The sequence below is a fragment of the Aeromonas sp. 2MA4 genome (assembly GCF_029237305.1).
Taxonomy (GTDB): domain Bacteria; phylum Pseudomonadota; class Gammaproteobacteria; order Enterobacterales; family Aeromonadaceae; genus Aeromonas; species Aeromonas salmonicida.
In genome coordinates this window covers 1-55,587 of sequence record NZ_JAACFY010000025.1, presented here as the reverse complement: position 1 = coordinate 55,587, position 55,587 = coordinate 1, and the positions used below count along the sequence as shown (strand labels likewise).

Here is a 55,587-nt window from a genome sequence, read left to right as displayed (position 1 = left end):
AGTTTGGCTACCTGTTATTGAGCCTATGTATGGGCGTACATTCAGATAGCCAAGTTGGGTGGGCTGACTATGGCTAGCCAGAGACACAACGCCCTTGGCCCAACCTTGTTCGGCCCTCATTTTGGCATAGGCACAAGCATCCAGGTACGCTTTAGACTTGGCTGCATTGATGTGAGGCAACTCAACGGAATTGAAGCTAGCGATCACGCAATTTTCAGTTATTAACGGGGAGACTGCGTTCGGATCACGCAGGCTCCAGCGGCTGTAATAGCCCCCACCGATATCGGAGTGAGCGCCGGGAATAATGACTTCAGTAAAATTATCAGCAATCGCGGTACCTGCGGCATCGTCGGTAATACGGGTCAAGTCAAAGTGATAGCGCCACTCGTCAGCCGCCACGATATGCACCACCCGCTCGGCGCAGTCAGGTGCCAGCGTCACATTACGTTTACCCCACAGATAGGAGCTGACCACGGTATCAAACAGCCCGACAAACTGAATACGCACATCACTGCGGTTCACCCAGTCAAAGCCCGCTTTCAAGGGAATATCGGGGTCAGCGGCCATGGCCTCCACCAGGGGGTGATCGCCCTTCTGATCGATACGGTTTACAAACTGGCGGGCGGCAGATGCGCCCCGGCTAAAGCCAAAGACATCGAACTCGACCTTATGAATACACTCGATAGTGGGCAGTATACGCTCAAGTTGTTTTTTGACCTCTGCCACAATTTGGGTTTGACAGGTCTGCTCAACCCGAACAGCACTGGAGGTGTCGCCCTTGTCTGCGGCAAGACCCGCTGTTGCATCGTCCTGCCCTTCGGTGGTGCCAATACCTTCAACATAAACTGCTACATTCAATTCTGATTTTGTCGGCAGCTTATATAGCTCCCTAGCCTTGCCAATATTGGTGATGTCGTTCTTCTCACTGTTGTTCAGACCATCAGGCAGCGCCCCTTCAAAACACTGCTCCAGCAATACCTGCTGCTCTTCCGGGCTGCATTGCGCCAAGGCCTCCTCCAGCGCGCTTTTCCCCCCTTTGTGCTTGAAGGTGTTATTAGCTGTGCCGTCAAAGAACACCCCGATACGCAGTATCGTGAGCTGATAGCCCTTCACCTCAATCACGTAGGAGTGCTTGGTGATAAACCGTGGCGGCTGGGCCTGCCCGGCTTTGTGCCCTTTCGGTAGCGGCTGTTCGGGGTCGGTGAGGCAAAGGTCGCCGGTGGTCACTTTGACGTGCTCGCGTTTCACATCGCAGTGCCCAAAGAGCTTGTCGGTATAGGCGGGGACCTGGCTGGTCTCACCCTTCTTGAGGGCTTCACGGGACTGGGCTGCTTTGAGCCAAGGCTGGGTTTCCAGCTTGACCGTCACCGGACCGACCGCAAAGCCTTGCACCAGGGTTGGGCCGTCTTTCAGGGTCACGGTTTGGGTTTTGCCAGCAGCGTCGGTCAGGGTGGCTTTTTGCCCTTTGAACGAGCGGTTCTGTTCATCCCGAACGTCTATCTCAATCCAGCAGTTACTTTGCTCACAGGGGATGCAGTGGGCACTGATAGCCATTACACGGCTCCTATCAATTCATGGTGTTTGTTCAGCCAGTTCTTCACCTGAGCCAGTTCGTCGTTAGTCAGCATCAATGGCGCTCTGATGACATCCAGCGCCATATCAGCCTGCAAAGTAAGGGCTCCTGCCACCACACCATCGAGCACGTCACCCTCTAAACCGGACTGGTTGGCGTGATGCAAGACAGTGGCAATCACTGCCTCTGGATTGGGATGACGTGCCATCATCTCTTCCATGCGCTGCCAGAAGTGGCGCGAGAGGATGTAGGCGTGACGGCTTTCGTCATACAGCGGCGCTAGGTGGTGAGGCTGAATGCGAAACCAAGGGGCTTGGCGAGGAGTGAATTCGGTATCAGGCGTGCGTTGCCAGGCACTGTCGTTGGCCCACAGGCTGGTGCAGGGGCCGAGTACATCATCGAGTTCCGGCTGGCTCATGGTGCCGAGCATCTTGGGGAAAACCCGGTTATCGGCGTAGCGCAGCCACATAACTTCCCCTTCAAACGCCACCTCTATCAGGCTTTGCCAATGCTGCTGTACCACATCCATGGGGGCGCTGCTGACGACATAAATGCCGCCAAGTTGCGGGTGAGCGGCAATAAACTCAGGAGTGGGAGACAGTAATAGCCAGGGGCCTTGCTCGGCTTGGTCTGCAAAGGCAGTACCGGCAAACAGGGGGGAGGCATGCTCGCCCCCCAAGGCACAGAAACTCGCAACGGCAGTGGTATCCAATGCCGCATCGACGATGGCAAAAAGCTGGCCCGGTTGTTGGTTACGCCATTCTTGAAAGGTCATGCTTTACCTCCCTTGGCGAAGGGACAAGGCTTCACTAGTGCTGCCATGGACTCCATGCTCTTTTGAATCGAGAACGCCGGGATGGTAGCTGGGGGAGCGGGGGGTACTTCCACCGCACCTGGCAAGCCGGGCATTTGCCCCGCCCAACCGGAGCCTGAGCCGGGACTCCCCCCTGAGTTCATCTTGATGGTGGGACCGACCAGGGTGACGCCACTGGGGTCAACTTTCAAAAAGCTGCCGCCGACCTTGAGGGTCAGCTCGGAACCTGCTTCCAGCACAATCTTGTTACCGGCCTTGATGTGAACCTCTTGGCCGGCCTCAACCAGCAGCGACTGGGCCAGCTTCTGGTGCAGGGAGGCATCGACCGTAAGGGAGTAGTCCGCCTTGATGTGGTCGCGCTTCTCGCCCTCGACTGTCAGGTGGTCGTTGGCCTTGATACGGGTGACGCGCTCGTTGTCGATGTCGCTGTGCTGGTCATGCTTGATGTGCCAGGCGGCATCGTTCTGGATGACTACGTTCAGGTCTTTCTGACCATGGATGTAAATCTCTTCCTGACCAGCCTGGTCTTCAAAACGCAGTTCGTTGAAACCCTCGCCCTGATGGGTCTCGGTGCGCAGCACGGTGCGGGTTTTGTTGGCTGGCAAGTCATAGGGGGGCCGGTTGGTGGCATGGAAGGTGCGCCCGGTGACGATGGGCTGGTCGGGGTCCCCTTCCAAAAAGCTCACGATGACTTCATGGCCGATACGGGGGATGGCCATCATGCCGTATTGACCGCCCGCCCAGCCCTGGGATGCGCGTACCCAGCAGGAGCTCTGGTCGTTGGAGCTGCCGTAACGGTCCCACGGGAATTGCAGTTTGACCCGGCCATGCTCGTCGCAGTAAATCTCCTCCCCCTCCGGCCCCACCACAATGGCGATTTGCGGGCCATCCACCATCGGCTTATGGGGGGCTTCGGGACTACCGATTCGCGCCCGCCAGGTGGTGCTCGCTTTCACTACGCCAAATTCGTTGTGGTAGACGGTCGGGCCGCTGCCGCCCTCTTCCTCCAGCGCCTGGGGCTGTTCGCCGGTGTGGCGGATATGAACGATTTGCCAGTCGGTGTTGAGGCTGCCGTTCGGATGCTCGGTCAGGGAGAAGCTTTGTCCCGGCAGCAGGGCTGCGCTGTTGGACTTGCCACTGCCCGCCACCGCGTCATTGCGCAGCGCATCGAGCCGGTGCTGGGTGAATGCCTTGCCGCTCGGGTCCTGCTTGTAGCGGCCTGGATAGTCAAAATGCTGATAGGTGTCGCGTTGATGCGAAAGCTCAGCCCCCATCTTCTTCTGGGATAGGCCGTAAGCCGGGGTCTTGAAGCTGTAGTCCTTGAGCTCTACCTCTGCGGGGCGCACTGATTCGCGGTAGTGGAACTGGCGCACGTAGGAGCCTTGTTCCAGCGAGCGGTTGCCGAGGTTGAAGAAGAGCTCGGGGCCTGCAGTCAGCGCCGCTGCATCGTCGGCAAAGACAATGCGATGCTTGCCTTGCTCGAATTCGTGGAAGTAGAACAGCCCCTCTTCGGCAGCGAGCCGGTTGACGAACTCGAGGTCAGTCTCCCGGTATTGGACGCAATACTCTCGCTGGGCGTGCTCGTTTTTCAGGGCAAAGGCGTAGTCGGTGATGCCGTGCTCTTGCAGCAGGATGGAGAGGATTTCGTCTGGTTTCTGTGCTTGGAAGATGCGGGAGTTTTGGCGCAATCCCAATCGCCACAAGGCCGGTTTCACCTCCAGGCTGTAACGGGTACGACGAAAGCCGCTGTCCCCTTGCGCAAACTCGCTCACTACTCCGCACACCCGCCGCTGCAACTCGCCGTTGTACCACACCAGCAGCTCGCAGGGCTGGTCCAGCACAGCACCAAAGTCGATGTCCGGTTGATGGCTGGCCACCTCCAGCTTGAGGCTAAACGGGCTGTTTAAGCCCTCATCGAGCTTGAAGCTCGCTACCGCAAAGGTGCTGTCAGCCAGTGCGCCAACCTTGACGGTGAATTGTAATCCTGTGCTCTGTGCCATGACTCTGTTCCTTATCCTGCCTGCCCACTGCCCGAACCAATCACCACACCACCACAATCCACTGCGGTGCCTGTGACGGCGATGGGCTTGCCGTTCACCAATACCGACCCTACACCACCGGCAATACAGCGCGGATGGGGAGGATTGTTGGGCTTGTCGTGCGGCGCGAGCGGGTCACCTTGACGGGCCACTGGCTTGCCATCAAGGAACACATCGGGACTGGCGGCTATCACCGGGGTCGGTGGAAAGCCGTCGTGGTCGGTGCCAATATCACCGAGCAATGCAATGGAGGGACACATAACGTAAAACCTCTTGTGTGCTTTGCCATCCCCCCGCACTCGCTACCACGGTAATCCCCATTACATCAGCAACCAGACAGGGGGATGGCAAAACATAAAAGCTCCGGCAGCCAAAGACCGACCGGAGAAAACACGGGATAAAGGCCGGTGCACACCGGCCACAAGATACAAAACGTAATACAAGGAATAGCGAAATCAGAAAGTGAGGCTTACGCCTCGCTAGGGGCACGCCAGTCGTCAGAACCAGAGGTACCTGCAACAGTGTGCTCCCAGTCAATCTTGCGGTACGCAAGAGAGACTTGGATAAGCTGGGTGAAGTCAGACTTAGCAGGGTCTTGGCAATGCGGCATCTGGCAGTCGATATCGACGATGGTGGCGTCGGTCAACACGGTAGAGAAGAAGTGCTCCTGTTTGCCTTCCACGGAAGTGCGATACCACTTCAGGGTCACTTTCGGCAGCATCTCGCCGGAGGCCAGGGCGTTGTACATCAGGGGTACGGCTTTGTTCAGCGCAACGGTGAACTTGAAAGGCTTGTGGACACGCTGACCTGCAGGCTGGCCGGATTGCGGGTCAGTCGGCACGGTCACGACGTGTTGGAACTCTTGTACCAGCATCTCGTCTTCGTGGCCCTGCACGAAGATGTTGCCGACGGAATCGGAGGTGAAGGCACTCGCGGTAATATTGCCCTGAAGTTTACCTTCGATGCTGATATAACATGGAGTTGGCATGTGTATGCTCCTAAATGGATGGGTGAAATGAGCTAGCACTCGACCAACCTATAGCAGCGACCATGCCACTTTACTGAGTCGTTATTTATCAATTGCTTACCTCCACCAAAGCCTACACCTCATAGGTGATGCGCGACATGCTGCGCATAATACGCACATCAACTGGCAAGTGTTGCGCATGCAGTTATTTCAACTGCATAACGAGCGATATTTTGCGCAAGACAGCATCATTCATCTCCCTCGCCAACATTCCCCACTATCGCCGCATCGATGTTGAGCCGCACCAGTCCCTGCTTGAGCGCCCAGGATATCGCCTGGTTTTCACCACCCCCACCCAGCTTCTCTATACTAAAAATGGTCGGGCAGACGTAGACAATAACATCAAGAAGAATGCACTGTGTTTGATGAGCTTGGGACAAGGTCAAAAAGCTCGTCGCTATGTACATATCTATATATCCTGCTAAGAATTGACAGGACTGATGGTTAATCAGAACACGGATTAATAATACTTATCAACTCGATACAGCCAGTTAATAGCTTGAATATCACCTCATCGAGAAAAAGACAGTTCATGATGATGAGGTCATCTTGTGAACGGAGAAGGGCAAAGCATTCAACATTCCACTAGATGATTTAATCTAATTGAAATATCGAAATTTGAACCCCCTCTCCCGACACTCATTATAAATCAGATCCTCTATTACTCTGTATTGCTCTTTATTGTCAACTTTAGCTAAAATTTCTAACATCTCCTCTGCCTGGCGACACAATGGATAATGCAATAGCGTTGTTTTTTTGTTCTTTTCCCTATGTCGCTTTTTGGCACACACATTAGAGATGGCCTTCATTAAAGCATCTTTTGTTATTTTGTTTGCCAGTAAATCGTAGAAGACCACCAATGCATCAGTATACTGTTCTTTAATTTTTTTCGCAGACTTACCATCATAGATGACCCAACCAGGATCAATCCCCCCAAGATATGCTCTAATTAAATAACCCCACGCCAATTCAATTTGATCTTCGTTGCGAATGACCCACCTTACCATTCTAAAGTCCCGCCGGATCTCTTCCCAATTTTCCAGGTGAGATAGAAAAGTATTTTTGTTGCACACCCCCATGTCAGCACAGCGTTCAATGTATTTTGCGTAGTCTGCTTTGGACAGGCGACTTTCCACTTCATAATTAAATGAACCATGCTGTGCATCCTTGAAAAATGCACCACCAAATAAGCCTAAACGCTGCAATCCATCATCACGAGCGAGAGTCAAAGAAGCAAATGTATAGAGTCTTGCTCTTTTTTCTTGGTGGAGTAAGTCCATCACCTTACCATCGATCGTAGCCCTGCTGTATATCGTTAACATGTACCTCACAACACCATTCGGTGCATCCAGTGAACCATCACTGCAATCAATTAGTAGAGAATCGAGTAGATTTTTAAATGCGGCCTTTAGTCCGCCTTGGTTTTCAACAATGCCAGAAATAGTGTTATCTAACTCTATACTCATGCACATTAGTGTTTTTCTAGTGGTATCAATACACCGAAAAAACTCTAAATTAAATTCATTAACAACACAGAGGTTATAAAGAAAAAACACTTCTCTGCCATCCCATTTATAATTATTCATACTTTCCTCTGATTGTAGAAATATGGGGTTCACTACACGATAGGCGACCAGAAGTCAACAAAATAGTTTAATGTAAATGACTCTTATTTATATATAAATTCCATAATTGAGGGAATTCTAGGGGTATGTATTGGTGTGATTGCTGCGCTATGTGCACAACTCTAGCTGGGTTGGATGTAGCACATATGTCAGTCGCTTAAAGCCTCTCCCCCCCAATACCCCTCTTCCGAATCCACAGCCCTTACGATGCCAACCCCCCCTTTACTTGCAATGGCTCCACATACCCCATACGGGCTCACATAGCTAAAAAATTACTACGCTGTCCTTCTGATGAAGAACACCCACATCATCAGGAGTACACACCATGAGTAACCCCATCAAAGTCCTGCGCATTAAAGACCTCATCAGCAAAGTCGGTATGGCGCGTTCTACCATATACGACCGCTTCAACCCAAAGTCGCCACGCTATGACAGTGGCTTCCCCAAACCCATCAAGCTGGGTTTATCCGCTGTCGGTTGGTTAGAGCATGAGGTTGACGCGTGGTTGGCCAACATAGCAACTCGGCGCCCCATCTAATTTATTTCCCTCTAATCCGCTCCATAAGTAGACATCAATTCTTACTGGCAATAAATGGCCGCGACCTCTCTTTTGTTGCCATGCCCTCTATATATAGCGAATGACAAAAACACCCCGTAAATGCCTGGTCATCCAGACATTCCGTTTGGGTATTAATGTTATTTAATTTGCACTGCTCATTATCCATTTAAAACACACCCCAATATTACCATCACCCTACATAGCCAGGTCTCCCAATAGACCTGGATACTGACTATAGAGAAACACATATGCTTATCGATATACTACCCTTCATCGACACCCTGAATAAGTCCACTCCGCCATACATTCTCATTAAGCAAGATGGCACCTACAATAAATTAGCTAGAAAGTTTCAGCGCATCATGGATACCGTGACTGAACACTATCGCGAGCATAGAGCACCTATTTCTGCACACCCCTCAGTTGAGTTGCTCTTGGAGCATCTCTACCCTTTTCGTGATTTAGATATATTTGACCACGACTTGTGTCTATCGGAGAGAGAGGAATTGGCTAATGAGCTAGATGGCGTTCTACGTGAGTTTATGGACAAGCTGCACTCACCCCAGCACAATAAGCGCCTGTGTAATCTCAGGCGCGATGAGGCGCGTAATACGCAGACATATCGTCACTACATGAACGACTTATTTGACATGCATGCCAAGTTGCTCTTTGTCAGAGTAGATATTCACTACGCTCAATCTATCAGTGCAGAGAAATCATTAGAGGAGGCCATCTCTGATAGAGAGACTTACTTGCGCCACGTAAAGCGAGAGTTTCCGCATCTGATTGGATTCATCTGGCGGATGGAGTACGGCAAAGGCCGAGGCTATCACCATCATCTGATGTTTATCTTCAATGGCGCCAAGCTTCGCAATGATATTCGTCTTGGAAAGCAGCTCGGTGAGCTGTGGAAATCGCTCAGCCGTGAGCCCCGAACCTATTTCAACTGTAATGCTCGCAGAAATGAATACCAGCAATGGAAGACTGATGGGATAGGGATGGTGACCTATGACGATGCACGCAAGCGGCAGTGCCTGCAGGACTATGCGCTGAGTTACTTGCTTGAGCATGATCCGCTGCTACTGGCGATGATGCAGGAGCGCCGTAATAGCATCGGCAGGATGCAGCTACCGACACAGCGTGGGCGCGGTGGCAGGCCAAGGATCCACCGTACCGAGTAATCGTCGGGGTAGCTCACGCATTCGCCATTCAGGGTTGCCGGTGCTGATCTAGTTCGATTAAAAAAGATCTCAGATAGATATTATCAGGGGAGAGTAAACAGACATCGCTGTGAACCTGCTTGGGAGCGCCATTGCGGCCTCCCAAGTCATCGGCCTTGGCATCGGGTGTCAGTAAGTCACTGATGCCCACGACAAGGGATTAAGGCGCCAGTCGCGCCACCAGCTTATCAACCACCTCCAGCACCAGTTCTCTGTCGGCAGCCTTGAGTTTGGCTAACTGCTGGCTGAGCACAATGCCTTGTTCGGTAGGGCGGTTGCTGGTTTCACGCAGGAAGTCTGCCAGCTCACACTCAAACAGCTGGGCGAGCTCTGCCAACCGCACCACGGTTGGCACCACTTTTCCCCGCTCCATTCGGGAGACAGCTTCCATCCCGATATCCAGGTGCTCTGCGACTTGATCCTGGGTCAGCCCCGCTTGTTGGCGTTGGCGTCCAATCGCTTTACCGACGCTCTTGGCCAGTTCTTCAAAGTTGACGTCTGTCATAAGTCCTCCAGTCAGCACGTATGCTTGACCATGGACTCGTTGACATTAAGGGCAATTTGAGTTGAGACTGGGCGCCAGAGGTTGAGTTTGTTTGAATATATAGATTGATATTGGAAAGGAGAGTCTTCTACACGACATAAATCCCAGCCCACTTTCTTCAGTGGCGCTTGGCTAACTGCCAGCGCGCTCGCTGACATTACCTGTATGACCCCGCTTATCCGAGAGGCCTGCCTCATCGGTCAGGCACCCTTTTGTCCTTTTCATGTTACAGGAGATCACGCATGAAACGCTACCTTATCGCTGCCGCAGTCCTTGCTGCCTCAGCGGTTATCTATACCAGTGCCTCTGACGGCACCAAGGCGTCACCGCCAGAATTCAAACTCGACCTGTTCTACAACTCACTGGGCCGCCCCCAGTTACAGGTCACGTCCCTCAATGATGCGGTCACCATCAAGAAAATCCTCATCAACCGAGGAAAGTGTGTGGCGGTAGGACCCTACGGGGTACACCGCACGTTCCCGGTATCACTCAAATACAGCCAGCGTACCCAGTTCTCCCTTATTCCGGGCACCTGCAACTTGCTCGAAGCTACCGTGTTCACCGACCAGGGTGAAGCGGCTTACACATTCCAATAGGAGCAGTCCCATGCCATTAATTCTGCTGTGGGTAGGGCTGGCGTTACTGCTGGGCTTTGTTGCCGCCGGTAACGGTCGCTCTTTTTGGGGCTGGTTCATTCTCGGGTTAATTATCGACCCCATACTGGCCGGACTGCTGTACTGGCTTATTAGTAAAGACTGATGGAGAGGCACATGACGACACTGTTCACCCGGACACTACGAGCAGCCACGCTGGGGCTGCTGCTCAGTTGTTCGATGGCAACCTTCGCTGCTGATGGTGCCCTGGAGATTGAGACAAAGGTGCCTGCCACCCTGAGCGGAAAGCTCGGCTACGCCAGCATGAAGTACTGGGTCGAGGTGCCTGGACAAGGGGATGTTGAAATATGGACCGATGATGAGGCTTACGCCGCCTTGCTTGACCTGGTGGGGACACAGGTGTCGCTTGAAGGGGCCATGGTGACCTTCACCGATGGCAGCGTCTATTTTCAGCCCAAGCTGGCGAAAGCATCAGCTGGATTTACGGTGCGCAAAAATGATGAGGTGAACTTCGATGTGCTGCTCAATGGTGAGCTACTGACTCATCACGACAGTTATGCCGGTGTTGATGTGGCCCACCAGTTTGCGATACAGGGTGGTCAGGTCGGGCTGATTGAGCTGTTCAGTGGGGGAGTGGGCTGCCCGGTGCTCTACCAGTTGGTTGTGGCCAGACAAGATTCACCCACCATGATATCAACCGAGTTTGGGACGTGCAGCGACCAGGGCAAGCTGAGCCCCGACACCAACGGCTTTACCCTCAATCTACCCGGCAATCCCAGCGCACGCTGGGTATGGGATGCCAGCAGCCTGACGCTGCGCAAACAATCCTGACCACCAGCCACCACATACTCACCACCATCAGGGCACCTTCGGGTGCCCTGTGTGTTTATGCCGCATCTCGTTTAAGGAACTGTCCATGCCATTACCACAACCTGGGGACCACCTCGTGTCCCCCCGTACCGGCTACCAGCACCACGGTCTCTATTTGGGAGACCATCAGGTCATCCATTACCTGGGCTTCAGTGCCGGTGAACTGTCCGGCCAGATAACCATCACCTCCCTGGCTGAGTTTTGCCAAGCGCACGATTACTTCATCCAACACCATGAGGCTCGTGCCTACAACCGGGAGGAGAGTATCGACCGTGCCTATTCTCGCCTCGGGGAGACGCACTACAGCACGCTCTTTAACAACTGCGAACACTTCGTGCTCTGGTGTATCGAGGGCTTTCACTACAGCAGGCAGATTAACCAGCTCATCGCCACTGGCTATGTCGCACATCAGGCTCTGCGCACCGTGGCGAGTCAGTCCACCACCTCAGCACTCGCAGGGCTGGCCACCAGCACCATGCTAAGTACGTCAACGCGCACAGTGCTCACAGCAACAGCGGGTTCGCTGCTGAGCACCACTGCTGTTCCCATCACACTTTCCCTCGCCGCCACTTATGGCCTCTACCGCGCCTGGCGTTGGCTCAGGGATTAACGGTTCTCACATTCGATACAAAAAGGACACACCATGATGACCATGCCATTTCACCTGGCAGGGATGGCCCTGTCGATTTCACCTGAACTACCTGACTTGCTGCGCAACGTCGTGCGGGAACAACGGCTCGACCTTACCCACCTCTCGACCCTGACCTTCAACTTTCGCAGCCCCGGCTACAGTGCCGAAACAGGTGGCGTCCATCCGGTAGAGCTGCGGCTTATTCGGGGATTACACGGCTGGGTCTTCGATTACATCACCGATTTCAGCTACCAGGGGCTCGGCCAAGATGCTGAGCTCTGCAAGGAGCTCGACTTCAACCTCTCCAGCGACGAGCACTATCTGCAGGGCTGGGGACCACTGCCCAGCATAGAAGCACGGGAACTGTTCGCCCTGTGGCAGAGCAATTTCATGAGCTACGCCCGGTTGGGGTATTTCACCGTCACGGTCAGCGGGGAGTAGGAGGTGTGTGATGACTAACGAACTGCCGCTCTCCCACACCTCACGCCAGTGGCTGGGGCTGGTCGCGGCCAAAGCCAAGCTGCAGCCAACTCGCCAAGGCGAGCGCTGGTTGCTGCACCTGACCCCCGATAGCCCACATGCCCGCACCGTTACCCTGCAAGTGCGTTGGTCTGGCGTGCAGTGGCAACTGCTCTCCATTACTAATGCCGAGGACTGGCACACCATGAGCCAGCTGGTGGATGAGCTTTGCGTTGACCCCAAGCGTCGGTGTTTCTGGCGCTGCCAGGCAGGGCCTGTCCCGCTCACCGAACAGCCCCGTGTACTGGGGAGCTTTCTGAGTGACCTGCAGCGTACCTGCATCCATCACCGCTATCACGTGGAGAGTGACCCTTTACCCCAAGAGGAGGCGCCAGATGCCCAAACAGCCGATAACCGTTGAACTTGAAGCCATCAATCGGGAGGGTGAGACGCAGGTGGTGCGTGACAGCGGCCTGACCGTACAAGGCTACAGCGTCTATCTGCGAGCAGTAGATGCCTGCGGACTGGCACTGGCCACCTGGGTGGCAGACTACGGCACCATAGGGCCAAACGGCTAAGCATTGCGCTGGCTATCCAGCTCACCGTGCTGGTCCCCGGATCGCTGATGCCGGTGAAGCGGGAACCCACAGCTACAGCAGGCCCCACCACCACGGTCAACTGAACTACCCTCAAATTGAACCTACAACACCTCTGCATCTGACCCCTGCATGCCTCGCGCTGCCGGGGTCTTTCTTTTTCTGGAGACCACTATGCGTTACCACAAACTCAAGGCTGGGGAATGCCCCGGCACCTATGTCGTCACGGAGCCTGTGACCGAGCAAGACCTGCTGCGCATCGCTAACCAAATCGCTCGCAAACGCCTAGCAAAAGGCACTGCCATCACCAGTACCACAGAGGCCGCCGAGCGACTGCAAACCTTGCTACAGGACCGGGAGCACGAAGTGTTTGGGGCACTGTTCCTCGACTCCCAACATCGTGTACTGGCCTTTGAGGAGCTGTTTCGCGGCACTCTCGATAGCGCCAGCATCTACCCACGGGAAGTGGTCAAGCGGGCCTTGTTACTCAACTGTGGGGCCATCATCGCAGTGCACAATCACCCCAGCGGCGACCCCGAACCTAGCCACTCAGACCGGGTCTTTACCCAGGCCCTCAAGGAGGCCTTGGCGCTGGTCGATGTGCGATTGCTTGACCATCTGGTAGTTGGCGCCGAGGGCGTAGTCTCGCTGGCTGAGCGAGGTCTGCTATGAACCTTCCCCTAGGCAAATCACACCTCACCGCCCTCGATATCCTCATCGAGTTGCGCTGTTGGGTGGCAGACAACGTCGAGATGCAGGCAGAGCCCACCATCGTGGCTCACCTGCCTAACGGCTACCTGCTCACCCAGGCTGACTGCATCGACGCTATCGATGCGCTGCTCCATCAGTTGCGCCATTAACACATCCAAGAAGGGACAAGCGCGATGCGATTACCTAACCCCTATTCCCTTGAAGAAACCCTCGGGAAGCTACGCCATGGCCTGACAACCGCCTGCAACGAGGATGCGCTGACGTTGCTGGAAAAGGCCGTCACCAAGGCCCGTGACGACGAGGGTTATGCCAAGCAGTTTGAAGAGACCTTGCTGCGGGGATCCACCATCGAGATCCGCGAGTGCCTCAGTTGCTTTGGCGACTACTTCGAGCGCTCCCGAGACGCACCGCCCTATTACCCGCACCACGACGCCGTCAACGGCATTGATTGTGCGCTCTACGCCATCTTGTTCGATGCTGCTCACCCAGACGCAGAGCAGGCGTATGAATAACGCCAACATCCCCAAACCCGGATCATCTGGCTCAACACCGAGATCCGGATATCCCGACATCACCCACAGGGCCACCTCACTGCAGGTGGCCTTTTGCATTTCAAGGAACCATCACCATGTCAGCCTTCATGATCGATCGCCAGGACTACCTGGCCTTTGCCGTACAGTTGCACCGTTTTTGCAATGCCTCAACGCCACCTCATTACACCCTTGAGTTGCTGCGCACCCTCTGGTGGTTCCCGCCAGCAGATACGACCAGTACCTGGACGTGGCGGGTTGACCGGCTGGTTAGGCTGATGATGCTCGCCAATCGGCGGGCGGTCTGGCATCGCTATCAGCTGGGGCGTCAGCAAGAGCACAAGGGACCACACCAGCACCGCTCTACCAAGATGAGCCCACTTAAACCAGCCCACCATTACCACCAGGCGCTACCACCCGATAGCGAGCTGGTGGCTCTGTACAAATTCACCTGCTGCGCCCTGTACCAGTCGAGCGAGTGGAGCGGGAGCCCTGAGCAGGCCCCTCGGTTGGTCAAGGTAATGCAGCAGTTACAGCAAGCGCTGGCGCAAGACGTGCTGACCCGGCTGTCACTGTGGGAGCAAGCCCCCTGGGGAGAGATGTGATGGATCTCGCCATCACCCTGACCATAACGAGTTCAGCACCGAGCTCAACGGCCCACCTGGCCCAACGCATCTCTGATGACATGGCACACCTGCATCACCGTCTAGGGGATGGGGTCAGCGATGAGCTTGGCATCAGCATCAGTTACCTGGTCGAGCAGTTTGCGCTGTTGGCAGCGGCTTACCGTGCACCTGCAGAAAGGGAGAAACACCAATGATTGAGTTCAACGACAGCTTTAGCCAGGCCGCCGTGGCGGAGGCAATGTGTGCCTATCCAACACTCACCAAGCTCATCAGTCAGCAGTTAATGCTACCGGGCTTTGCCTATGCCCACGATGTGGAAGGAAGGCGTATTGGCGGTCCACTGGTCGCGCCCAACCCAGTGCTGCACAAGACCACGCTTTTTGTCAGTCCACGAGATATGCGTGAGCACCTGCCGCGTGAGATTAACTTCGCCCGCTTTCGCTGTGCCTGTAATGCAGCGGGTCAGCCGGTCGGCGAGTGGCAACGGGTAATTGTCGGGGCCTACGTCAACCACGGTAGTAATGACGAGCCGGATTGGAGTAGTCACACCTGAGCCACGGCCACCAGCACACACAAGACCCCATACAGCCCCTCACACCGAGGGGCTTTTTGCATTTTAAGGAACCCACCCATGCACGACCTGCGTGATTACAAAACCCTGACCGCTCGGCAGATAACCACAGCCATCGGTCAGCTCAACCACAACACCGCGCCGAAGATAATGACCCACTTCGCATTGCGGGCCACACAACCACACCCGCTCGGCAATAGTCGCAGCCGAGCCAAGGCGCTCAAGCTGCTGCGTCGGGTCAAGAGAGCCCACAAGGCGGGGCGTATCCAACTCGATCTCACAGTGACAGGTTGCCGCATCGACCGGGGTAGCCATCAGGCAGACCGCTACTACTACGACCGAACACTGCTGGCCCAGGGCTGGCAGCAGTACGACACCGAGGAAGATGCATGGTATTTCGGCATCTGGATTCACACAGAGAAGTTGGAGACCTTTACCTACGCCGAGGGGGACACCAGCCATGTGATTGCGCCGAACGTCGAGACTTTTCGTGCCGAGCTGACGCGGCTCTATCAGTACCACCCGCAAGCCCCGGCGTTTATCAGCATCGACCCGGAAGCAGGCGTTGTGACCCACCACTTTGAAGCCAAACCGGAGGTGTGAAATGGCTAAGAACATCACCATCAAGGTGCCTGGCAAACATCCACAAACTGGCGAGCTCACCACCTTTGAGATCAAGGGTCAGCGGATGGATATCAACATCGGTGGGCAGACCGTGCCGTTCCTCATTCATGGGAGGGGTATAGGAACGTCACTCACCCATATCCCGAGTGGCTACCGAACTGCACTGCTCGGTGGCTGGCTCACAGCTCGTTACGCAATCCCCGAGAATAAGCCCAGCAGAACGGCCTGCGCCCAGATGGCCATAGACCGACTGGTAGCCCAGTACGGCTCGCTGCATCTGCTGGACCGTCTCAATTGCAAGCCGGTTATCAATCAGATGTAACGCACAGCCCAGACAACAAGGAACGATGCAATGACCAACACCCTACCTACAGGCTGGCCATTCGGTGATGCAGATGCTGGATGTCGCCATGAGTTCCATCATCGGCGATTACGATGACACAGACCAGGTGCCTGAATGGCAATGGGTCAAGCGTATGGCCTCCCATGAACATGTCGGTGTGAAGGATGACTCCGCCTATGAGTACACTCTGAACCTGGCCATGGAACTCGATACCATCCCGCCAACACTGCAACCCTTGCTCACTGCCGCTGAACTGGCCGGAGTGAACTACATCCTGTTTTACAACGGCTAGCCACCGCGACCATCCCATCGCTCATCAACAAACAACATAAAGGGCCAGCCCTCTCAGGCTGGCCCTTTGCATCATTGGAATCACCGAACATGACCCGTCTTATCGCCGGACTCGAAGTGCATCGCTATGCTCCCGAGCTCAACAAACTACATCTGCGCAACCGCCAGACACTACCCGCTCCCGGCATCACAACCATAAAAGAGGCCAAAGCCCTCCTGTTTGGCCGCTGGCAGCCAGGGCATCAGGTAACCATCACCGTGAGCCATCCCGATTACGTCAATCTCTCCCGGCTCTACCGGGGGCGACTGGCCAGTCTGACAGAACTCCCGGAGCATCTGAACAGACTGCGCCAGCGCCACAATGTGCCCGGCACAATCATCCACACCCAATTGAGGTATCGCTAATCATGACCACGACAACCATCCACACCCAGGACCAACAACCCGCAGCGCCAGACCACCCCACCCGGATTTTTGCGCAGTGGGGTTTGCCCCATAACTTGACGCCGCGCTTTGGGGCTCGTCTCATTCAAGAGCATCATCGCCTGCACTTTCTGTCAGATCGGGCCTCACTGGTAGGCGAATGGCAGGAGGAGGCTATAGACCGGCTGGAGGCTGCCTTACCTACCATCATCAAGGAACTGGAAGCCAAGCTGCTGGCCGGTGTGCTGGACGCCCAACATCAGCACTGCATCACTATCCAGCACGGCGGCTTTACTTGCGAAGCCGATACCCTTGGCAGCCACGGCTATGTCTACTTAGCCATTTACCCAGCGACCAGCATGGACGCCAATCATGAGCGCGAGGCGTGACCACCAATCCGCTTGTGGTAACAATTTGGCACCTACTCATCCGTGATTAATGGGATTGGTCGTGGGGAAGGCCAATTAGTGGCCTTCCCTTTGTTTTTTCGCCTTTCAACCTGAGGCGTTGATCATCTCATCTCTGCAATAACAACGATGCTTCGTGATCGCCATTACGCGTGACATTACGCATAGTGCTGCGGGGTTCATTTGTATAAACTGCCCGCCAGATAATGGATAGACGACTGACGGGCCGGACTTTTTCTCGCCGATGCATCACCTTGGCTGCATCGCCTTCTGTTGACCCACCACCCTGGATAGGTCCCTGCTGCGCCCGCAAGGCGCGGCATGTGCCGCACCGTCAGTCTGACAACTTGGCCCGCATCCTCACCTTGGCTTTCGCGCAGGTGGGTTGTGATGGCAACACGCATAACCGGAGAACCCCATGACCGACCCCAACGAGCTCAGCCAGGCGCTGCTGGCCGCCGTTCCTGAAGATGGCAGCAGTATCGGTAACCAAGCCTTGATGGAAACCTTGAAAGCCCAATTCAGCGACCTGACCGATGAGGTATTTACCGCCGCACGCGAGACCCTGCTGGAACAGGGCGTACTGCGCAAGGGGCGCGGGCGGGGCGGTGCTGTGCTCCGGGTGTTGGAAGGTGAAGCCGCCGTGGCTGCACCACGCAAAGCGAAGGCCAGTGGCAAGGGCAAGCAGGCCAAGGATGAGCCGCAAGTTACCGGTATCGAGGGGCTGAAGAAGACCCTGTGGGCTGCCGCAGACAAGCTGCGTGCCGACATGGACGCCGCCGAGTACAAGCACATCGTGCTGGGCCTTATCTTCCTCAAGTACATCTCAGACTCCTTCGCCGCCCGTCGCGCCGAGCTGACCCGCCGCTTTGCCGATGAGAGCGACGAGTACTTCCTCTACGACTGTGACGATGAGCTGCTGGCCGAGGAGCTAGAAGACCGTGATTACTACCGTGAGGTGAACGCCTTCTGGGTACCGGAAGGCGCGCGTTGGGAGGGGCTGCGGGCCCATGCCAAGCAGGCCGATATCGGCAAGCGCATTGACGATGCGCTGACCCTGATCGAGCAGGAGAACCCGCGCCTCAAGGGTATCCTCGACAAGCGCTACGCCCGAGCCCAGTTGCCCGATGGCAAGCTCGGCGAGCTGGTGGATCTGGTTTCCAAGATTGGCTTTGGCAGTGATGTCGGTGAAGCACGCGACATCCTGGGGCAGGTCTACGAGTACTTCCTTGGCGAGTTTGCCAGTGCCGAGGGCAAGAAGGGGGGCCAGTTCTACACGCCAGCCAGCATCGTCAAGACACTGGTGGCAGTACTTGCTCCCCATCATGGTCAGGTCTACGACCCCTGCTGCGGTTCAGGTGGCATGTTCGTGCAGTCGGAGAGGTTTATCGAAGCCCATGGCGGCAAGCTGGGTGATGTCTCCATCTACGGTCAGGAGTCGAACCCGACCACTTGGCGGCTGGCGGCCATGAACCTCGCCATCCAGGGGATGGACTACAATCTCGGGCGCGAAAACGGTGACACCTTCACCCGCAACCAGCACCCCGACTTGCGTGCAGACTTCGTGCTGGCCAACCCGCCGTTCAATATCAGCGACTGGTGGCATGGCAGCCTCGAGGGGGATCCGCGCTGGGTCTACGGTACGCCGCCTGCGGGCAACGCCAACTATGCGTGGCTGCAGCACATGCTCTACCACCTCAAGCCCAATGGTCGTGCCGGTATCGTGCTGGCCAATGGCTCCATGAGCTCGAGCCAAAACAGCGAGGGCGACATTCGCCGTGCGATGGTGGAGGCTGACGTGGTTGAGTGCATGGTGGCCTTGCCGGGTCAGCTCTTCATCAACACCCAGATCCCTGCCTGCCTTTGGTTCCTCGCCAAGAACAAGACCCACCGCCAAGGTGAGGTGTTGTTTATCGATGCCCGCAAGCTGGGCACCATGATCAGCCGGGTGCAGTGCGAACTCGATGAGCGCGCGATTGCCCGTATCGCCGATACCTTCCACGCGTGGAAAGGGGACGGGGAGTGCAAGCAGCCTTACGAGGATGTAGCGGGATTCTGCCGCAGCGTAACCCTGGCGGAGATCGCCGAACACGGCCATGTGTTGACCCCTGGCCGCTATGTAGGGGCCGAAGAGGTGGAGGAGGACGATGAGGCCTTTGCCGACAAGATGGCTCGCTTGACCAAGCAACTAGGTGGCCAGATGAGCAAGGGAGCCGAGTTGGACCAGTTGATCAAACAGAAGCTGGGGGGGCTGGGATATGTGTTCTGAATGGCCGCTGATACCACTACGTGACTTTGTTGACTTGCTCGCAGGTTTTGCATTCAAGAGTACTGGTTATTCTGATGGCCAAGACGATGTTCGTTTGCTTCGTGGAGATAACATTGCGCCAGGTAGAGTTCGGTGGGATGGGGTAAAGCGATGGTCTCGTGAAAATGCTGTTGGCCTTGAACGGTATGCGCTTGAGCCTGGAGATGTTGTTCTGGCGATGGATCGCCCGTGGATTCCGGCTGGCCTGAAAGTTGCTCAAGTGCAAGCTGCAGATACGCCCAGTTACCTAGTACAACGGGTTGCTCGGATCCGGCCTGCCTCAAGAGAAGATTGCAGCTTCTTGTTCGCATTATTGTCGACTCCTGAATTTGAATCGTACATTCAGAATGTGACGACCGGAACTGCAGTTCCGCATATCAGCGCAAAGCAAATACTCGATTTCGAGTTCAGGCTCCCCCCTGCGTACGTGAGAGCCAAAGTTGGGGAAATCGTTGCTGCGCTTAACGAACGTATCACTTTGCTGCGAGAGACCAACACCACGTTGGAAGCCATCGCGCAGGCGCTGTTCAAGTCGTGGTTTGTCGACTTCGACCCGGTCCATGCCCGTGCTCGTGGCAAACAACCGGCAGGTCTGACCCCCGAGGTCGCGGCCCTGTTCCCCGACAGCTTCGAAGAGTCCGCTCTCGGCTTGGTGCCGAAGGGGTGGGCTATTGGCGAGTTGCAGGACTTGTTGGTACTTCAGCGTGGATTTGATTTACCCGCGTCAGCAAGAACGCCGGGAGCATATCCCTTGATTGCTGCAAGTGGCCCTAATGGCACACACAATGTGGCCATGGCGAAGGGGCCGGGTGTAATAACCGGTCGCTCCGGTGTCCTTGGCAAAGTCTTTTTGACACTTGAGGATTACTGGCCACTCAATACCACGCTTTGGGTCAAAGAGTTCAAACATGCCACACCTTGCTATGCATACGAGTTGTTGAGAATGTTGGATTTTTCCTCTTTCAATGCAGGGTCCGCAGTTCCGACGCTCAATCGGAACCACATTCATTCTTTGAAGTACTTACTGCCGTCTAAAGCGCTAGTACGTGAGTTTGAGAGCAAGGCGATGGTGTTGCATCAACGAGCGCTTGCTAATGCCAAACAAGCAGAGACCCTGACAACCTTGCGCGATACCCTGCTACCCCGTCTGATCTCTGGCCAACTGCGCTTGCCGGATGCCGAACAACAACTCAAGGACCTCGCTGTATGACGGCCGCTGTTGTAAACGCCACTGCCTTTACCAATGAACACTTCCCGCGCCTGTTGGCATTGCTCAAGACGATGGGCGACAGAGCCCGTTTCGATAGTGAACAGAGCGATCTCTATTGCAAGTTTATCGAGCAGTTCCCGCTCGACTCGTTGCCTAACTTGACCCTTGAGGAGTACTGCGTAGGCAAGGGGGATGGCAACTCGTTCTGTTGGTGGATTGAGCGTGGTCTGCAACCCGTGCTGGCCCGCTATATGCCCGGTACTTCCCGTGGTCACCTGCTCTACTTCCAGAAAGATGGCGCCGTCTACAAACACCAGCGCTTGGCCGAGTTGGGTGATGAAGGGGCGCTGCGTTACACCCTCAAGGTGCAGCACTGCGTAGCCGCCGCCGACCCTGATGGTGACCTGAGCTGGATTGATAATGACGAGGCACTTTACAAGCAGGCCGGGGTCGAGCCGCGTGTCACCATGGGGCACGGCCGCAAGCTGCGGCTGGTTACCTGCTATCACCCCAAGCGGATGCTGCCCATCTCGTCGTGTGAGCACCTTGGGCACTTTCTGACGGTGTTGGGGTGGCCGAAGGAGGATATCCCCGCCAAGCACCAGCCGATGGCGCGTATGCAGCGCCTGATGCGTTATTACGACTTGGCCCGCGAGTCGTTACCTGAATTGACCCCATATGGCTTTATGTTGGGCCTGTATGACGAGTCGTTGGGACTGGCACCACCAAAGGCAGACAAGGACGATAGCGGGAGTGATGATGAGGATGACACCATGAGCGAAGCAAACGACAACCCGGTGATGCCCAAGACCAACGCGCCGTTGAACCAGATTTTCTTCGGCCCGCCCGGCACCGGCAAGACCTATCACACCATCAACAAGGCGCTGGCCATTCTCGACCCCGAGTGTCTGGCACAACACGACGATGATGTGAGCCCAGAGGCCCGCAAGGCGCTTAAGACGCGCTTTGATGAGCTGGTAAAGGAGGGGCGTATCGACTTTGTGACCTTCCACCAGAGCTTCAGTTATGAAGACTTTGTGGAGGGGATCAGGGCTGTAACTGGCGAAGATTCACAACTGGAATACAAGGTTGAGGCTGGTGTATTCAAACGAATATGTGATCAGGCAAGGGTTTCATATACCCCGGTGTCGGTCGATGTGCGTAGCAAACCTCGAATTTGGAAGATCTCTATCGATGGCACGAGTTCCCGTGAAGCTAAAAGCTATTGTTTGAAACATGGAGAAGCTCGAATTGGTTGGGGAAATACGGGTGACCTTAAAGCCCTCGATGAGTCTACAAATAGCTATTATCAATCCCTTGGGTCAAATGATCGAAGCACCCTAAGAAGTTTCGCCCAAGAAATAGTTATTGGGGACATTCTGGTCTGCATCCGTTCCGCTGAGCAAATTGAAGCGGTCGGGGTCGTAACTAGTGATTATCGCTTTGAGGAACCGGATGCGATTCCTGTGATGGTTCGTAGTCATTACAACCACGTGCGGTCGGTAAAATGGCTTTATCATGATGTGGGGTTATCTATTCTACCCCTCAATGATGACACTCGCTTCACACTGAAGACGGTTTATCCACTCGATCGCTTTAGTTGGGGTGATCTGCTGATGTATCTGCAAGAGAATGGTCAACAACCAGTAGTCACGACCCAATCAACCCTTAAGAAACAGCCCTATGTGTTGGTCATCGATGAGATCAACCGGGGCAATGTTTCGCGAATCTTTGGTGAGTTGATCACCCTGATAGAACCAAGCAAGCGGGCTGGTGCTGACGAGGCACTGACCGCCACTTTGCCTTACTCCAAACGCCCCTTTAGCGTACCGGACAACCTCTACCTTATCGGCACCATGAATACTGCCGATCGTTCGCTAGCAGGGCTGGATATTGCATTGCGCCGACGCTTTGAGTTCTGCGAGATGCCGCCCCGGCCGGAGTTGCTGGATGCTGTAGAAGTGCAGGGCCTGAACATCGGCAAGTTACTGCGAACGCTGAACCAGCGTATAGAGGTGCTGCTGGATCGGGACCATTGCTTGGGCCACGCCTACTTTATGCCGTTGAAAAAGGATTGCTCGCTGTCTCGGCTGGAGCTGATCTTCCGTAACCAGATTCTGCCGCTTCTGCAGGAGTACTTCTTTGAGGACTGGCAGCGCATCCAGTGGGTGCTGAATGATCATCGCAAGCCGGCGCTTGACCGCTTCGTGGAGCAGGACAAACAGGATGTGGCGGCGTTGTTCGGCAACATCAGCGTACCGGCGCAGGGGGCTGTTTGGCGAATCAATGATAAGGCGTTCAAGCGGCTATCTGCCTATGCGGGCGTCATCGCCGCGAATGCCAAGACCGAGGAGCCAGCAGAAGAACCAGGGGAGGCGAGTGCTTGAGCGCATTCGTCAGCGTTCGTGAATATGCGCGCCTGACCACGGCCGCCGTCGCACCCGGTAACCTCGACTGCGCGCAGATATCGGAAACTGCGTTCGACTGGCTCTGTGAGCTGAGCGCTAGTTTCAATCGTAGCGGCGCCCCCTTGCTGCAGGTGGAGGGGCGCAACTCGCTGAAGTGGGACAGCTACGTGGGCGTGCTGGAAACGCCCTGCGGTACGCGGCTGGAGATCTTGCCCAAGCATCATGAGCAGGGTGATTGCCTGGGTAAAAGTCGCCAGTTGCTGCGCCAAATGATCCAGTCTGCGCTATCGCTCAAACCGCGACAAGCGTCGGTGACTGGGTTGGAGTTGTTTGACGCACCACTTACGGAATGGGTGATGGCGCAGTTTATCAACGAGCTGGATCATCTGCTTAATCGAGGCATCCGTTTCGACTATCAACACATCGAGGAAGAGCAGCGTTTCCTGCGCGGCCAGCTCAATGTGGTGGCGCAGATGCGTCAGCCGCCGGGGCGACAGCATCATTTTCAGATCCGCCATGATGTATTCCTGCCCGATCGCGCGGAAAACCGCTTGCTCAAGCTCGCATTAGAACAGGTAGCCAAGAGCACACAGGATGCCGCCAACTGGCGCCTGGCCAACGAGTTGCGCACGATGCTGGCCGAGGTGCCGGCCAGCCGTGATGTGGAGGGGGATCTCAGACTGTGGCGCACTGACCGGCTGATGGCGCACTACCAGGCGATCAAACCCTGGTGCGAGCTGATCCTTAACCAGCAGATGCCGATTGCTGTGACAGGCGAGTGGCGGGGCATCAGTTTGCTATTCCCCATGGAGAAGCTGTTCGAGCGCTACGTCGAGTCGTGTTTGCCCGAGCAGCTGTTGCCCGATGCCAAGTTGGAGCGGCAAGTAAAGAGTCAGTACCTGTGTTCTCACCAAGGCAAGAAGATGTTCCAGTTGCAGCCGGACCTCTTGTTGCAGCACGGCAACAAGCGTTGGGTGATGGACGTGAAGTGGAAGCGGCTCGATAGCGGCGACCGTGACGGCAAGTACGGCATCAGCCAGGGTGACCTCTACCAACTGTTTGCCTATGGCCACAAGTACCTGAACGAGCAAGATGATGGGCATCTGGTATTGATTTATCCATCATGGAGCCAGCTCAAAGTTCCACTCGAACCTTTTTGTTATGATGCCCGCCTGACGTTGTGGGTCTTGCCGTTTGACTTGGCTGCCAGTTCGTCCCACCGGCTGATATTGCCATGCCAGCCGGGGGCGGATTCTGCGTGCGAACTGCGCTTGCCACTGAGACCCACCGAGCCCGCCTGACGGGCGTTTCTCCCTGTTGATGAGTGATGGTGCATGACCGAAGATCAGTTGGAACAAGAGGTGCTGGGGTGGTTGGCCGAGGTGGGCTATCGCGTGGTGTGTGGCTACGACGTTGCCCCCGACTCTGATAACCCGTGGCGTGCGAACTTCAATCAGGTGCTGTTGCTCGACCAGTTGAGAGGCGCGATAGCACGCCTCAATCCGTCTATGCCGATGGTAGCGCGTGAAGACGCGCTGGCGCAGGTGGTCAATCTCGATACCCCGGCGCAACTGTCGGCCAACAGGGCGTTTCACCGCCTGCTGGTGAATGGGGTACCAGTCCAGTACCAGCGGGATGGCGAGACGGTGGGGGACTTTGTCCGCCTCGTTGACTTCGAGGACCCTACCGCCAACGAGTGGTTGGCCATCAATCAGTTCACCATCAAGGGGCCCAAACACACCCGACGCCCAGACATCATCCTCTTCGTCAACGGGTTGCCGCTGGTGGTGCTGGAGCTCAAGAACCCGGCCGATGTGCATGCCGACATCTGGAAGGCATTCGACCAACTGCAGACCTACAAGGAGCAGATCCCCGACCTGTTCCAGTACAACGAGATCATGATTGCCTCAGATGGTAGCGAGGCGCGGATGGGGTCGCTCTCTGCGGATGCCGAACGCTTTATGCAGTGGCGCACTGTGGATGGGGTCAACCTCGACCCCTATGGCGAGTTTGGTGAGCTGGAGACCATGGTGCGCGGCATTCTGACCCCGGCCATGTTGCTCGATTACCTGCGCTTCTTCGTGCTGTTTGAAGATGATGGCCGGTTGGTCAAGAAGATCGCCGGTTACCATCAGTTCCATGCAGTCAGGGCGGCCATCGAGCAGGTGGTGCTCGCATCGCGTCCAGACGGCAGCCACAAGGGCGGGGTGGTGTGGCATACCCAGGGCAGTGGCAAGAGCATCACCATGACCTGCTTTGCGGCGCGGGTGATGCGAGACGCCGCGATGGAGAACCCGACCATCGTCGTCATCACTGACCGCAATGACCTTGATGGCCAGCTGTTCGGGGTCTTCTCACTCTCGCAAGATCTGCTGCGCGAGGAGCCGGTGCAAGTGAGTACGCGAGGTGACTTGCGTGACAAGCTTGGCAACAGGCCCTCCGGTGGCATCGTGTTTACGACCATCCAGAAGTTCATGCCCGGCGAGGATGAGGACACGTTCCCCGTGCTCAGCGACCGTGCCAACATCGTGGTCATCGCGGATGAAGCACATCGAACCCAGTACGGTTTCAGCGCCTCGCTCAAAGCGCCAGGCAAGGTTGCAGAAGGGGCTGCGCGCTATCAGGTCGGGTATGCCCAGCACTTGCGCGACGCGCTGCCCAACGCGACGTTCGTGGCCTTTACCGGTACGCCGGTATCGGCGGAAGACCGAGATACCCGCGCCGTCTTTGGCGACTACATCCACGTCTACGACATGCAGCAGGCCAAGGACGATGGTGCCACGGTTGCCATCTACTACGAGTCACGCTTGGCCAAGTTGTCACTTAATAACGAAGAGCTTCCCCACATCGACGATGAAGTGGATGAGCTGGCCGAGGATGAGGAAGAGAGTGAGCAGGCCAAGCTTAAGTCACGGTGGGCAGCCTTGGAGAAGGTGGTGGGCAGCAAGCCAAGAATAGAGCGGGTTGCCGCCGATCTGGTGGCCCACTTCGAAGAGCGCAATCAGGCGCAGCATGGCAAGGCCATGGTGGTTGCCATGAGCCGCGAGATTTGCGTGCACTTATATGATGCCATCGTGGCCCTTCGCCCCGACTGGCATGACCCTGACCCCGACAAGGGTGCCATCAAGATCGTGATGACCGGCAGCACCTCTGACAAGGCGTTGCTGCGGCCTCACATTCATCCGGCCTTGGTCAAGAAACGGCTTGAGAAGCGGTTCAAAGACCCGAGTGACCCGCTCAAACTGGTCATAGTGCGTGACATGTGGCTTACCGGTTTCGATGCGCCCTGCGTACACACCCTGTATGTGGACAAGCCGATGAAGGGCCACAACCTGATGCAAGCCATTGCGCGAGTGAACCGGGTGTTCAAGGACAAGCAAGGCGGACTGGTGGTCGATTACATCGGCATCGCTAGCGAGCTCAAGAGCGCCATCAAGGAGTACACCGCCAGCCGTGGTCGTGGCCGCCCAACGGTCGATGCACACGAGGCCTACGCTGTGTTGGAGGAGAAGCTGGATGTACTTCGCGCCATGTTGCATGGCTTCGATTACAGCGACTACCTCACGGGTGGGCACAAGCTGCTGGCAGGGGCTGCCAACTTCATCCTTGGCCTTGAAGATGGCAAGAAGCGCTTTGCCGACAACGCGCTGGCCATGAGCAAGGCATTCACCCTCTGCTGTACTCTCGATGAGGCCAAGGCGGTGCGAGAGGAGGTGGCCTTCTTGCAGGCAGTTAAGGTGATGCTGACCAAGAAAGAGGTCAGCCAGAAGAAGAAAACCGACGAAGAGCGCGACCTGGCCATTCGCCAGATCATCGGCAATGCCGTGGTATCGGGCGATGTGGTCGATGTGTTTGAGGCGGTCGGTCTCGACAAGCCCAACATCGGCCTGCTCGATGATGAGTTTCTGGCCGAGGTACGCAACCTGCCGGAGCGCAATCTCGCCGTGGAGCTGCTGGAGCGGTTGCTGGAGGGAGAGATCAAGGCGAAGTTCGCGACCAACCTCTCCCAAGAAAAGAAGTTCTCTGAGATGCTGACCAAGGTCATCCAGCGCTATCAGAACCGCTCCATCGAGACCGCGCAGGTCATCGAGGAGCTGATCGACATGGCCAAGAAGTTCGCCGCTGTGAGCAAGAGGGGGCAGGCCTTGGGCCTCAACGATGACGAACTCGCCTTCTATGATGCCCTTGCCAACAATGAGGCGTCGGTGCGTGAGCTGGGGGACGAGATACTGGCCAAGATAGCCCACGAGCTGACTGCCAGCCTGCGCCGTAGCGTTACTGTTGACTGGAGTAGCCGAGAGAGCGTCAGGGCCCGGTTACGTCTGTTGGTCAAGCGCATCCTGCGCAAGTACAAGTATCCGCCAGACCAACAGGAAGAGGCTGCCCAGCTGGTACTGGCGCAGGCTGAGAGTTTGTGTGAGGTGTGGTGTTGAGGATAAATGGGTGTTCGTTTTTCAGAAATGAACATTTTTAAAAAGTGTTACGCCCTCTCTAGACATGGAGCTTACGAGTCTTACGTTGTTTGCGGTCGTTAAGAGGGGGGATTGGTAAATTAAGAGGGATAACAAATCTTATGCTGTCATCATTTATTGAAAATGCCTTGCTTTATTTAGGCTCGCAAGCACTGACCGACATATTTCTTGTGGTTATGTTTATTGTGTTAATACTTTCTTTGAGGCTAAAAAAAACAAACCGTGGGCATCAGTTCACCCAGTACACGCCGACTTTATTAACAACTCTTGGTATATTAGGGACCTTCGCGGGTATTGTAAGTGGCTTGCTCGGATTTGATGTGAGCAATATAGATGGAAGTATCGGTAACTTGCTCTCTGGCTTAAAAACAGCATTTATAACTAGCTTGGTCGGTATGTTCCTATCCATTTTCTATAAACTCCTGTTAGCTAGTGGCCGCTTTACATCTCAGCACAATGGTGAGATAGATGAAGATGAGATTGGTATCGCTGAACTTTACGGTGTAATGAATAATCAGGCTGAAGGAATTCAAAAATTGCAACTTGCAATTGGAGGTGATGGGGATTCCAGCCTGGTTAGTCAACTTAAGTTAATTCGCTCTGATATTGGTGATCACCATAAAGCTACATTTAATATCCTTGAGTCAACTGTTAATGGTTTGACACAGCTAAAGGAGTTAGCGCAGCTGCAGAAAGACGCATTTTCACAATTTCAAGATCGTCTATGGCACAATCTACAGGACTTTGCTGACATGCTGTCTAAGTCAGCTACGGAACAGGTTATTAATGCGTTGAAGGAAGTGATATCTGACTTCAATGATAATCTGCTTGAACAATTTGGCGATAATTTTAAACAACTTAATGTCGCAGTGCTGGAATTGGTGAAATGGCAGGAAAACTACCGCCAACAGCTGGAACAGATGATGGTTCAGTACCAATTAGGAGTCCAGGCTATCACTCAGACCGAGATGGCAGTTAGCCATATTAGTGAGGAGTCCAGAGTGATTCCTGCCAGTATGCAAGAGTTGAAGGTGGTTATGGAGGTAAGTCAGCATCAATTGCAGGAGCTACAGCGTCATCTCGAAGCATTTAAAGATATTCGTGACAGAGCCGTAGACGCTGTACCCGAAATTCGTATGCAAATTGACGAGACTGTTAACGGTATGAAAGCAGCCGCCCAGACCATGAATGAAGGGCTGAAACAGGCAACAGATACTGTAACTGTAGGGATTCAGGAGAGCGCATCCAGCCTCCAGAAATCCATTGTACATAGTGGCGAAGAGCTTGTTGCTAACAGTGAAAGAGTAAATGCTTCGCTACAAGGCAGCTCTGATGTGATCGCCAAAAATAGTGAAGAAACTCGCCAAATGTTCGAGGATGGCTTACGTGAAACAAATGCAATTTTGCGTGTGTTAGTCGCAGATTTGCAAGAAGATAGCAGCAAGTTGACGCAGTCATACAAGACGGCCAGCCAATCTTTGGTAACTGAAACAGATGCTATGCGTAGCCGAGTTGAGCAAGGTCTCGACACTATGCGTAAGCAGTTCGGTGAACAGTTGCATCAAATGGTTGAAACCCAAATGCAGGAGAATGCTAGGGTACTTAAGGGTATGAGCCAACATGCTGATCGAGCGCTTCAGGATACCGGTGAGGCTGTACAAAAGCAGGTTAAAATGCTTGATGATGCCTTAGCCCGTGAATTGAATCAGGTACTCAGTGAATTGGGTAGGGCTCTAGCAACCATTTCAGGAAAATTCACTACAGATTATCAACAACTAGTGAACGAAATGAACCAGGTAGTGCAGTTCCGGGGGAGAGCGTAGAGCATGAGTCATTTGTTAGATTCTAAAGCCAGCGAACAAGAGGAAACTCACTGGTTGTCAGTATCAGATTTGATGGCCGGATTGATGATGGTGTTTTTGTTTATTGCGATCGCATTAATGCGTAACGCTTTCATGGAGAGAGATAAGATCAGGGAAGTAGCCATCGCTTTTCAGGAAAATCAGGTCGCTATTTATGAGGAGCTAACAAAAGAGTTTGCTGAAGACCTACCCCGTTGGAATGCGGTTATCGATTCTGATTCTCTCACTTTCACCTTTCAGTCTCCTGACGTGTTGTTTGCTCAGGGAAAGATAGATCTAAGTCGACAATATCAGGACTTACTAGCAGAATTTTTCCCTCGTTACATGAAAGTTCTTGGTCGTTTTACTGACTCCATCAATGAGGTCCGTATAGAAGGGCATACAAGTAGTGTGTGGAATAGCCAAACCAGTGGTAAAGATGCTTATTTTCTAAACATGGAACTATCTCAAGGTAGGACCCGAAGTGTACTTGCCTTTGTTTACAGTTTGCCTAATGTAGCTGAATATCAAAACTGGATTAAACGTCATTTTGCTGCAGTGGGACTATCGTCATCACGTCCCGTTCTCGATAACAAAATGCAAGAAAATGGAGATCGTTCTCGTCGTGTAACATTTAGAGTAATAACCAACGCTGAGATCCAGATGAAAAAAATCTTGGAGCAGAATACATGAAATTAACGGTGAGCTTTGCTGAGCTGTGGGCCTGCGTTAAAAAAATGGGGGACCATAACGTTTCTTTCAGTTTTGACACAGGTAATGACGAAGCATTTGTTACCGATAGGAGTTTGTCTAGTACTGCAGGCCTTGATATCACTCTGGAGGACTTGGATCTCGATCACGGTGTCCTTAGTTACAAGGGGCGTCAGGTATTGTTGTTTATTCCTGATCAAGGAAGCTCGATTGATCAAGTGTTATCCGGTCAGCAGGAAGGGAGAAAGTTTCATGTGGCTGACTGCTCTACTTTAGGTGAGATGAGAAAAAAACAACGTTTTAGCCGTTACAAAGCCACTTATAATCTGAGCGGAAAGTTTGAGGTTTATGGTGATAGCCATTATGGAGGCGCAAGTAAAGGGGAAGCTGAACTCAAAGTGTGTAGAAACTGTCTTTCCTATCTCAATTATAAGGGGTATCGCTCCGGTTCAAATAAGGACTCAGTTTATAATTCATTTGATATCGCAGAGTTTTTATCTGATTACAGTACACTTTTCAGCTCTATGCCTGAGCGTGCTGATTTTGTGGAGCAAGGAGGATATTCTGAGAACTGGGGTGAAGTATCTAGTCGTTACCGTCAGGATGTGAATTTTTGCTGTGAATCCTGTGGTGTAAATCTTGTTGAATATCGTCGTTTACTCCACACGCACCATGTCAATGGTAACAAGCGAGATGACAGGTTTGCCAATCTAAAAGCTTTATGCATTGATTGTCATCGAAAGCAACCGATGCATGAATATATGCGAGTCAAGCATGAAGATATGGTGTTAATTAATAAGTTGCGTAAACAGCAGGGTCTGCTGACTGTTAGTAGTTGGGCTGAAGTGAGAGATGTGGCTGATCAGTCGCTTGATGGTTTGTTACGGTTTTACGAAAAAAAGAACATGCATTTGCCACACGTAAGTCATGAGTTATCCATCACTGGCAAAGACGTCGTAGCTGAATTGGAAATAGCTTGGCCTCATAAAAAAAGAGGGATCGCAATTGCTCAGCAAGACCTTGAGCAGGCTAGGGCTGTTGGTTGGAAGGTATTAACTGTAGGCGAAGCTCTTAAAGAAATGAACAAATGAATTGTAGATACAGAGGGCTATGATGGTTTTCGTCTGAAAGGGATTAAGAGGAGGAGCGATGACTTACTGTCGCCTTATCGGAGCGATCAACCACAAAGCCTTGCTAGGTAAGTGTGGGTTCAAATGTGGGTTCAAAACTAAAAAGGCACTTTCATTTTAATGGAAGTGCCTTTATTTTCAACATCTTAGCTTTTCTGGCTTAGTTCATGCCGTAGCGCTTGAGTTTCTTGCGCAGGGTGCCACGGTTGATGCCCATCATCACAGCGGCGCGGGTTTGGTTACCGCGGGTATATTGCATGATCACGTCCAGCATGGGAGCTTCGACTTCGGAGAGGACCATATCGTACAGATCAATCACTTCCTGACCGTTCAACTGGGCCAGGTAGTTACGCAGGGCCTGTTGCACAGAGTCACGCAGGGGGCGCTGGGTTGGCTCGGCAGCGTGATTGTGAGTAGTTGTTACCAATGCATCAGAAGTCAGGGTTTGTTCGAACATATTCGGTCGGCTCTTTAGTTATGCGTTAACCTAATCCATCGAAATACGCTTCGAGTGCCTCTAGTTGTGCGTCTGCACAATCCAGGGCATTGAAGTGCTTACGGAATTCTCGGCCCGTCTCTTCTTCATCCAGATACCAGCCCACGTGTTTACGAGCAATGCGCGCTCCCAGATATGCACCATAAAACTGATGCAGGTTGGTTACATGCTCGTTCATCAGGGTGCGAACCTCTTCCCTTTCGGGAGGCGGCAGCTTGGTGCCCGTCTCAAGAAAATGACGGATTTCCCGGAAAATCCAGGGTCGTCCTTGCGCTGCACGGCCGATCATCACGGCATCAACGCCGGTATAGTCGAGGACATACCGGGCCTTCTCCGGGCTGTCTATGTCGCCATTGGCGACAACAGGAATCGATACGGCCTGCTTAATCGCCTTAATCGTGTCGTACTCAGCGTGACCCCGGTAGAGGCAGGCACGGGTACGACCATGCACGGCGAGGGCCGCGATACCGCAATCTTCGGCGATTCGGGCGATCTCCTCGCCATTGCGGTTATCCGGATCCCATCCTGTGCGGATCTTCAAGGTAACAGGCACATCCACTGCATCCACTACGGCCCGGCAGATAGCTCTGACCAGATCGGGATGGCGCAGCAGGGCGGAACCTGCCAACTTCTTGTTCACTTTTTTTGCTGGACAACCCATGTTGATGTCGACGATCTGAGCGCCCTGCTCCACGTTGTAGCGGGCGGCAAACGCCATCATCTCTGGGTCGGCTCCGGCAATCTGGACCGATCGCAAGCCACCTTCTGCAGAGTGATCCATTCTCATCCTGGTTTTCTGGGTATCCCAGACATCCGGGTTGGCCAGCAGCATCTCGGAAACGGCCATGCCGGCACCCAATCGCAAACAAAGTTCACGAAATGGTCGGTCTGTTACACCGGCCATGGGCGCCACAATCAAGGGTGTTTCAAGCGTGTGGGGACCTATCTGCATTCCACGGTTACCATCGGCTTAGGGCGGCGTATATTACGCATTTTTTAGTCAGGAGAAAAGGTTAGTATTTGAGCGTCAGCCATTTTTTTCTGAAAAAAACGTCGCGCCAAGGCTTGCAAATTCAGGAGTGCTTGAAAATCAGGCATATTGTCGGGGTGGATCTGCGGGGTCAAATGAGTGGGTGGCTCGACGATTTGGTTGTCCCCCTCCCGTACCGGTTTGCGCTATTATACCGGCCTTGAATCGAGCAAAGGCTCCAAACAATTTCATTACAAACAGATTGGGGATGTATGACGTCAAGGTTCATCAAATCTCTCTGCCCATGCCTGCTTGGGGCCATGCTGGGCTCAGCCCAGGCACAGACGGTCAGTTTCAGCGAAGCCTGGAGTCGGGTTATCCAGCAGGATGACGGATTGGCAGCAGAACAGGCCGGTGTGGATAGAGCCAAGCAACTGCGCGAGGCTGCCAAGGCCATGTATCTGCCCAAGGTGGATGTGGGGGCCAGCTATACCCACCTCGATCAGCCGATGGAGCTCGACATGATGGATCTCAATCCTATCGCCAACCATCCCGAATTTGGCAAGGTGCTGGCCCCTGTCATGCAGGCGCTCAATCTCTCCGCCAGTGATTTCGTGACTCCCCTGACCAAGCAGAATGTGGTGACCAGTTCGGTCAAGATGCTGTGGCCACTGTTTACCGGTGGTCGTATCGATGCGGCGCAAGATATCCGTCAGGCTCAGGTGAGCGAAGCGCAGCAGCTGCTGGTGCTCAAGCAGCAATCCACCTTCGAGAGCCTCTCCCAGACCTATTTCGGCGTGGTGCTGGCCGCGCAGGTGGTGCAGACCAAGCAGGAGATAGAGCAGGGGCTGGCCCATCATCTGGATCATGCCAGGAAGCTCGAAGCCCAGGGCCAGATCGCCAAGGTCGAGCGCCTCTCTGCCCAATCTGCCTATGACAGGGCGCGCATCGACACCCAGAAATCCCGCCGCACTCTGGAGATAGCTCAGCTGGCGCTGGGGCACATGCTCAAACTCAAGCAGGCCGAGCCCAACACCCAGCTTTTCATCAATGAGGGCATGCCGCAACTGGATGCCTTCGTGCAGGAGACCCTGGTGGTCCACCCCGGCCTCAAGCTGCTGGCCGCCAAGAAGGAGCAGGCGCAGGGTCTGATCAAGCTTGAGAAGGGCAAATATGCTCCCGAGCTGTTCCTGTTCGGTAACTACAACCTCTATGAAGATGACTCGCTGGCCTCTAAAACCACGCCTGACTGGCTGGTTGGCGTCGGGGTCAGTATGCCGCTGGTAAGTCGGGATGGTCGCTCTGAAACGGTGCAGGCAGCCAAGAGCGCCGAGCTGCAGGTCAATCTGCTGCAGGCCAAGACCCGTCAGGATCTGGAGTTGCTGGTCGAGAAGACCTGGCGCGAGGCGGCGCAGGGGCTGGAAGAGTATCAGGCACTCTCCTCTTCCCAGGCCCTGGCCGAGGAGAACGTACTGCTGCGGGACAAGGCATTCGGTCAGGGGCTGTCCACGTCGCTGGATGTGGTCGATGCCCGTAACCAGCTGGCGGGGGTCAAGACCCAACGCGCCGCCGCTGCCTATCAATACGTGATTTCGCTGGCTCGCCTGTTGGCACTCTCCGGTCAGATGAACAGTTTCAATCAATATCAGCATGGTCAGGCAATAAAGGTGAATTCATGAGTCATTCCCCCATCAAGAAGAAGATGAGCCAGGGCAAGCCGCTGTTGTTGCCACTGGCATTGGTGTTGCTCGCTCTTTGGCTGGGCTGGCGCTTCTGGCTTGCCTATCAACCTGAACCGGTTCGCTTGCAGGGCCAGATAGAGGCGCAGCAGTATTCGGTTTCTTCCAAGGTGGCGGGCCGGATCGACGAGGTGCTGGTGAAGAAGGGTGACGTGCTGGCCAAGGATCAGCTGGTATTCACTTTGGCCAGCCCCGAGATTGAGGCCAAGCTGAGTCAGGCCAAGGCGGGTCAGGCTGCGGCCGGGGCCATGGCCGAAGAAGCCGAGAAAGGGGCGCGTGCCCAGCAAATCGCTGCAGCCAAGGATCAGTGGCAAAAAGCCAAGGCGGCCGCCCAGCTGCGTGGCAAGACTTACGAGCGTATCGCCAGTCTGCACCGTGATGGGGTCATGCCGCTGCAAAAGCGCGATGAGGCCTGGACTGCCTGGCAGGCGGCCAAGTACAGCGAAGGCATGGCCTGGCAGCAATATCAAATGACCCTGGAAGGGGCACGGGAAGAGACCAAGGTGGCGGCCCGTGAGCAGGCCAATATGGCGGCAGGCTCGGTGGCGGAAGTGGAGGCTTATCTGGCCGATACCCGCATCGCTAGCCCCCACTCAGGTGAAGTGTCACAGGTGTTGTTGCGCAGTGGCGAGCTGGCGCCGCAGGGATTCCCAGTGGTGACGCTGCTCGACATGGGGGATGCCTGGGCCCAGTTCCATGTGCGTGAAGACTTGCTGCCCCGCTTTGCGTTGGGTACCGAGTTTGACGCCACCATTCCTGGTCTGGGTGAGCAGACGGTTCGCTTCAAGGTGACCTATGTGGCCGTGATGGGTGATTTTGCCACCTGGCGTGCCACCGATACCCGTCAGGGCTTCGACATGAAGAGCTTCCAGGTGGAAGCGCGCCCCTTGCAGCCGGTTGACGGTCTGCGGGTCGGCATGAGTGTGCTGGTCGAACTCTGATGAGACATGAATGGCGGCGATTGTGGCAGGACCCCTTCGGTCGTGCCCTGATGAGCTGGGTTCCCCTCTTGCTGATGGGTATCCTCTGCTGGATCTTCTCGGCCGGGTTGGCGCGGGATCTCAAGGTCGGTCTGGTGGATCTGGATCGGAGTGTCCTCTCCCGCCAGCTTGCATTTTCGCTGGATGGTTCCGCCGGCCTGCGCCTCACGGGTCAGTTTGATTCCATCGATGAGGGGGCCCGCGCCCTGCGAGGGGGAGAGATCTACGCCCTGGTGGTGATCCCTCATCATCTGGAGCGGGATGCCCGCCAGGGGACCCAGCCCCAGGTGACAGTGTTCAACAATGGCCAGTTCATCCTGATTGCCAAGCTGGTCAACTCGGCGCTGGCCCAGGTGGTCGGCACTCTCAATGGTCAGGTGGGCGTGCTCGCAGCCATGGCCGATGGCAAGGTACTGTCCGGCGCCGTGGGGCAATCCGTGCCTATCAGCAGCCAGGTGACGGCGCTTTACAACATCAACTCCAGCTATGCCCAGTTTCTGCTGAGCGCCCTGCTGCCTGCGGTATGGCAGATCCTGGTGGTGCTCTACGGGATCAATGCCCTGGCTCGCACCGATCGATTGGGACTGGACTGGACTACTCAAGGGGTCTGGTTCGGCCTCTGGCGCATTTTGCTGCCTCATGTATTGATTGGGTGGGCTTGGGGCCTGGTGTGGAGCCTGCTGCTGTTCAAGGCGTTTGGTTATCCCGTGCAAGGCAGCTGGCTGGTGCTGACACTGGGTCTTGGGCTTGCCTCGGCGGCCTGTGTCAGCATGGGGGCCTTCTTCTACGGGATGATCCGGGATCCGGCCCGCGCCTTGTCGCTGGCGGGCGCCTATACAGCGCCGGGATTTGCCTTTATGGGGGTGACTTTCCCGGTCAGTGCCATGGGTGATTTTGCCCAGTTCTGGCGAAATCTGTTGCCCATCTCCCACTATGTGGAGCTGCAGATAGGGCAGACCAACTACGGTCAGCCGCTCGGTGCCGCCTTGCCCCAGTTCGGCGCCCTGCTGCTGTTTTTACTGCCGTTGTTGCTGGTTGCTCGTCGTTACAAGCAACAGGCCGGTCTTGCTCGTCAGACAGCCGACAAGGAGCCGGAACAATGTTAGGTTTCTGGGATCTGTTGCGGCTGGAACTGCGCACCCTGTTGGCCGACAGGGCCATCATGCTGACCCTGTTTGGCGGGGTACTCTTCTACTCCTTCCTCTATCCGCAACCTTACCTGCACCAGTTGCCGCGGGAAGAGGCAGTGGTGGTAGTCAACGAAGATGGCAGTCAGCTCTCTCGCCAGCTGGAGTTCATGGCCGATGCCACCCCCCAGGTGAAACTGGTGGCGCGGGCGGCCAGTCTGGATGAGGCGCGCCATCTGCTGCTGACGGGCAAGGGCCGCGGTATCCTGCACATCCCTCGCCATTTTTATCGGGATCTGATGCAGGGCAAGAGCGTCACCCTGAGCTATGCCGGTGATGCCTCCTACTTCCTGGTTTACGGCACCATCGCCGAGGGCCTTGCCCAGGCCGGTGGCTCGCTCGCTGCGCAGGTGAAGGTCGCCCGGCTGCTGAGCCATGGGGAGGCCTTGCCCCAGGCCGCCATGGGCTGGAATGCCGTGGCACTCAACGTGCTGCCCGTGTTCAATCCCACCATGGGTTATGTGAACTATGTGGTGCCGGCTGTGTTCGTGCTGATCCTGCACCAGGTGTTGCTGATGGGGACGGGGATCCTGGGGGCGACCCAGAATCAACGCAGTGGGCGCGGTGAGCATGGTTATTGGCAGCGTGCCCCTGTGCTGGCCCTGTTGCTGGCCAGAACCCTGGTGGTGGGCGGGCTCTTCGTGCTGCCCGTGGCCTACTTTTTCGGCTTCTGCTTCGATCACTACAACATAGTGCGTACCGCAGAGCCGGCCGCGCTGTGGTTGTTCACTCTGCCGTTCCTGCTGGCGACTACCTGGCTGGGGGTGCTGCTGGGCGCCCTGTTTACACGGCGGGATTTGCCAACCCAGGTGGTGCTGCTCTCCTCCATGCCGCTGGTCTTTCTGGCAGGTTTCATCTGGCCGCTGGAGCTGATCCCGACCCCGCTCAACTGGCTGGCCCAGTGGGTGCCGAGTACCCCGGCCATCGAGGGTTTCTTGCGTCTCAACCAGATGGGCGCTGATTTTGACCAGGTTTCCCGCTACTGGTGGCAGTTGTGGGGACTGGCATTGCTCAATGGCTGCCTCGCTTGCTGGGTGCTGGCATGGCGCCAGCGGTCCGTGCCTGCCGTCAATTGAACCCTGCCCGATATGGAAACGGTCAGCTGAGGCTGACCGTTTTTTTAATTGGCTGGCAGGATTAACCGCGTTGCAGTGTGGGGTCACTGATGGCGTAGATATTCCCTTGTGTCGTCTCGTCGGCAAGCAGGCGCAATCCCTGTGCGGCCACATCCTGACGTCGTACCAGGCCGTGCATCTCTTTCCCCTGACTCAGTTCCGCCTGTCCGGTGGCGTCACCGTCCTGCAAGCCCGCCGGGCGCAATATGGTCCAGCTCAGTGCGCTGCTTTGCAGCCAGCTCTCTGCCAGACTCTTCAAGCGCACCTCATGACCGAAGGCAGCCCGCGCCCGCTCTGGCAGGGATTGCCAGCTGTCGCCGCAACCGAGCGAGGTGACCAGCAGCAAGCGTGTCAGCCCGGCTTGTTCCATCTCGTCGATCACATGGCGATTGCCCAAATAGTCGACGGGTTTCGGTTGGCGGAAACTGCCGAGGGTCGAGACCACTCCGGCTTCGTGGCCAGCCAGCCTGCAAGCTTGCGCTACTGCCTCCTGGTCGAGGGCGTCACCCTCAACGACCTCGACCCCCAATGTACGCAGCTCTGCGGCCATCTCCGGGTTACGGACCAGGGCCACGACTCTGTGACCCTGGCTCAAGACACAATGGGTGAAGGCGCGGCCCAGCCCGCGGCTGGCTCCGAAGATAAGTGTGGTTGGCATGGTTCTGCTCCCTTTGGCGAAAGGGTTAGCCTAGAGGGTTGGCATTGCTCTGTAAATGAGAGTTGTTTTTATTTGGTGGCGGGTAAGCAGGGAGGCACTGCGAGCCCGGCCAGCTGGCACGGGCTCGCGTGGAGATCAGCCGTTGTAGTGGCCTATGTTGGGGCGACGACTGGGGCCGCTCAGTTGGATATCCACCGGGTTGAACGCCTTGATTGCCTCGAAGCTGAAATCACCGATGGCCTGATGCAGGCTCTGGGGGCTGTGGTTGGTGATGATGATGACGCTTTTGGAGAGGTTGCGCCGGCGACGTAGCAGGTGGCCGAGGAAGCTGGACTGGCTCTCCGCCATCTTGGCACGATTGGCGGACACCTCGTCGATGATCAGCAGGTCGACCTCTTCCAGGGCGCGGCGGTACTGATTGCGCTCCTCCTGATCCTGGATCACGTTGAAGAAGAGGCGATCCACTATGGAGGCCCACTGCTGAAAGATCACCGATTTCTGGTGCAGGGCGATCAGTTCATGGGCCACGGCGCCTGCCAGGGTCGATTTGCCGGTGCCATAATCGCCATAGATGAGCATGCAGCCGCCACCGCTCTTCTCCCAGTGCTCGAAACCGCTGATGAAGTAGCGGGCCGTCTCCATGGGGTACTGCAGCGCCGGATCGGTGGCATCCATCTTCTCGAATACCCAGTCCGGGTTGAGATCCGCTTGGGCGATGAGCTTCTGGATCCGCTCCTGGCGAGCCGCCTTCTGCAGTTCGCGTACCTCGGCGTTGGCCTTGGCGTCGTACTCCTTGCGCAGAGTCTCGTAGTCGTACTGACTGCCACCGGTCTGGGCCTGCAGACGGCGAATGCGCTCAAGCAGGCCGCCCACGTGCTGGCTCAGCTCGGTGTCGTGCACACGATGATCCTGTTTGGCTTTGGCGATCTTCCGGCGTTTGGCTTCAATCTCTTCCAGCTCCTGGCGCAGGGGATCTTGCGGGTCAGTCATGGAATGCTCCTTCTGCTGGGTCAGGGATGGGTTTGCAAGGGGTTGATTTTGCCTGCAGGCAGGGGCCGCTATCAATCATTATCCGGCTCCTGCTGTGGCGCCTGTTCCAGTTTCTGACCATGGGCCAGCCGTTTTGCCTCTTCGATCATCTGTTGTGCCCGCTTGCTCGGTCCTGCCTCCGCCGGGGCTGACGTGACCTGCTGGTAGCCTTTCGCTTCCATGGGTTGGCGACGGACGTAGCGGCGGGTCTTGAGGGCACGAATGAACTTGAGCATCCATTGATGCTGGGAGTCGAACACCTCGGGGCGGCCCAGCCAGTAGGCGATGAACTCCCCCAGATCCTCTTCGTTGTAGCTGGCATCGATCATCCCGCACAGGCGGGCGAGGGCGGGCAGCTCTTCATCCGGTCGCCATTGCAGGTGCATCTGGAAGGGGCGCTCCGGCAGCGGGCTGCGCACCTTCTGGGTCAGCAGCGGCAGCTGGAACGGACACTGATGGTAGTGCTCACTGTCAGCCTGCGCCTCGACTTGCAGCAGGCCGGCCTCCATCAACTCGTCGAACAGCTCGGTCAGCTGGCGGGCATTGACCTGAAAACAGAAGCCGCTGGGATCGCTTGGATCAACCACTGCCAATGAGCGCCCAAGCTCGGGATAGTTGAGCCGGGCCAGCTGATTTTCCAGCACCAGTCTGCGCAGCTGCAAGGTATAGAGGCTGCGAGCCGGATGGGACAATCTGGGATGGGCGAGGGCGCTGTATTCGGCTGGTGTCATGATGTTCTTCAGGGGCTGGCGTGGGGGGGCATTATCCCCCATGGCGGGGCCTCATACAATTCGCGGCTGGCAAGAGGGGGATGGCTTGTTTGAATGTACCACTTGGTGGGTAGTCATGGCCATGAACCATGATCCCCTTCACGGACTTTACCACCCTGTTGGGGCAAGCTTGCCCACAGACTGCCCCATCGCAGCGAATGGACTATGCCTCTGAGCGCTAAATACTGGTTACCCCTCTTTGCACCCCTGCTGATCCTGATGTTGCCTACCGCCAGCTTCGGCCTGGCTGGCTTCACGGTGATAGAGCAGCGGATCCTCGCCATCTTTGTGATGGCTACCCTCTGCTGGGTGCTGGAGCCGATCCCCATCTTTGCGACTTCGGTGCTGATCATTGTGCTGGAGTTGCTGTTGGTGTCGGACAGCGGGATCAAGTGGTGGCAGCCGGCCTCCCCTTCTGCGGAGTTTGGCACCCTGCTCAGCCACAAGGAGATAATGAGCACCTTCGCTTCGCCTATTATCATGTTGTTTCTTGGTGGTTTTTTTCTGGCGATCGCAGCGACCAAGTATCGGCTGGATATGAACCTGGCGCGGGTCATGCTCAGGCCGTTCGGCCAGAATCCCAACAGGGTGCTGCTGGGGTTGATGGGGATCACCGCCACCTTCTCCATGTTTATGAGCAATACCGCCACCACCGCCATGATGCTCTCCATTCTGACCCCCGTACTGGCCTTGCTGGGGCCGCGGGATCCCGGTCGTATCGCTTTCACCCTTGCCATCCCGGTGGCGGCCAACCTGGGGGGAATTGGCACTCCCATCGGCACGCCACCCAATGCGGTGGCCCTCAAGTATCTGGTAGGAGATGATGCCATCAGTTTCGCCGCCTGGATGAGCTTTGGCGTGCCCTTCGTGCTGCTGATGCTGGGGGTTGGCTGGTTGCTGCTGACCAGATTGTTTCCCTGTGAGCAGGGTCGCATCGATCTCGAGATCAAGGGCCATTTTCTCAAGACGCCCAAGGCACTGCTGGTCTATGCCACCTTCATCCTCACCATTGGCCTCTGGCTGACTGGCGATTGGCACGGCATCAACTCCTATACGGTCGGTCTGGTGCCGGTGGCTATCTTCCTGATAGGTCAGGTACTCACCAAGGACGATTTGAAAAAGGTCTCCTGGGACGTGCTCTGGCTGGTCTCCGGCGGTATTGCACTGGGGATGGGGCTGGAGAAGTCGGGATTGGCGGCCAGTCTGGTGCAGGCCATTCCATTCAGTCAGTGGCCACCCATGCTGATCATGGTAGGGGCGACGGGGCTCTGCCTGCTGATGGCCAATTTCATGAGCAATACTGCCTGTGCCAACCTGTTGCTACCCATGGTGGCCGCTCTCGGCACCTCGCTGGATCTCGGCTCGGTCGGTGGCAGCATGGGCTTGATCCTGAGCGTGACCTTTGCCGCCAGCCTCGGGATGGCGCTCCCCATCAGCACGCCCCCCAATGCGCTGGCCCATGCCAGCGGCAATGTGGATACTCGTCATATGGCGCTGGTGGGGGTCAGTTGCGGCGGCGTTGGCTTCTTGCTCTGCCTGGCCATGATAGCGCTGCTCAATGCCATAGGGTTTGTGCAATGAGCGAGCCCCATCCCCTTCATTTGCGCTACTTCAGCGATCCGCTGCGCCAGCACACCCTGGCGGCGGGGGAGCAGTTGCTGGAGCAGGGAGAGCATAATGATCGGCTCTATTTGCTGCGCAGCGGGCGGGTAGAAGGCACCATCATGGCTGAGAGCGAGCGCCAGCGAGTGCCAATCATGATAGTGGAGGCGGGCAACTACCTCGGGGTGCATAGCTATTTCTCCCGGGGGGCCAGTTATTGCAGGCTGGTGGCGCAGGAGCCGTGCGAGCTGGCCTGGCTCGATCGCAATACCCTGCCGGTCGAGCCCGAGCGGTTCGGCTCGCTGGCCGATCAGTTCATGCCGGTCATCATGGCCGAGCTGGCCCAGCGCCAGCGCAAGGTCAATCATGCCTATCTGGAGCGGACTCGCACCCAGCTGCGACTGCTGGAGGCGGAAAAACTGAGTCTGCTTGGCCAGCTGGCGGCAGGCTTGGCCCACGAGCTCAATAACGCCATCGGGGTGGTGACACGCAATGGCAGCGGTCTGGTCGATTTTCTCGGCGACATGCTGCGGCAATATTATCCCAGAGAGTTTCGTCTGTTTCGCCAGGGACTGGAGGCGGGACAACTGAGCTCCAGCGCCGAAGTGAGGCGGGATGCCAGGCGGCTGGAGGAGCAGTTCAGGCTGGCGCCAGAGCAGGCCAAGCTCCTGGCGCGGATCCTCAATGGCGAACAGCCCACCCGGGCACGGATGCGGGATCTGCTGGGGGTCGCCAACTACTGGCAGCTTGGTCGCGATTGTCACGACATGCAGCTAGCGGTGAACCATGCGGCGGCGATCGTGCGTTCAGTCAAGCAGTTGGGGGGCGCCGATGGTGAGCGTCGCCACGGCGTGAAGGTGCGCGACACGCTTGAGCAGGCGCTGGCGTTACTGCAGAGCTCGCTGCGCCAGGTTCAGGTTGAACCTGTGCTGGAGGGAGATCCCCGACTCTGTGCCAACGAGGCCGAGCTGGTGCAGGTATGGGCCAATATTCTGAAAAACGCGCTGGATGCCCTGCAAGCGACCGCAGATCCGAAGATCTGGCTCCACTGCCGGACCCATGGCGAGTGGATCGAGGTGACCCTGGCCAACAATGGCCCCGTGATACCGCCCGAGTTGCAACCCCGCATCTTCAAGCCCAACGTCACCACCAAACGCGGCGGGCTTTCGTTCGGATTGGGGCTGGGGCTGGCCATTGCCGAACGGGTAGTGACAAGCTATGGCGGCGAAATTTCGCTTGTCAGCGAACCTGGCCTGACGGCATTCAAGGTGAGATTACCGAGGGAATATGGACAAGATGAATCTGATATGTGTGGATGATCAGCGGGAGGTGCTCAACGCCATCAGCCGCGATCTAGCGCCGTTGGCCAGCTGGCTCAGGGTGGAAGAGTGCGAATCGGCACAGGAGTGTCTGACCCTGATGGAGGAGCTGGATGCCGCCGGGGAGCAGATTGCGCTGGTGGTGTCGGATCATGTGATGCCGGGCCTGAGCGGAGTAGAGCTGCTGACCCGGATCGGGCTGGACGGGCGCTTTCCTCATACTCGCAAGATCCTGCTGACCGGGCAGGCTACCCACAAGGACACCATAGCGGCCGTCAATCTGGCCCGTATCGATCACTACTTTGAGAAACCCTGGCAGGGCGCCGAGCTGCTGCGGGTGTGCCGCTGCCTGCTGACCGAATTCGTGCTGGCAGCCGGAATTGACTACCAATCGTTTATCAAACAACTGGATGCGGAGACGCTCTATAAAAAATGGGAATGATTGTCATAAATTGACGTCTTGGTGCACATGTCTCTGTCGATTTAGTCTAGGCTTATTCTTTAAATAACCAGTTGACTAATAAGAGCTTTATCAAGATGTCAAAAGCCGGATTACGGATCTTGGTGGTGGAGGATGAAGCCGTTTTTCGCCACTCTCTGGTAACTTATCTCGAGCATGACGGGGCGTGCGTATTTCAGGCTGAAGACGGGATTGAAGGCCTCTCTGCCGCCGCGATTTATCACCCCGATGTGGTGCTGTGCGATCTGAACATGCCCAACATGGATGGGCATGAGGTCATTGCCTGCCTCTCTGCCCGCTATCCCCATATTCCCGTCATCGTCATCTCGGCCCAGAGCAAGATGGAGGCGGTCGAGCGTGCGCTGCGTGCCGGTGCCCGTGATTATCTCATCAAGCCGATGTCTGACTATGGCCTGGTGCGCCACAGCATAGAGCAGTGTTTGACGGCCAACTATGGTCATGGGCAGCAGCTGGAACTGATGGATCACATCGACTTCTTTCGTGATCACGACAAAGCAGCCACTCGCTTGCTCGCCTGGCTGAGGCCGCCATCACTGCAGGAGTGGGGTCCCTGGCAAGTCACCTTCAAGGGGATGGGCAACCTGTTTATCCCGGATACCTTCAAGGTGGATGACAAGCTGCTGGTACTGGTGATGGAGCTGCCGATCCTCGGGGTGGATGCGGCTTTCTGCGGCGCCCTGGTGCGTTCCCTGATGAATGCCCCCTATCGCCAGTTCCAGCACAAGGAGAGCCTGCTGCTGACCCAGCCACATCGGTTGCTCGACTACCTCAATCTGCAACTTATCGAGTCCGGTCTGCGTCACTCCTTTGCCATGGCGGCTCTGCTGTTTGATCAGGAGGACGGGCTGGTATTTGCCAATGCCGGGCTGACCTCACCGCACTGGCTGATGCGAGCTGGCGGTTTGCCGCTCGGTCTGATGCGCAGCAGCCACTACCCATTGCACAAGCGCAGCTGGCACGACCCCTTTGACCTGCAGTTTCACAACGATAGCGGCAGTGCTCTCCATATGCAGGTACGCCATCACTGAGGCTGGTTTGTGGCAGACATAAACAAACGGGGCGCCCACTGGGCGCCCCGTTTGTCTTTTACAATCCTGACCGGTTAGACGGTGGCGGACTGCAGTTTCTTGTCGTGCTCTTCTGGCTCTTTGGCCGGACCTTCGGCGCCGTGCATCCAGTAGACCAGGCGGTTGGCCATGGTCAACAGGATCAGGGCACTGATCACGGCAGCGATGGCAATGCCGCCGAAGATGGCGATGGGACCGGATTCACCGACGAAGGAGCCAACGAAGCCGGCGATATAGTTGGCCAGGGCAACGAAGCCGAACCAGGCACCCATCATCAGGGAGGCCAGGCGCAGCGGAGCCAGCTTGGTCACCATGGAGAGACCGATAGGGGAGAGGCAGAGCTCACCCAGGGTGTGGAACAGGTAGGCACCGACCAGCCAGAACATGGAGGTCTTGACGCTCTGATCGCCACCCTGCTCCAGCACGGCACCGATCATGAACAGGAAGCCCACGGCCAGGAACAGCAGACCCATGGCGAACTTCACCGGTGAGTTCGGCTCTTTGTTGCCGAGCTTGATCCAGATGGCGGCGACTATGGGGGCCAGCGTGATGATGAAGAAGGGGTTCAAGGACTGGAACCAGGCGGTCGGCACTTCGAAGCTGCCGATCATGCGGTTGGTATATTCCTGTGCGTACAGGTTCATCAGACCACCGGCCTGCTCGAAGCCTGCCCAGAAGATGATGGTGAACAGACCCAGCACCAGGATCACCTTGATGCGATCCACTTCCTGCTTGGTCAGCGGCGCCTTCTGCTCTTTGGAACGTTGCTGGGCTGCGCGCTGGGCGGCCGGCACACGACCTATGTCCCCGAGGAAGCGTTGCGCCATGGTGGCCTGTACGACCAGAGAGAGCAGCATGCCGATACCGGCGCTGACGAAGGCAGCTTGCCAGCCATAGGCAGTGGCAGCGGCGCCACAAATCACGCCTGCCAGCAGGGAACCCAGGTTGATGCCCATGTAGAAGATGGTAAAGGCGCCGTCACGACGGTGGTCACCTTCCTTGTAAAGGTCACCCACCATGGTGGAGATGTTCGGCTTGAACAGACCGTTACCCAAGATCAGCAAGCCGAGACCCGCGTAAAAGACGCTGTTGACCATATCCGGGAACATGGCATGCGGCAGGGCCAGAGTGAACTGACCCGCTGCCATGAAGATGGCACCGATCAGGATGGCGCGGCGTTGGCCGAGGAAAGTATCTGCCAGCCAGCCACCTATGATGGGAGTGATATAAACCAGACCGGTATAGATGCCGTAGAGCTTGAGGGCATCGGCCTGAGTCCAGCCCATACCGCCGTTGGCAGTCATGTCAGTCAGATAGAGCACGAGCACGGCCCGCATGCCGTAATAGGAGAATCTCTCCCACAGTTCGGTACTAAAGAGCAAAAAAAGCCCTTTAGGGTGACCTAAAAAGGTCCCTTTGGACGGATTATTCATTGGAACTTCCACCTGTGTCTTATATTTTTTTAGGAGTTTTATGCAAGGGCTAGGAACAAGCCTTAATCCTTATAGAACAAGCGTGATTAAATTACAATATTATGATTTAGCGATATTTTATCTATCAATGGTTGAATAATTGTTTATAAAATGAAAAAGGGCATCGAACGATGCCCAGTTATTTATTCTGTAGATAGGTTAAATATTCAGCGTTTACAACTGTTTGACAAACTGCTTCAGCCAGGCGGTGAATTCCCCGTTCAGTTCCGGATGGCGCACCGCGTATTCCACATTGGCTTTCATGAAACCCATCTTGCTGCCGCAGTCGTGGCTGCGTCCTTTCATGAAGTAGGCGTTGACCTGCTCATGTTCCATCAGCATGGCGATGGCATCGGTCAGCTGGATCTCGTCACCTGCACCGACGGGGGTGCGCTCCAGCAGTGGCCAGATGTTGGCTGACAGCACGTAGCGACCGACCACGGCCAGATTGGAAGGCGCTTCGTCACGGGGCGGCTTCTCGACGATGGCCTGCATCGGCAGGGACATGCCCTCGGTCAGATCTTCCCCCTTGATATCGGCGATGCCGTACTTGTCCACTTCACTCTCGGGAACCGCCTCCACCATGATCTGGCTGATCTGATCCCCTTCGAACATGTGTACCATTTCGGCCAGGTTATCGCGCTTGAGGTTGCTGGCCATGTCATCGATCAGCACGTCCGGCAGCAGCACGGCGAAGGGGTTGTCGCCGATCAGCGGACGGGCACACAAGATGGCATGACCCAGACCCTTGGCCTCGCCCTGGCGCACATGCATGATGGTGACATCTTTGGGGCAGATGTGTTGCACCTCCTCCAGCAGTTGCCGCTTGACCCGCTTCTCCAGGGTGGCTTCCAATTCGAAGCTCTTGTCGAAGTGGTTCTCGATGGAGTTCTTGCTCGAGTGGGTCACCAGGATGATCTCCTTGATGCCGGCAGCGATGGCTTCACGCACCACATACTGGATCAGCGGTTTGTCGACCACGGGCAGCATCTCTTTCGGGATGGCCTTGGTGGCAGGCAGCATGCGGGTGCCCAAACCGGCGACAGGAAGAACGGCCTTGCGTACAACGAGCTGTGTCTTTTTCATGGAGAGAGTCCAGAGATACAAAGTGGCCCCATGATACCCGAAGAAAAATAGGGCAGCCACAGGCTGCCCTCATGATGGAAGAGGTCCAAACCGGCTATTTGACGATGATCATGTCCCGATTTGCTTCCAGAGTTGCCGGCCCTATGCCGCTGACATCCGCCAGTTGTTCAACCGTGGTGAACTTGCCCTGTTTCTCACGAAAATCGACGATGGCCTGCGCCTTCTTCTCTCCGATCCCTTTGAGAGCAGTTAACTCATTGATACTGGCCGTATTCAGGTTCACCTTGCCACTCTCCTTGGCGGTGGTGACCGTGGTCGCTGGCTTGGCAGCCGGCTTGTCGGCGGCCAGCAAAGGCTGGCTCAACAGGGGCAGGCAGCTCAGCAGCAGGGTGGCGGTCAGGGTCTTGTAGTTCATTGCTTCATGTCCTTATGTTGCGTCGAATGACTATTGAGAATTAGCCGAGTCGCGCCACTTTTTGTCTGTCATTTATGACACTTTATAAGTCAGAGCAAACGGCTATAAGCCTCTTTTGCCCAAAATGGGTACACTGTACTAACCATTTGATCAGGATGTCTTTTCTATGTTTTTCCCTGCAATTTCCAAGCTGGAGCCCATCGCCCGCGCTGCCGGTGACATCATCATGGCCACTTACAGCCAGCCCTTTACGGTGGAGTACAAGGGGGACGAGAGCCCGTTGACCGCCGCCGACAAGGGTGCGCATGAGGTGATAGTGCAGGCGTTGGCAGGGCTCACCCCCGATATTCCTGTGCTCTCGGAGGAGTCTGGCCCAGAGGTGATGGGGTTGCGCCATGGCTGGTCTTGTTACTGGCTGGTGGACCCGCTCGACGGTACCAAGGAGTTCGTCTCCCGCAACGGCGAGTTCACCGTCAATATCGCGCTGATCGAGGATGGCAAGCCGCTATGGGGTCTGGTCTATGCCCCCGTGCTGGACCGGCTCTGGTATGGCGGCAAGGGGATGGGCGCCTGGCGTGTGGCCGATGGCAAGCGTGAAGCCATCCAGACCTTGCCTCATCAGGAAGGGTCGCCATGGCGGGTGGTGGGCAGTCGTAACCACCTGTCCCGGGAGACCCTCGATTATCTGGCGCGCTTTGGTGACATAGAGCGGGGCGAGATTGAGCTGGTTTCCATGGGCAGCTCTCTCAAGTTCTGCATCATTGCCGAAGGGGGGGCCGAGCTCTATCCACGCCTCGCACCTACTTGCGAGTGGGATACGGCAGCGGCGCAGGCCGTGCTGGAAGGGGCCGGTGGGTCTGTGACCCGGCTCGATGGATCACCCCTTGCCTACAACAAGCCCGATATTCTCAACCCCTGGTTTGTCGCGCGGGCCTGAGCGACCTTTAAACAGGGGCAGCACAGATGTGAAAAGGCCGGACACTGTCCGGCCTTTTGCATTTTCGCCCACCACCTGAGCTCAAAACACCTTTCTGTAGGGCTTGATGGTGACCTTGGCGTAGACACCGGCTGCCACATAGGGATCGTCATCTGCCCAAGCCTTGGCATCGGCCTGGCTGGCAAATTCAGCGATGACGGTACTGCCGGAGAAACCCGCATCGGCCGGATCGTCGGCATCTATGGTCGGGTTGGGACCTGCAGTCAGCAGTCGTCCCTCATCCTGCAGCGCCTGCAGGCGGGCCAGGTGGGCAGGACGGACCTGTTTGCGCAGGGGCAGGCTGTTGGGAACATCCTCGGAGTAGATGAGATACCACATGAGACAATCCTTCTTCTTGATGGCGATTATTTTTTCAGTTCGCCTTTCTGCTCGGCCGGCAGGTGGCGGTAAAGGTAGACACCGCTCAGCAGCGTAAACACCAGCGTCATGCCGAGCAAACCGAACACTTTGAAATTGACCCACATCTCTTGCGGCAGGTTGAAGGCCACATAGAGGTTGAGCAGGCCGCAGACGGTAAAGAAGCCAACCCAGGCAAGATTGACTCTATCCCAGATGGCATCGGGGGCTTGCAGCTCTTTGGCCAGCATCTGCTTGATGAGGTTCTTGCCAAAGCCGTAGCGGCTTATGAGCAGGCCCAGCGCGAACAAGATGTTGATGACGGTGACTTTCCACTTGATGAAGGCGTCGTCATGGAAGAAGACGGTGAGGCCGCCGAAGAAGCCGACCAAGAGGAAGGTAAAGAGCTGCATCTTCTCGACTTTGCGGTAACGCACCCAGCTATAGATGAGTTGCAGACCGGTCACGACGACCAGGGCGCCGGTAGCCGTGTAGATGTCGTAGAACTTGTAGACCGCGAAGAAAACGATAAGTGGAATAAATTCAATAAATTGCTTCATGTCTGGCTCATAGCCCTCAAAAATAGACCTCAAAATTTTGTCCAGTCTACCTGCAAGGTAGACAACGGCAAATGAATAAGACCGCTCATTTGGCGTCCAGTTCCTTGCCGATTGCCTGGCCGAATAACTGCCAGGCAATGTCGGCGCCGAGGCGTTGTTGATCCGTCAGCAGCTCGCGAATATGGCGCTCCTCAATCAGCGGGTTGAGCAGCACGGCGCGCAGCAGGGTGAGCGGCTGGGAACCATAGCGCCTTACCGCTCGCTGGGTGCGGGAGACAAAGCTGTGCCCCTCGGCCCGCTGGGCTTTTTGCAGGGCGATGTTGAACTGGTTGATCTGGCCGTTGGCCGCCTCGTCGAGCGCTTTGCCCTGCAGATGGGGCGGAATGCAGCGGTAGGAGAGCAGGTTCATCACAGGGGCCGACATCAGCTCGAAGGCGGGATCCTTGTTGATGAGATCCGCCATCAGTCTGGCTCTGTCGTAGTTGGCCTCGATAAGCCGTGCGTAACCCTGCTGGCCAAACAGCTGGAAGGCCGCGTCCAGATAGAGGGCATTGGCGGGACGGGTGCCTTCCAGGGTAAAGCGGCCCTGATCAAAGGAGCTGGCACGGATGGCATAGGGCGCTTCTCGCTTGACCGTCATCATGAGGTCCGGCTGGCGGCAGAGCAGCATGCCGGTACCGAGTGGTACCAGCAGTTGCTTGTGCCCATCCAGGGTCACAGTATCGGCCAGTTCAATTCCTGCAAGCAGCCCCTGATAGCGGGGCGAAAACAGGGTCGGGCCGCCCCAGGCGGCATCCACGTGGAAGTGGATCTGCTCGCGGGCCGCAATGGCCGCCAGCTCGGGCAGGGGATCGATGGAGCCAAAATCGGTACTGCCTGCCACCCCGACCAGCGCCAGCACTTTTAGCTTCTGCTCCTTGCACTGGGTCAGTGCGGTTTCCAACGCCGTCATGTCGAGCCGGTTCTGGTCGTCGGTCGCGAGCCGCCAGACGCTGTGCGCACCCAGCCCCAGCAGATCCATCCCCTTGTCGAAGGAGTAATGCATCAGCCGGGATCCCAGTATCACTGCGCCGCGATAGCCCTGCTCGTAGAGGGCGAACAGGTTGTCACCGCAGGTGCGGTTGCGGGCCAGCCACAGCGCCGTGACGTTGGCGATGGTACCGCCGCTGGTCATGACGCCGAGGGCGGCATCCTTGGCATGCATCTGCTCGCCATAAAAAGCATCATCGGCGCGATAGATGAGACGGTGCAACTTGGCCAGCACCTCCCGCTCCAGAAAGCTGAGCAGGCGGGAGGACTCCATTTTCATCGGATTCTGGTTGAGCATCACCAGCAGGCGTGACAACTCGGCGGTGAAGGCGGGCAGTGGCGCCGTCATGTGCCCCATGTAGCGTGGGGAGGTCAGATGGGAGGCCCCTGGCACCAGGGTTGCCAGTCGCGCCAGATAGTTATCCATCGAGATGCCGACAGTGGGCATCCGGGATTGATCGAGCTGGTGGGTGAAGTGATCGTGCTGGTAGGGGGCCTGACTGTCATCCGAGTGATGGAAGGTCTCCAGCAGGGCCGTCATGGCCTGACCGAAGGCCGGATCCGGTAGTGCAAACAGTTCAGTCAACTTCATCAGGTTCTCCAGACCAGGTTGCCAGGGTGTCACCGGGAGGTGAGCAACCGTGGCAGCGACAGCGACGTGGGCATCGGCCGCAGAGCATACACCAAAGGTAAACGGGTGACAGCCATGAGCGCATCATGGGGATGAGCCCAATCAGATGAGGTTCCATTTAAGCTAACACTTGTACTCTGAAATGACGGCGGCTAGAGTGAGCCCAGTTTGGGCAGGAGTATGTTATGAGCAGTGTGACGGATTATTCTCCCCGCGAGGAGTTGGCCAATCGCCTCAGCCACGGCTTGGGGCTGGTGTTCGGGATCCTGGGGTTGATCCTGTTGTTGAACAAGGGCTGGGAACAGGGCACCCAGGCGCTCATCAGCTACAGCCTCTATGGCGGCAGCCTGGTGCTGCTCTATCTCGCCTCGACCCTGTATCACAGCATGGCGGAAGGGGCCGCCAGGCGCTGGTGCAAGGTATTTGATCACTGCGCCATCTATCTGTTGATCGCTGGCACTTATACCCCTTTCCTGCTGGTGGCGCTCGATACCCCGCTGGCCCAGGGATTGATGGTGGTGATCTGGGGACTGGCACTGGCGGGGGTGGTGTTCAAGCTGTTCTTCATCCACCGATTCGAAAAATTGTCGCTGTTTACCTACCTGATGCTGGGCTGGTTGTCGCTGGTGGTCATCTATCAGCTTTACCTCCATCTGGAGGGCGAGGGCTTGTTGCTGCTCGGGCTCGGTGGTCTCATCTACAGCCTGGGGGTCATCTTCTACGTGGCCAAGCGCATTCCTTACAACCACGCCATCTGGCATCTGTTCGTGCTGGGTGGCAGTGTTTGTCACTTTATGGCCATTTATGGTTACATCGCTTGACTAGCCCTTAATTGGTATTTTTGCCGCTAAGAAGGATAAAATCGTGCGGTATCACACAGTTGGCGTCAGCGTTTGCTGACAAGCTAGGGACAGTTCAATTCAGAAAGGATGCACACGATGAGTGATATCGCGCTTTCCATCAGCATGTTGTCGCTGGTGGCGGTGCTGGGGCTCTGGCTGGGAAACTGGCGGGTCTATGGCGTTGGCTTGGGAATAGGAGGTGTGCTGTTCGGTGGCATCATAGTGGGCCACTTCGCGGGAGTGTCTGATCTGGCGCTCGATGAGCAAACCCTGCACTTCATTCAGGAGTTCGGTCTCATCCTGTTTGTCTACACCATCGGCATCCAGGTCGGTCCCGGCTTCTTCTCCTCCTTGCGCAGCTCTGGCCTCAAGTTGAACGGATTCGCCGCCTTGCTGGTGATCCTTGGCTGTGTGGTCGCGGCAGGGCTGCATCAATTGTTCGATGTACCCTTGCCGGTGATCCTCGGGGTCTTCTCCGGCGCCGTGACCAATACGCCCTCCCTTGGTGCGGGTCAGCAGATCCTGGCCGAACTGGGGGCCGCTCCCGGCGCGACCGGCTTGATGGGCATGGGCTATGCCGTTGCCTATCCGTTTGGCATCTGCGGCATCCTGCTGACCATGTGGCTGGTTCGTCTGTTTTTTCGCATCAAAATCGACGAAGAAGCGGACCAGTTCGAGCAACATGCAGGCAAGACCAAGGAGAGTCTGCAGACCATCAATATTGCGGTGCGCAACCCCAATATGCATGGCCTGATGCTCTGCGAGATCCCGAGTCTCGACGAGTCGGATGTGATCTGCTCCCGCCTCAAACGCGGTGAGGAACTGATGGTGCCGCGGTCGGATTCGCGCATCGAGCTAGGTGATTTGCTGCACCTGGTGGGTGATCGGCATGCGCTGCACAAGGTACTCCTGGTGCTTGGGGAAGAAGTGGAGACCTCGCTCTCGACTCGCGGCACCGATCTGCGGGTAGAGCGGGTGGTGGTCACCAACGAGCAGGTACTTGGCAAGAAGATCCGCGATCTCGACATCAAGCAGAAATACGACGTTGTCATCTCGCGCCTCAACCGGGCCGGTATCGAGCTGGTACCGACCAGCCAGACCAGCCTGCAGTTTGGTGACATCCTCAATCTTGTGGGTCGACTCGACGCCATAGAGGCGGTGACCAATGTGGTGGGCAACGTGCAGCAGAAGCTGCAGCAGGTGCAGATGCTGCCGGTGTTCATCGGCATCGGCCTGGGTGTATTGCTCGGCTCCATCCCCTTCTATCTGCCCGGGTTCCCGGCGGCGCTCAAGCTGGGTCTGGCGGGCGGTCCACTGGTGGTGGCGCTGATCCTGTCGCGGATTGGCAGCATCGGCAAGCTCTACTGGTTTATGCCGCCGAGTGCCAACCTGGCGCTGCGGGAGATTGGCATAGTACTGTTTCTGGCGGTGGTGGGCTTCAAGTCCGGTGCCGGCTTTGTCGATACCCTGATCAACGGTGATGGCCCAGCCTGGATGATGTACGGCATGGCTATTACCCTGATCCCGCTGCTGGTGGTCGGTGTGCTGGCCCGTCTGTATGGCAAGATGAACTACCTCACCCTGTGCGGCTTGCTGGCGGGTTCCATGACGGATCCCCCCGCCCTGGCATTTGCCAACGGTATGCACCCTACCAGTGGTGCCAGTGCCCTGTCATACGCCACCGTCTATCCCCTGGTAATGTTTCTGCGGATCATTTCCCCCCAGTTGCTCGCCATCCTGCTGTGGGCGGGTGTCTGACCATGACCCGGACGGGAGCACAGTGATGTGCTCCCGTCATCAAAATGCAACACATTGATCATCTTGATTTTATTTTTACCTCCTCCGTCATTGACCCTTCTGTTTAACCGGCCGGTTTAGCCTCAAATCACTCTATCCATTCGAATTTTCTAACTGGTTTCTGGCGTCATTCACGGGCACATTAGACGGTGGAATATTGCATGCCAATAGAGATTCAGGAGAGAACATGAGCAGCCATAAAATCGCATTGGAACAGGACGTCGTTGTTACCCAGTTGAAAGGCAACATTTACCTGGTCGCCGCAGATGGCAGCCAGAAGCAGCTTGCCGAAGGCGATATCCTGCCCAGGGATGCGGTGCTGATCACTCCTGAGGGCGCCAGTTTCAACGGCGGCAACCAGACTTTCACCCTGAGCCCGACCAACGAGCAGCAGGCTGAGGATGAAACGTCTCAGGCACCTTTGCTGGCCCAGAACCAGGATGTGGCCACTGGCACTCCTGATGAGATATCGGCTTTGCAACAAGCCATTTTGGGCGGGGCCGACCCGACCCAGGCGTTTGAAGCGGCTGCAGCCGGCGGTGCTCCTGCCGCAGGCGGTGGCAACATAGGTGGTGTGGCCGGTGCCAGTGGCAATGGCGGCTTCGTCACCATAGATCGTACCGGCGATGCCACCATAGCGGCGGCGGGATTTGATACCGCCAACCAGACGGATGCCGGTGTGACAGGCGATGCGGTCGCGGGTGAAGATGATCCTTTCGACCTGGTGCCGCCGGTGATCACCGTCTCTGCACCAGACAATACCAATGACACCACCCCGACCCTGACTGGTACCACGGATGCGCCGGCAGGCAGCACTGTGACCCTGCTGGTCACTGATGCCAATGGCAATCAACAGACCCTGACCACAACCGTCAACCCGGACGGAACCTTCAGTGTGGATGTTGTTACCCCGCTGGCAGATGGCGCCTATACGGTCACCGCCAATGTCACCGATCCTGCCGGCAACACAGGCACAGCCACCGATGATGGCAGCGTGGACAGCACGGCTCCCTCTGCTCCGCTGGTGGAAATACAGGATGGTGCGGACAATGTCATTTCAGCCAACGAGCGTGAAAATGGCGTGGATGTGATTATCCGTTTGCCAGCCGATGCCAAAGTCGGTGATCGCCTCGATGTGGACTGGAATGGTGATGGTGTGCCTGACTCCAGCTCCATCCTGACTGCCGATGACATTAGCAAGACCCTGGTTACTCTGACCATTCCCACTACGGATCTGCCGGTCAATGGCCCCGTCATTGTGGATGCCACTCTGACCGATCCAGTGGGCAATACCTCTCCCAAGGGTACTGACAACAGCGTTGTGAATGCCGCGCCTCTGCCAGGGAACGACCAGTTTACCGTGGAAGAGGATGGGACGGTCATCATCAAGGTGCTCGACAACGACACCGACCTGGACGGTGATAGTCTCAGCATCACCGCCATCAATGGCCAGGCCATTGCCGAAGGTGGTTCGGTGGCCATTGGCAATGGTTCCGTCACCCTGACCAACGGTCAGCTGGTCTTTACGCCATCCCCTGATTTCAATGGCAATATTTCGTTCGAATACACAATCACAGATGGTTTGCACAGCTCGACTGGCGGGGTTACCGGTACTGTCACCCCGATCAATGATGCCGCCATTATTGCCGGTGCTGACACTGGCGCGGTGACTGAAGATGCCAGCCCGGATGTGCTGGCTGACAGCGGCCAGCTGAAGATCAGCGACGTGGACGGGGCCGACGAGGTGGCGTTCAAGACGGACGCGGCCAGCATCACCGCCAGCCCGGATGCACTGGGCAGCCTGAGCATCACGGCTGACGGCACCTGGACCT

Annotated in this window: 59 protein-coding genes (1 of these 59 only partly in view); 40 read left to right on the top strand and 19 right to left on the bottom strand. The window is 56.3% G+C overall.

Annotated features, from left to right (window positions below; translation table 11 throughout):
• The 7 genes from GWQ31_RS20005 to GWQ31_RS19975 all read right to left on the bottom strand — a co-directional run.
• Positions 1–1,554: the 5' portion of a DUF2235 domain-containing protein gene (locus GWQ31_RS20005; RefSeq protein WP_275910121.1), read on the bottom strand. Its footprint begins 396 nt before the window's first position; 1,554 of the gene's 1,950 nt are visible here — the first part of the coding sequence; its start codon is at positions 1,552–1,554; its stop codon lies beyond the left edge, outside the window.
• Entirely contained in the window at positions 1,554–2,348 is a 795-nt protein-coding gene (locus GWQ31_RS20000) for a DUF4123 domain-containing protein (protein ID WP_275910120.1), read from the bottom strand. Before GWQ31_RS20000 ends, GWQ31_RS20005 begins: the two co-directional genes overlap by 1 nt.
• The gene (locus GWQ31_RS19995; RefSeq protein WP_275910119.1) at positions 2,345–4,387 is read right to left on the bottom strand and encodes a type VI secretion system tip protein VgrG; all 2,043 of its coding nucleotides are present in this window, start codon (positions 4,385–4,387) and stop codon (positions 2,345–2,347) included. The genes GWQ31_RS20000 and GWQ31_RS19995 overlap by 4 nt, the downstream gene beginning before the upstream one ends.
• Positions 4,388–4,398: 11 nt before the next feature.
• The gene (locus GWQ31_RS19990) at positions 4,399–4,686 is read right to left on the bottom strand and encodes a type VI secretion system PAAR protein (RefSeq protein WP_275910118.1); all 288 of its coding nucleotides are present in this window, start codon (positions 4,684–4,686) and stop codon (positions 4,399–4,401) included.
• Positions 4,687–4,895: 209 nt separating this feature from the next.
• Positions 4,896–5,414 (bottom strand): type VI secretion system effector Hcp1, encoded by a 519-nt coding sequence (gene hcp1, locus GWQ31_RS19985; RefSeq protein ID WP_275910117.1) that lies wholly within the window; start codon positions 5,412–5,414, stop codon positions 4,896–4,898.
• Positions 5,415–5,641: 227 nt separating this feature from the next.
• Positions 5,642–5,860, bottom strand: a complete 219-nt coding sequence (locus tag GWQ31_RS19980) for a hypothetical protein (protein ID WP_275910116.1) — start codon at positions 5,858–5,860, stop codon at positions 5,642–5,644.
• A gap of 192 nt (positions 5,861–6,052) precedes the next feature.
• Entirely contained in the window at positions 6,053–7,039 is a 987-nt protein-coding gene (locus GWQ31_RS19975; protein ID WP_275910115.1) for a hypothetical protein, read from the bottom strand.
• Between the two features lie 364 nt (positions 7,040–7,403).
• Between GWQ31_RS19975 and GWQ31_RS19970 the strand changes: the two genes are divergently transcribed.
• Positions 7,404–7,616: an AlpA family phage regulatory protein gene (locus GWQ31_RS19970; RefSeq protein WP_275910114.1), complete on the top strand. Its 213-nt coding sequence runs from the start codon at positions 7,404–7,406 to the stop codon at positions 7,614–7,616.
• Between the two features lie 269 nt (positions 7,617–7,885).
• On the top strand, positions 7,886–8,818 hold the full coding sequence (locus GWQ31_RS19965) for an inovirus-type Gp2 protein (RefSeq protein ID WP_275910113.1): 933 nt from the start codon (positions 7,886–7,888) through the stop codon (positions 8,816–8,818).
• A 199-nt stretch (positions 8,819–9,017) separates the two neighbouring features.
• Here GWQ31_RS19965 and GWQ31_RS19960 read toward each other — a convergent pair whose 3' ends face one another.
• On the bottom strand, positions 9,018–9,362 hold the full coding sequence (locus GWQ31_RS19960; protein WP_024945142.1) for a helix-turn-helix transcriptional regulator: 345 nt from the start codon (positions 9,360–9,362) through the stop codon (positions 9,018–9,020).
• A 281-nt stretch (positions 9,363–9,643) separates the two neighbouring features.
• Here GWQ31_RS19960 and GWQ31_RS19955 point away from each other — a divergent pair, with 281 nt between their 5' ends.
• From GWQ31_RS19955 to GWQ31_RS19830, 26 genes are all read left to right on the top strand, one after another.
• The gene (locus GWQ31_RS19955; RefSeq protein ID WP_275910112.1) at positions 9,644–9,997 is read left to right on the top strand and encodes a hypothetical protein; all 354 of its coding nucleotides are present in this window, start codon (positions 9,644–9,646) and stop codon (positions 9,995–9,997) included.
• 10 nt (positions 9,998–10,007) lie between these two features.
• On the top strand, positions 10,008–10,160 hold the full coding sequence (locus tag GWQ31_RS19950; RefSeq protein WP_042034774.1) for a hypothetical protein: 153 nt from the start codon (positions 10,008–10,010) through the stop codon (positions 10,158–10,160).
• A gap of 11 nt (positions 10,161–10,171) precedes the next feature.
• Positions 10,172–10,846, top strand: coding sequence for a hypothetical protein (locus tag GWQ31_RS19945; protein ID WP_275910111.1), 675 nt, complete (start codon positions 10,172–10,174; stop codon positions 10,844–10,846).
• Positions 10,847–10,931: 85 nt separating this feature from the next.
• Positions 10,932–11,495, top strand: coding sequence for a lecithin retinol acyltransferase family protein (locus GWQ31_RS19940; RefSeq protein WP_275910110.1), 564 nt, complete (start codon positions 10,932–10,934; stop codon positions 11,493–11,495).
• A 36-nt stretch (positions 11,496–11,531) separates the two neighbouring features.
• On the top strand, positions 11,532–11,957 hold the full coding sequence (locus tag GWQ31_RS19935; RefSeq protein ID WP_275910127.1) for a DUF2787 family protein: 426 nt from the start codon (positions 11,532–11,534) through the stop codon (positions 11,955–11,957).
• A 10-nt stretch (positions 11,958–11,967) separates the two neighbouring features.
• Positions 11,968–12,396, top strand: coding sequence for a hypothetical protein (locus GWQ31_RS19930; RefSeq protein ID WP_275910109.1), 429 nt, complete (start codon positions 11,968–11,970; stop codon positions 12,394–12,396).
• Positions 12,371–12,553: a hypothetical protein gene (locus tag GWQ31_RS19925; RefSeq protein WP_275910108.1), complete on the top strand. Its 183-nt coding sequence runs from the start codon at positions 12,371–12,373 to the stop codon at positions 12,551–12,553. The genes GWQ31_RS19930 and GWQ31_RS19925 overlap by 26 nt, the downstream gene beginning before the upstream one ends.
• 192 nt (positions 12,554–12,745) lie before the next feature.
• Entirely contained in the window at positions 12,746–13,243 is a 498-nt protein-coding gene (gene radC, locus GWQ31_RS19920; RefSeq protein ID WP_231721612.1) for a DNA repair protein RadC, read from the top strand.
• Positions 13,240–13,431, top strand: coding sequence for a hypothetical protein (locus GWQ31_RS19915; protein WP_275910107.1), 192 nt, complete (start codon positions 13,240–13,242; stop codon positions 13,429–13,431). Before radC ends, GWQ31_RS19915 begins: the two co-directional genes overlap by 4 nt.
• Before the next feature lie 24 nt (positions 13,432–13,455).
• The gene (locus GWQ31_RS19910) at positions 13,456–13,794 is read left to right on the top strand and encodes a hypothetical protein (protein WP_275910106.1); all 339 of its coding nucleotides are present in this window, start codon (positions 13,456–13,458) and stop codon (positions 13,792–13,794) included.
• Positions 13,795–13,910: 116 nt separating this feature from the next.
• Entirely contained in the window at positions 13,911–14,417 is a 507-nt protein-coding gene (locus GWQ31_RS19905) for a hypothetical protein (RefSeq protein WP_275910105.1), read from the top strand.
• Positions 14,417–14,632 carry a hypothetical protein gene (locus tag GWQ31_RS19900; protein ID WP_275910104.1) on the top strand — a complete coding sequence of 72 codons (216 nt, stop codon included), beginning with the start codon at positions 14,417–14,419 and terminating at the stop codon, positions 14,630–14,632. The genes GWQ31_RS19905 and GWQ31_RS19900 overlap by 1 nt, the downstream gene beginning before the upstream one ends.
• Positions 14,629–14,991: a hypothetical protein gene (locus GWQ31_RS19895; RefSeq protein ID WP_275910103.1), complete on the top strand. Its 363-nt coding sequence runs from the start codon at positions 14,629–14,631 to the stop codon at positions 14,989–14,991. The genes GWQ31_RS19900 and GWQ31_RS19895 overlap by 4 nt, the downstream gene beginning before the upstream one ends.
• Positions 14,992–15,069: 78 nt before the next feature.
• Entirely contained in the window at positions 15,070–15,612 is a 543-nt protein-coding gene (locus GWQ31_RS19890; protein ID WP_275910102.1) for a hypothetical protein, read from the top strand.
• A 1-nt stretch (position 15,613) separates the two neighbouring features.
• Positions 15,614–15,955: a hypothetical protein gene (locus tag GWQ31_RS19885; RefSeq protein ID WP_275910101.1), complete on the top strand. Its 342-nt coding sequence runs from the start codon at positions 15,614–15,616 to the stop codon at positions 15,953–15,955.
• Positions 15,956–16,043: 88 nt separating this feature from the next.
• Positions 16,044–16,268 (top strand): hypothetical protein, encoded by a 225-nt coding sequence (locus GWQ31_RS19880; protein WP_275910100.1) that lies wholly within the window; start codon positions 16,044–16,046, stop codon positions 16,266–16,268.
• 89 nt (positions 16,269–16,357) lie between these two features.
• Positions 16,358–16,672, top strand: a complete 315-nt coding sequence (locus GWQ31_RS19875) for a hypothetical protein (protein WP_275910099.1) — start codon at positions 16,358–16,360, stop codon at positions 16,670–16,672.
• 2 nt (positions 16,673–16,674) lie between these two features.
• A complete protein-coding gene (locus GWQ31_RS19870) occupies positions 16,675–17,079 on the top strand; it encodes a type IV toxin-antitoxin system YeeU family antitoxin (protein ID WP_275910098.1) in 405 nt (134 codons plus the stop codon).
• Positions 17,080–17,515: 436 nt separating this feature from the next.
• Complete coding sequence (locus GWQ31_RS19865; protein WP_275910097.1) at positions 17,516–19,366, top strand: class I SAM-dependent DNA methyltransferase; 1,851 nt, start codon at positions 17,516–17,518, stop codon at positions 19,364–19,366.
• Positions 19,356–20,615, top strand: coding sequence for a restriction endonuclease subunit S (locus GWQ31_RS19860; RefSeq protein ID WP_275910096.1), 1,260 nt, complete (start codon positions 19,356–19,358; stop codon positions 20,613–20,615). Before GWQ31_RS19865 ends, GWQ31_RS19860 begins: the two co-directional genes overlap by 11 nt.
• Complete coding sequence (locus GWQ31_RS19855) at positions 20,612–23,002, top strand: AAA family ATPase (RefSeq protein ID WP_275910095.1); 2,391 nt, start codon at positions 20,612–20,614, stop codon at positions 23,000–23,002. Before GWQ31_RS19860 ends, GWQ31_RS19855 begins: the two co-directional genes overlap by 4 nt.
• A complete protein-coding gene (locus GWQ31_RS19850; RefSeq protein WP_275910094.1) occupies positions 22,999–24,324 on the top strand; it encodes an McrC family protein in 1,326 nt (441 codons plus the stop codon). Before GWQ31_RS19855 ends, GWQ31_RS19850 begins: the two co-directional genes overlap by 4 nt.
• Positions 24,325–24,357: 33 nt before the next feature.
• Positions 24,358–27,456: a type I restriction endonuclease subunit R gene (locus GWQ31_RS19845; RefSeq protein ID WP_275910093.1), complete on the top strand. Its 3,099-nt coding sequence runs from the start codon at positions 24,358–24,360 to the stop codon at positions 27,454–27,456.
• 140 nt (positions 27,457–27,596) lie between these two features.
• Positions 27,597–29,318, top strand: coding sequence for a sulfite exporter TauE/SafE family protein (locus GWQ31_RS19840; RefSeq protein ID WP_099994247.1), 1,722 nt, complete (start codon positions 27,597–27,599; stop codon positions 29,316–29,318).
• 3 nt (positions 29,319–29,321) lie between these two features.
• On the top strand, positions 29,322–30,029 hold the full coding sequence (locus GWQ31_RS19835; protein WP_099994246.1) for an OmpA family protein: 708 nt from the start codon (positions 29,322–29,324) through the stop codon (positions 30,027–30,029).
• The gene (locus tag GWQ31_RS19830) at positions 30,026–31,138 is read left to right on the top strand and encodes an HNH endonuclease signature motif containing protein (protein ID WP_275910092.1); all 1,113 of its coding nucleotides are present in this window, start codon (positions 30,026–30,028) and stop codon (positions 31,136–31,138) included. Before GWQ31_RS19835 ends, GWQ31_RS19830 begins: the two co-directional genes overlap by 4 nt.
• A 199-nt stretch (positions 31,139–31,337) precedes the next feature.
• Here the strand turns inward: GWQ31_RS19830 and fis are convergent, their stop codons facing one another.
• Positions 31,338–31,634, bottom strand: a complete 297-nt coding sequence (fis, locus tag GWQ31_RS19825) for a DNA-binding transcriptional regulator Fis (protein WP_005309538.1) — start codon at positions 31,632–31,634, stop codon at positions 31,338–31,340.
• 25 nt (positions 31,635–31,659) lie between these two features.
• Positions 31,660–32,625: a tRNA dihydrouridine synthase DusB gene (gene dusB / locus GWQ31_RS19820; RefSeq protein WP_131729539.1), complete on the bottom strand. Its 966-nt coding sequence runs from the start codon at positions 32,623–32,625 to the stop codon at positions 31,660–31,662.
• 290 nt (positions 32,626–32,915) lie between these two features.
• On the opposite strand from dusB, the gene GWQ31_RS19815 reads away from it, so the two are divergent.
• Genes GWQ31_RS19815 through GWQ31_RS19800 form a run of 4 tightly spaced genes read left to right on the top strand, consistent with a single transcriptional unit; the run spans position 32,916 to position 37,625 of the window.
• Entirely contained in the window at positions 32,916–34,322 is a 1,407-nt protein-coding gene (locus tag GWQ31_RS19815; protein WP_275910091.1) for a TolC family protein, read from the top strand.
• Positions 34,319–35,323 carry an efflux RND transporter periplasmic adaptor subunit gene (locus GWQ31_RS19810; RefSeq protein ID WP_275910090.1) on the top strand — a complete coding sequence of 335 codons (1,005 nt, stop codon included), beginning with the start codon at positions 34,319–34,321 and terminating at the stop codon, positions 35,321–35,323. The genes GWQ31_RS19815 and GWQ31_RS19810 overlap by 4 nt, the downstream gene beginning before the upstream one ends.
• Positions 35,323–36,468 carry an ABC transporter permease gene (locus GWQ31_RS19805; RefSeq protein ID WP_275910089.1) on the top strand — a complete coding sequence of 382 codons (1,146 nt, stop codon included), beginning with the start codon at positions 35,323–35,325 and terminating at the stop codon, positions 36,466–36,468. The genes GWQ31_RS19810 and GWQ31_RS19805 overlap by 1 nt, the downstream gene beginning before the upstream one ends.
• Complete coding sequence (locus GWQ31_RS19800) at positions 36,462–37,625, top strand: ABC transporter permease (protein ID WP_275910088.1); 1,164 nt, start codon at positions 36,462–36,464, stop codon at positions 37,623–37,625. Before GWQ31_RS19805 ends, GWQ31_RS19800 begins: the two co-directional genes overlap by 7 nt.
• A gap of 61 nt (positions 37,626–37,686) precedes the next feature.
• Here GWQ31_RS19800 and GWQ31_RS19795 read toward each other — a convergent pair whose 3' ends face one another.
• The 3 genes from GWQ31_RS19795 to GWQ31_RS19785 all read right to left on the bottom strand — a co-directional run bounded on the left by GWQ31_RS19795 (position 37,687) and on the right by GWQ31_RS19785 (position 40,082).
• On the bottom strand, positions 37,687–38,322 hold the full coding sequence (locus GWQ31_RS19795; protein ID WP_275910087.1) for an SDR family oxidoreductase: 636 nt from the start codon (positions 38,320–38,322) through the stop codon (positions 37,687–37,689).
• A 135-nt stretch (positions 38,323–38,457) separates the two neighbouring features.
• Positions 38,458–39,312, bottom strand: a complete 855-nt coding sequence (locus GWQ31_RS19790; RefSeq protein ID WP_021140633.1) for a DnaA/Hda family protein — start codon at positions 39,310–39,312, stop codon at positions 38,458–38,460.
• Between the two features lie 71 nt (positions 39,313–39,383).
• A complete protein-coding gene (locus GWQ31_RS19785) occupies positions 39,384–40,082 on the bottom strand; it encodes a DnaT-like ssDNA-binding domain-containing protein (protein ID WP_275910126.1) in 699 nt (232 codons plus the stop codon).
• A gap of 204 nt (positions 40,083–40,286) precedes the next feature.
• On the opposite strand from GWQ31_RS19785, the gene GWQ31_RS19780 reads away from it, so the two are divergent.
• The 4 genes from GWQ31_RS19780 to GWQ31_RS19765 all read left to right on the top strand — a co-directional run bounded on the left by GWQ31_RS19780 (position 40,287) and on the right by GWQ31_RS19765 (position 44,551).
• Positions 40,287–41,702, top strand: a complete 1,416-nt coding sequence (locus tag GWQ31_RS19780; protein WP_275910086.1) for an SLC13 family permease — start codon at positions 40,287–40,289, stop codon at positions 41,700–41,702.
• The gene (locus tag GWQ31_RS19775; protein WP_265463263.1) at positions 41,699–43,042 is read left to right on the top strand and encodes an ATP-binding protein; all 1,344 of its coding nucleotides are present in this window, start codon (positions 41,699–41,701) and stop codon (positions 43,040–43,042) included. The genes GWQ31_RS19780 and GWQ31_RS19775 overlap by 4 nt, the downstream gene beginning before the upstream one ends.
• Complete coding sequence (locus GWQ31_RS19770; protein ID WP_220085178.1) at positions 43,020–43,484, top strand: response regulator; 465 nt, start codon at positions 43,020–43,022, stop codon at positions 43,482–43,484. The genes GWQ31_RS19775 and GWQ31_RS19770 overlap by 23 nt, the downstream gene beginning before the upstream one ends.
• 95 nt (positions 43,485–43,579) lie before the next feature.
• Positions 43,580–44,551: a response regulator gene (locus GWQ31_RS19765; protein WP_265463262.1), complete on the top strand. Its 972-nt coding sequence runs from the start codon at positions 43,580–43,582 to the stop codon at positions 44,549–44,551.
• A gap of 74 nt (positions 44,552–44,625) precedes the next feature.
• Here the strand turns inward: GWQ31_RS19765 and GWQ31_RS19760 are convergent, their stop codons facing one another.
• The 3 genes from GWQ31_RS19760 to GWQ31_RS19750 form a co-directional block, all read right to left on the bottom strand.
• The gene (locus GWQ31_RS19760) at positions 44,626–46,023 is read right to left on the bottom strand and encodes a peptide MFS transporter (protein WP_017412884.1); all 1,398 of its coding nucleotides are present in this window, start codon (positions 46,021–46,023) and stop codon (positions 44,626–44,628) included.
• A gap of 213 nt (positions 46,024–46,236) precedes the next feature.
• Positions 46,237–47,148 (bottom strand): UTP--glucose-1-phosphate uridylyltransferase GalU, encoded by a 912-nt coding sequence (gene galU / locus GWQ31_RS19755; protein WP_021140626.1) that lies wholly within the window; start codon positions 47,146–47,148, stop codon positions 46,237–46,239.
• A 94-nt stretch (positions 47,149–47,242) separates the two neighbouring features.
• Positions 47,243–47,563 carry a ComEA family DNA-binding protein gene (locus GWQ31_RS19750; protein WP_021140625.1) on the bottom strand — a complete coding sequence of 107 codons (321 nt, stop codon included), beginning with the start codon at positions 47,561–47,563 and terminating at the stop codon, positions 47,243–47,245.
• A gap of 166 nt (positions 47,564–47,729) precedes the next feature.
• On the opposite strand from GWQ31_RS19750, the gene cysQ reads away from it, so the two are divergent.
• Entirely contained in the window at positions 47,730–48,500 is a 771-nt protein-coding gene (gene cysQ / locus GWQ31_RS19745; RefSeq protein WP_275910085.1) for a 3'(2'),5'-bisphosphate nucleotidase CysQ, read from the top strand.
• Between the two features lie 81 nt (positions 48,501–48,581).
• On the opposite strand, the gene GWQ31_RS19740 is transcribed toward cysQ, so the two are convergent.
• From GWQ31_RS19740 to GWQ31_RS19730, 3 genes are all read right to left on the bottom strand, one after another.
• Positions 48,582–48,878: a YciI family protein gene (locus GWQ31_RS19740; protein WP_275910084.1), complete on the bottom strand. Its 297-nt coding sequence runs from the start codon at positions 48,876–48,878 to the stop codon at positions 48,582–48,584.
• A 26-nt stretch (positions 48,879–48,904) separates the two neighbouring features.
• Complete coding sequence (locus GWQ31_RS19735) at positions 48,905–49,456, bottom strand: septation protein A (protein ID WP_005318063.1); 552 nt, start codon at positions 49,454–49,456, stop codon at positions 48,905–48,907.
• A gap of 85 nt (positions 49,457–49,541) precedes the next feature.
• On the bottom strand, positions 49,542–51,077 hold the full coding sequence (locus GWQ31_RS19730) for an aminotransferase class I/II-fold pyridoxal phosphate-dependent enzyme (protein ID WP_275910083.1): 1,536 nt from the start codon (positions 51,075–51,077) through the stop codon (positions 49,542–49,544).
• Positions 51,078–51,301: 224 nt separating this feature from the next.
• On the opposite strand from GWQ31_RS19730, the gene GWQ31_RS19725 reads away from it, so the two are divergent.
• The 3 genes from GWQ31_RS19725 to GWQ31_RS19715 form a co-directional block, all read left to right on the top strand.
• A complete protein-coding gene (locus tag GWQ31_RS19725) occupies positions 51,302–51,937 on the top strand; it encodes a hemolysin III family protein (RefSeq protein ID WP_275910082.1) in 636 nt (211 codons plus the stop codon).
• 117 nt (positions 51,938–52,054) lie between these two features.
• Entirely contained in the window at positions 52,055–53,716 is a 1,662-nt protein-coding gene (locus tag GWQ31_RS19720; RefSeq protein ID WP_099994230.1) for a putative transporter, read from the top strand.
• A gap of 226 nt (positions 53,717–53,942) precedes the next feature.
• A partial coding sequence (locus GWQ31_RS19715; protein WP_275910081.1) for a retention module-containing protein occupies positions 53,943–55,587 on the top strand: 1,645 nt, incomplete at its 3' end.

Excerpts from the sequence above, each read along its gene's own strand:
- GWQ31_RS20000 (WP_275910120.1), bottom strand. The coding sequence starts at position 2,348 with ATGACCTTTCAAGAATGGCGTAACCAACAACCGGGCCAGCTTTTTGCC.
- GWQ31_RS19995 (WP_275910119.1), bottom strand. The coding sequence starts at position 4,387 with ATGGCACAGAGCACAGGATTACAATTCACCGTCAAGGTTGGCGCACTG.
- GWQ31_RS19990 (WP_275910118.1), bottom strand. The coding sequence starts at position 4,686 with ATGTGTCCCTCCATTGCATTGCTCGGTGATATTGGCACCGACCACGAC.
- hcp1 (WP_275910117.1), bottom strand. The coding sequence starts at position 5,414 with ATGCCAACTCCATGTTATATCAGCATCGAAGGTAAACTTCAGGGCAAT.
- GWQ31_RS19980 (WP_275910116.1), bottom strand. The coding sequence starts at position 5,860 with ATGTACATAGCGACGAGCTTTTTGACCTTGTCCCAAGCTCATCAAACA.
- GWQ31_RS19975 (WP_275910115.1), bottom strand. The coding sequence starts at position 7,039 with ATGAATAATTATAAATGGGATGGCAGAGAAGTGTTTTTTCTTTATAAC.
- GWQ31_RS19970 (WP_275910114.1), top strand. The coding sequence starts at position 7,404 with ATGAGTAACCCCATCAAAGTCCTGCGCATTAAAGACCTCATCAGCAAA.
- GWQ31_RS19965 (WP_275910113.1), top strand. The coding sequence starts at position 7,886 with ATGCTTATCGATATACTACCCTTCATCGACACCCTGAATAAGTCCACT.
- GWQ31_RS19960 (WP_024945142.1), bottom strand. The coding sequence starts at position 9,362 with ATGACAGACGTCAACTTTGAAGAACTGGCCAAGAGCGTCGGTAAAGCG.
- GWQ31_RS19955 (WP_275910112.1), top strand. The coding sequence starts at position 9,644 with ATGAAACGCTACCTTATCGCTGCCGCAGTCCTTGCTGCCTCAGCGGTT.
- GWQ31_RS19950 (WP_042034774.1), top strand. The coding sequence starts at position 10,008 with ATGCCATTAATTCTGCTGTGGGTAGGGCTGGCGTTACTGCTGGGCTTT.
- GWQ31_RS19945 (WP_275910111.1), top strand. The coding sequence starts at position 10,172 with ATGACGACACTGTTCACCCGGACACTACGAGCAGCCACGCTGGGGCTG.
- GWQ31_RS19940 (WP_275910110.1), top strand. The coding sequence starts at position 10,932 with ATGCCATTACCACAACCTGGGGACCACCTCGTGTCCCCCCGTACCGGC.
- GWQ31_RS19935 (WP_275910127.1), top strand. The coding sequence starts at position 11,532 with ATGACCATGCCATTTCACCTGGCAGGGATGGCCCTGTCGATTTCACCT.
- GWQ31_RS19930 (WP_275910109.1), top strand. The coding sequence starts at position 11,968 with ATGACTAACGAACTGCCGCTCTCCCACACCTCACGCCAGTGGCTGGGG.
- GWQ31_RS19925 (WP_275910108.1), top strand. The coding sequence starts at position 12,371 with ATGCCCAAACAGCCGATAACCGTTGAACTTGAAGCCATCAATCGGGAG.
- radC (WP_231721612.1), top strand. The coding sequence starts at position 12,746 with ATGCGTTACCACAAACTCAAGGCTGGGGAATGCCCCGGCACCTATGTC.
- GWQ31_RS19915 (WP_275910107.1), top strand. The coding sequence starts at position 13,240 with ATGAACCTTCCCCTAGGCAAATCACACCTCACCGCCCTCGATATCCTC.
- GWQ31_RS19910 (WP_275910106.1), top strand. The coding sequence starts at position 13,456 with ATGCGATTACCTAACCCCTATTCCCTTGAAGAAACCCTCGGGAAGCTA.
- GWQ31_RS19905 (WP_275910105.1), top strand. The coding sequence starts at position 13,911 with ATGTCAGCCTTCATGATCGATCGCCAGGACTACCTGGCCTTTGCCGTA.
- GWQ31_RS19900 (WP_275910104.1), top strand. The coding sequence starts at position 14,417 with ATGGATCTCGCCATCACCCTGACCATAACGAGTTCAGCACCGAGCTCA.
- GWQ31_RS19895 (WP_275910103.1), top strand. The coding sequence starts at position 14,629 with ATGATTGAGTTCAACGACAGCTTTAGCCAGGCCGCCGTGGCGGAGGCA.
- GWQ31_RS19890 (WP_275910102.1), top strand. The coding sequence starts at position 15,070 with ATGCACGACCTGCGTGATTACAAAACCCTGACCGCTCGGCAGATAACC.
- GWQ31_RS19885 (WP_275910101.1), top strand. The coding sequence starts at position 15,614 with ATGGCTAAGAACATCACCATCAAGGTGCCTGGCAAACATCCACAAACT.
- GWQ31_RS19880 (WP_275910100.1), top strand. The coding sequence starts at position 16,044 with ATGAGTTCCATCATCGGCGATTACGATGACACAGACCAGGTGCCTGAA.
- GWQ31_RS19875 (WP_275910099.1), top strand. The coding sequence starts at position 16,358 with ATGACCCGTCTTATCGCCGGACTCGAAGTGCATCGCTATGCTCCCGAG.
- GWQ31_RS19870 (WP_275910098.1), top strand. The coding sequence starts at position 16,675 with ATGACCACGACAACCATCCACACCCAGGACCAACAACCCGCAGCGCCA.
- GWQ31_RS19865 (WP_275910097.1), top strand. The coding sequence starts at position 17,516 with ATGACCGACCCCAACGAGCTCAGCCAGGCGCTGCTGGCCGCCGTTCCT.
- GWQ31_RS19860 (WP_275910096.1), top strand. The coding sequence starts at position 19,356 with ATGTGTTCTGAATGGCCGCTGATACCACTACGTGACTTTGTTGACTTG.
- GWQ31_RS19855 (WP_275910095.1), top strand. The coding sequence starts at position 20,612 with ATGACGGCCGCTGTTGTAAACGCCACTGCCTTTACCAATGAACACTTC.
- GWQ31_RS19845 (WP_275910093.1), top strand. The coding sequence starts at position 24,358 with ATGACCGAAGATCAGTTGGAACAAGAGGTGCTGGGGTGGTTGGCCGAG.
- GWQ31_RS19840 (WP_099994247.1), top strand. The coding sequence starts at position 27,597 with ATGCTGTCATCATTTATTGAAAATGCCTTGCTTTATTTAGGCTCGCAA.
- GWQ31_RS19835 (WP_099994246.1), top strand. The coding sequence starts at position 29,322 with ATGAGTCATTTGTTAGATTCTAAAGCCAGCGAACAAGAGGAAACTCAC.
- GWQ31_RS19830 (WP_275910092.1), top strand. The coding sequence starts at position 30,026 with ATGAAATTAACGGTGAGCTTTGCTGAGCTGTGGGCCTGCGTTAAAAAA.
- fis (WP_005309538.1), bottom strand. The coding sequence starts at position 31,634 with ATGTTCGAACAAACCCTGACTTCTGATGCATTGGTAACAACTACTCAC.
- dusB (WP_131729539.1), bottom strand. The coding sequence starts at position 32,625 with ATGCAGATAGGTCCCCACACGCTTGAAACACCCTTGATTGTGGCGCCC.
- GWQ31_RS19815 (WP_275910091.1), top strand. The coding sequence starts at position 32,916 with ATGACGTCAAGGTTCATCAAATCTCTCTGCCCATGCCTGCTTGGGGCC.
- GWQ31_RS19810 (WP_275910090.1), top strand. The coding sequence starts at position 34,319 with ATGAGTCATTCCCCCATCAAGAAGAAGATGAGCCAGGGCAAGCCGCTG.
- GWQ31_RS19805 (WP_275910089.1), top strand. The coding sequence starts at position 35,323 with ATGAGACATGAATGGCGGCGATTGTGGCAGGACCCCTTCGGTCGTGCC.
- GWQ31_RS19800 (WP_275910088.1), top strand. The coding sequence starts at position 36,462 with ATGTTAGGTTTCTGGGATCTGTTGCGGCTGGAACTGCGCACCCTGTTG.
- GWQ31_RS19795 (WP_275910087.1), bottom strand. The coding sequence starts at position 38,322 with ATGCCAACCACACTTATCTTCGGAGCCAGCCGCGGGCTGGGCCGCGCC.
- GWQ31_RS19790 (WP_021140633.1), bottom strand. The coding sequence starts at position 39,312 with ATGACTGACCCGCAAGATCCCCTGCGCCAGGAGCTGGAAGAGATTGAA.
- GWQ31_RS19785 (WP_275910126.1), bottom strand. The coding sequence starts at position 40,082 with ATGACACCAGCCGAATACAGCGCCCTCGCCCATCCCAGATTGTCCCAT.
- GWQ31_RS19780 (WP_275910086.1), top strand. The coding sequence starts at position 40,287 with ATGCCTCTGAGCGCTAAATACTGGTTACCCCTCTTTGCACCCCTGCTG.
- GWQ31_RS19775 (WP_265463263.1), top strand. The coding sequence starts at position 41,699 with ATGAGCGAGCCCCATCCCCTTCATTTGCGCTACTTCAGCGATCCGCTG.
- GWQ31_RS19770 (WP_220085178.1), top strand. The coding sequence starts at position 43,020 with ATGAATCTGATATGTGTGGATGATCAGCGGGAGGTGCTCAACGCCATC.
- GWQ31_RS19765 (WP_265463262.1), top strand. The coding sequence starts at position 43,580 with ATGTCAAAAGCCGGATTACGGATCTTGGTGGTGGAGGATGAAGCCGTT.
- GWQ31_RS19760 (WP_017412884.1), bottom strand. The coding sequence starts at position 46,023 with ATGAATAATCCGTCCAAAGGGACCTTTTTAGGTCACCCTAAAGGGCTT.
- galU (WP_021140626.1), bottom strand. The coding sequence starts at position 47,148 with ATGAAAAAGACACAGCTCGTTGTACGCAAGGCCGTTCTTCCTGTCGCC.
- GWQ31_RS19750 (WP_021140625.1), bottom strand. The coding sequence starts at position 47,563 with ATGAACTACAAGACCCTGACCGCCACCCTGCTGCTGAGCTGCCTGCCC.
- cysQ (WP_275910085.1), top strand. The coding sequence starts at position 47,730 with ATGTTTTTCCCTGCAATTTCCAAGCTGGAGCCCATCGCCCGCGCTGCC.
- GWQ31_RS19740 (WP_275910084.1), bottom strand. The coding sequence starts at position 48,878 with ATGTGGTATCTCATCTACTCCGAGGATGTTCCCAACAGCCTGCCCCTG.
- GWQ31_RS19735 (WP_005318063.1), bottom strand. The coding sequence starts at position 49,456 with ATGAAGCAATTTATTGAATTTATTCCACTTATCGTTTTCTTCGCGGTC.
- GWQ31_RS19730 (WP_275910083.1), bottom strand. The coding sequence starts at position 51,077 with ATGAAGTTGACTGAACTGTTTGCACTACCGGATCCGGCCTTCGGTCAG.
- GWQ31_RS19725 (WP_275910082.1), top strand. The coding sequence starts at position 51,302 with ATGAGCAGTGTGACGGATTATTCTCCCCGCGAGGAGTTGGCCAATCGC.
- GWQ31_RS19720 (WP_099994230.1), top strand. The coding sequence starts at position 52,055 with ATGAGTGATATCGCGCTTTCCATCAGCATGTTGTCGCTGGTGGCGGTG.